General features: G+C 33.1%; 53 protein-coding genes and 3 tRNA genes (2 of these 56 only partly in view). 25 read left to right on the plus strand and 31 right to left on the minus strand.

Features of this window, described 5'->3' with window-relative positions:
• Positions 1–493, plus strand: the final stretch of a protein-coding gene (locus tag L0669_RS09690; RefSeq protein ID WP_173972014.1) for an ABC-F family ATP-binding cassette domain-containing protein. Its footprint begins 1,421 nt before the window's first position; 493 of the gene's 1,914 nt are visible here — the last part of the coding sequence; its start codon lies beyond the left edge, outside the window; it ends in the stop codon at positions 491–493.
• Between the two features lie 426 nt (positions 494–919).
• Here L0669_RS09690 and L0669_RS09695 read toward each other — a convergent pair whose 3' ends face one another.
• The gene (locus tag L0669_RS09695; protein WP_173972012.1) at positions 920–1,879 is read right to left on the minus strand and encodes an App1 family protein; all 960 of its coding nucleotides are present in this window, start codon (positions 1,877–1,879) and stop codon (positions 920–922) included.
• 66 nt (positions 1,880–1,945) lie between these two features.
• Between L0669_RS09695 and L0669_RS09700 the strand changes: the two genes are divergently transcribed.
• Positions 1,946–2,815, plus strand: coding sequence for a diacylglycerol/lipid kinase family protein (locus L0669_RS09700; protein WP_263763079.1), 870 nt, complete (start codon positions 1,946–1,948; stop codon positions 2,813–2,815).
• A gap of 202 nt (positions 2,816–3,017) precedes the next feature.
• Here L0669_RS09700 and L0669_RS09705 read toward each other — a convergent pair whose 3' ends face one another.
• Together L0669_RS09705 and L0669_RS09710 are read right to left on the minus strand one after the other, a co-directional pair.
• Complete coding sequence (locus tag L0669_RS09705; RefSeq protein WP_263763081.1) at positions 3,018–4,163, minus strand: GNAT family N-acetyltransferase; 1,146 nt, start codon at positions 4,161–4,163, stop codon at positions 3,018–3,020.
• A gap of 117 nt (positions 4,164–4,280) precedes the next feature.
• Entirely contained in the window at positions 4,281–4,769 is a 489-nt protein-coding gene (locus L0669_RS09710; protein WP_263763083.1) for a DUF1761 domain-containing protein, read from the minus strand.
• Positions 4,770–5,001: 232 nt separating this feature from the next.
• Here L0669_RS09710 and L0669_RS09715 point away from each other — a divergent pair, with 232 nt between their 5' ends.
• Complete coding sequence (locus tag L0669_RS09715) at positions 5,002–5,307, plus strand: hypothetical protein (protein ID WP_263763085.1); 306 nt, start codon at positions 5,002–5,004, stop codon at positions 5,305–5,307.
• Positions 5,308–5,427: 120 nt separating this feature from the next.
• Positions 5,428–6,177: a class I SAM-dependent methyltransferase gene (locus tag L0669_RS09720; RefSeq protein WP_482168793.1), complete on the plus strand. Its 750-nt coding sequence runs from the start codon at positions 5,428–5,430 to the stop codon at positions 6,175–6,177.
• Positions 6,178–6,221: 44 nt separating this feature from the next.
• On the opposite strand, the gene L0669_RS09725 is transcribed toward L0669_RS09720, so the two are convergent.
• Positions 6,222–7,202, minus strand: coding sequence for a phosphotransferase (locus L0669_RS09725; RefSeq protein WP_263763087.1), 981 nt, complete (start codon positions 7,200–7,202; stop codon positions 6,222–6,224).
• A 208-nt stretch (positions 7,203–7,410) separates the two neighbouring features.
• On the opposite strand from L0669_RS09725, the gene L0669_RS09730 reads away from it, so the two are divergent.
• From L0669_RS09730 to L0669_RS09745, 4 genes are all read left to right on the plus strand, one after another.
• Positions 7,411–9,351, plus strand: a complete 1,941-nt coding sequence (locus tag L0669_RS09730; RefSeq protein ID WP_263763089.1) for an oleate hydratase — start codon at positions 7,411–7,413, stop codon at positions 9,349–9,351.
• 199 nt (positions 9,352–9,550) lie between these two features.
• Positions 9,551–9,844, plus strand: coding sequence for a hypothetical protein (locus L0669_RS09735; protein ID WP_263763091.1), 294 nt, complete (start codon positions 9,551–9,553; stop codon positions 9,842–9,844).
• A 3-nt stretch (positions 9,845–9,847) separates the two neighbouring features.
• Complete coding sequence (locus tag L0669_RS09740; RefSeq protein WP_263763093.1) at positions 9,848–10,432, plus strand: helix-turn-helix domain-containing protein; 585 nt, start codon at positions 9,848–9,850, stop codon at positions 10,430–10,432.
• A gap of 185 nt (positions 10,433–10,617) precedes the next feature.
• A complete protein-coding gene (locus L0669_RS09745; RefSeq protein ID WP_263763095.1) occupies positions 10,618–11,895 on the plus strand; it encodes a RidA family protein in 1,278 nt (425 codons plus the stop codon).
• Between the two features lie 109 nt (positions 11,896–12,004).
• On the opposite strand, the gene L0669_RS09750 is transcribed toward L0669_RS09745, so the two are convergent.
• Positions 12,005–13,099, minus strand: a complete 1,095-nt coding sequence (locus L0669_RS09750) for a Ppx/GppA phosphatase family protein (protein WP_263763097.1) — start codon at positions 13,097–13,099, stop codon at positions 12,005–12,007.
• Between the two features lie 415 nt (positions 13,100–13,514).
• On the opposite strand from L0669_RS09750, the gene L0669_RS09755 reads away from it, so the two are divergent.
• Positions 13,515–13,661 carry a hypothetical protein gene (locus tag L0669_RS09755; protein ID WP_263763099.1) on the plus strand — a complete coding sequence of 49 codons (147 nt, stop codon included), beginning with the start codon at positions 13,515–13,517 and terminating at the stop codon, positions 13,659–13,661.
• A gap of 128 nt (positions 13,662–13,789) precedes the next feature.
• Here L0669_RS09755 and L0669_RS09760 read toward each other — a convergent pair whose 3' ends face one another.
• The 3 genes from L0669_RS09760 to L0669_RS09770 all read right to left on the minus strand — a co-directional run bounded on the left by L0669_RS09760 (position 13,790) and on the right by L0669_RS09770 (position 17,432).
• A complete protein-coding gene (locus tag L0669_RS09760) occupies positions 13,790–14,344 on the minus strand; it encodes a porin family protein (RefSeq protein WP_173971998.1) in 555 nt (184 codons plus the stop codon).
• An 87-nt stretch (positions 14,345–14,431) separates the two neighbouring features.
• Entirely contained in the window at positions 14,432–15,568 is a 1,137-nt protein-coding gene (locus L0669_RS09765) for a helix-turn-helix domain-containing protein (protein ID WP_263763102.1), read from the minus strand.
• Positions 15,569–15,878: 310 nt separating this feature from the next.
• Positions 15,879–17,432 (minus strand): S41 family peptidase, encoded by a 1,554-nt coding sequence (locus L0669_RS09770; protein ID WP_263763103.1) that lies wholly within the window; start codon positions 17,430–17,432, stop codon positions 15,879–15,881.
• 543 nt (positions 17,433–17,975) lie between these two features.
• On the opposite strand from L0669_RS09770, the gene L0669_RS09775 reads away from it, so the two are divergent.
• Positions 17,976–19,988 (plus strand): M13 family metallopeptidase, encoded by a 2,013-nt coding sequence (locus L0669_RS09775; protein WP_263763105.1) that lies wholly within the window; start codon positions 17,976–17,978, stop codon positions 19,986–19,988.
• Positions 19,989–20,141: 153 nt separating this feature from the next.
• Positions 20,142–20,693: a GNAT family N-acetyltransferase gene (locus tag L0669_RS09780; protein WP_263763107.1), complete on the plus strand. Its 552-nt coding sequence runs from the start codon at positions 20,142–20,144 to the stop codon at positions 20,691–20,693.
• Positions 20,694–20,953: 260 nt separating this feature from the next.
• Here L0669_RS09780 and L0669_RS09785 read toward each other — a convergent pair.
• From L0669_RS09785 to L0669_RS09810, 6 genes are all read right to left on the minus strand, one after another.
• Positions 20,954–21,026 (minus strand) — tRNA-Met (locus tag L0669_RS09785).
• Between the two features lie 127 nt (positions 21,027–21,153).
• Complete coding sequence (locus L0669_RS09790) at positions 21,154–21,678, minus strand: DUF4269 domain-containing protein (protein ID WP_263763109.1); 525 nt, start codon at positions 21,676–21,678, stop codon at positions 21,154–21,156.
• A 10-nt stretch (positions 21,679–21,688) separates the two neighbouring features.
• The gene (locus L0669_RS09795; protein ID WP_263763111.1) at positions 21,689–23,218 is read right to left on the minus strand and encodes a glycosyltransferase family 39 protein; all 1,530 of its coding nucleotides are present in this window, start codon (positions 23,216–23,218) and stop codon (positions 21,689–21,691) included.
• A gap of 142 nt (positions 23,219–23,360) precedes the next feature.
• Entirely contained in the window at positions 23,361–23,801 is a 441-nt protein-coding gene (locus tag L0669_RS09800) for a hypothetical protein (protein ID WP_263763113.1), read from the minus strand.
• A gap of 41 nt (positions 23,802–23,842) precedes the next feature.
• On the minus strand, positions 23,843–24,385 hold the full coding sequence (locus tag L0669_RS09805) for a DUF4494 domain-containing protein (RefSeq protein ID WP_263763115.1): 543 nt from the start codon (positions 24,383–24,385) through the stop codon (positions 23,843–23,845).
• Positions 24,386–24,531: 146 nt separating this feature from the next.
• Positions 24,532–24,762: a helix-turn-helix domain-containing protein gene (locus L0669_RS09810; protein ID WP_263763117.1), complete on the minus strand. Its 231-nt coding sequence runs from the start codon at positions 24,760–24,762 to the stop codon at positions 24,532–24,534.
• A gap of 122 nt (positions 24,763–24,884) precedes the next feature.
• Here L0669_RS09810 and L0669_RS09815 point away from each other — a divergent pair, with 122 nt between their 5' ends.
• On the plus strand, positions 24,885–25,211 hold the full coding sequence (locus L0669_RS09815) for a hypothetical protein (RefSeq protein WP_263763119.1): 327 nt from the start codon (positions 24,885–24,887) through the stop codon (positions 25,209–25,211).
• 13 nt (positions 25,212–25,224) lie between these two features.
• On the opposite strand, the gene L0669_RS09820 is transcribed toward L0669_RS09815, so the two are convergent.
• Genes L0669_RS09820 through L0669_RS09845 form a run of 6 tightly spaced genes read right to left on the minus strand, consistent with a single transcriptional unit; the run spans position 25,225 to position 30,549 of the window.
• Positions 25,225–26,982 (minus strand): STN and carboxypeptidase regulatory-like domain-containing protein, encoded by a 1,758-nt coding sequence (locus L0669_RS09820; RefSeq protein WP_263763121.1) that lies wholly within the window; start codon positions 26,980–26,982, stop codon positions 25,225–25,227.
• A 9-nt stretch (positions 26,983–26,991) separates the two neighbouring features.
• Positions 26,992–27,975, minus strand: coding sequence for a FecR family protein (locus tag L0669_RS09825; RefSeq protein WP_263763124.1), 984 nt, complete (start codon positions 27,973–27,975; stop codon positions 26,992–26,994).
• Complete coding sequence (locus L0669_RS09830) at positions 27,972–28,577, minus strand: RNA polymerase sigma-70 factor (RefSeq protein WP_232067395.1); 606 nt, start codon at positions 28,575–28,577, stop codon at positions 27,972–27,974. The genes L0669_RS09825 and L0669_RS09830 overlap by 4 nt, the downstream gene beginning before the upstream one ends.
• Before the next feature lie 37 nt (positions 28,578–28,614).
• A complete protein-coding gene (locus L0669_RS09835) occupies positions 28,615–28,896 on the minus strand; it encodes a hypothetical protein (RefSeq protein WP_263763126.1) in 282 nt (93 codons plus the stop codon).
• Entirely contained in the window at positions 28,818–29,846 is a 1,029-nt protein-coding gene (locus L0669_RS09840) for a sterol desaturase family protein (RefSeq protein ID WP_263763128.1), read from the minus strand. The genes L0669_RS09835 and L0669_RS09840 overlap by 79 nt, the downstream gene beginning before the upstream one ends.
• Positions 29,847–29,868: 22 nt before the next feature.
• On the minus strand, positions 29,869–30,549 hold the full coding sequence (locus tag L0669_RS09845; RefSeq protein ID WP_263763130.1) for a DUF6134 family protein: 681 nt from the start codon (positions 30,547–30,549) through the stop codon (positions 29,869–29,871).
• Positions 30,550–31,005: 456 nt separating this feature from the next.
• Here L0669_RS09845 and L0669_RS09850 point away from each other — a divergent pair, with 456 nt between their 5' ends.
• Together L0669_RS09850 and L0669_RS09855 are read left to right on the plus strand one after the other, a co-directional pair.
• A complete protein-coding gene (locus L0669_RS09850) occupies positions 31,006–32,760 on the plus strand; it encodes a hypothetical protein (protein ID WP_263763132.1) in 1,755 nt (584 codons plus the stop codon).
• A 186-nt stretch (positions 32,761–32,946) separates the two neighbouring features.
• Positions 32,947–33,345, plus strand: coding sequence for a hypothetical protein (locus L0669_RS09855; protein ID WP_263763134.1), 399 nt, complete (start codon positions 32,947–32,949; stop codon positions 33,343–33,345).
• Between the two features lie 140 nt (positions 33,346–33,485).
• On the opposite strand, the gene L0669_RS09860 is transcribed toward L0669_RS09855, so the two are convergent.
• Positions 33,486–33,557 (minus strand) — tRNA-Glu (locus L0669_RS09860).
• A gap of 251 nt (positions 33,558–33,808) precedes the next feature.
• Positions 33,809–34,261, minus strand: coding sequence for a hypothetical protein (locus L0669_RS09865; protein ID WP_263763136.1), 453 nt, complete (start codon positions 34,259–34,261; stop codon positions 33,809–33,811).
• A gap of 467 nt (positions 34,262–34,728) precedes the next feature.
• Between L0669_RS09865 and L0669_RS09870 the strand changes: the two genes are divergently transcribed.
• From L0669_RS09870 to L0669_RS09880, 3 genes are all read left to right on the plus strand, one after another.
• Positions 34,729–35,520, plus strand: coding sequence for an SDR family oxidoreductase (locus L0669_RS09870; RefSeq protein WP_263763138.1), 792 nt, complete (start codon positions 34,729–34,731; stop codon positions 35,518–35,520).
• A 69-nt stretch (positions 35,521–35,589) separates the two neighbouring features.
• A complete protein-coding gene (locus tag L0669_RS09875; RefSeq protein ID WP_263763140.1) occupies positions 35,590–35,991 on the plus strand; it encodes a GlcG/HbpS family heme-binding protein in 402 nt (133 codons plus the stop codon).
• Between the two features lie 18 nt (positions 35,992–36,009).
• Positions 36,010–36,813: a helix-turn-helix domain-containing protein gene (locus tag L0669_RS09880; protein WP_263763142.1), complete on the plus strand. Its 804-nt coding sequence runs from the start codon at positions 36,010–36,012 to the stop codon at positions 36,811–36,813.
• 256 nt (positions 36,814–37,069) lie between these two features.
• Here the strand turns inward: L0669_RS09880 and L0669_RS09885 are convergent.
• Positions 37,070–37,142 (minus strand) — tRNA-Met (locus L0669_RS09885).
• A 116-nt stretch (positions 37,143–37,258) separates the two neighbouring features.
• On the opposite strand from L0669_RS09885, the gene era reads away from it, so the two are divergent.
• The 4 genes from era (at position 37,259) to L0669_RS09905 (ending at position 43,767) form a co-directional block, all read left to right on the plus strand.
• Positions 37,259–38,140 (plus strand): GTPase Era, encoded by an 882-nt coding sequence (gene era / locus L0669_RS09890; protein ID WP_041517423.1) that lies wholly within the window; start codon positions 37,259–37,261, stop codon positions 38,138–38,140.
• A gap of 28 nt (positions 38,141–38,168) precedes the next feature.
• Complete coding sequence (locus tag L0669_RS09895; RefSeq protein WP_263763144.1) at positions 38,169–39,167, plus strand: hypothetical protein; 999 nt, start codon at positions 38,169–38,171, stop codon at positions 39,165–39,167.
• 382 nt (positions 39,168–39,549) lie between these two features.
• Positions 39,550–40,857, plus strand: coding sequence for a ribosome biogenesis GTPase Der (gene der, locus L0669_RS09900; protein WP_173972412.1), 1,308 nt, complete (start codon positions 39,550–39,552; stop codon positions 40,855–40,857).
• Positions 40,858–41,013: 156 nt separating this feature from the next.
• Positions 41,014–43,767, plus strand: coding sequence for an outer membrane beta-barrel protein (locus L0669_RS09905; RefSeq protein ID WP_263763146.1), 2,754 nt, complete (start codon positions 41,014–41,016; stop codon positions 43,765–43,767).
• Positions 43,768–44,149: 382 nt separating this feature from the next.
• On the opposite strand, the gene L0669_RS09910 is transcribed toward L0669_RS09905, so the two are convergent.
• The 7 genes from L0669_RS09910 to L0669_RS09940 form a co-directional block, all read right to left on the minus strand.
• Positions 44,150–46,696 (minus strand): TonB-dependent receptor, encoded by a 2,547-nt coding sequence (locus L0669_RS09910; protein ID WP_263763147.1) that lies wholly within the window; start codon positions 46,694–46,696, stop codon positions 44,150–44,152.
• Positions 46,697–46,946: 250 nt separating this feature from the next.
• Positions 46,947–47,360, minus strand: coding sequence for an RrF2 family transcriptional regulator (locus L0669_RS09915; RefSeq protein ID WP_041517419.1), 414 nt, complete (start codon positions 47,358–47,360; stop codon positions 46,947–46,949).
• A gap of 73 nt (positions 47,361–47,433) precedes the next feature.
• Positions 47,434–48,258: a TPM domain-containing protein gene (locus L0669_RS09920; RefSeq protein WP_263763149.1), complete on the minus strand. Its 825-nt coding sequence runs from the start codon at positions 48,256–48,258 to the stop codon at positions 47,434–47,436.
• Positions 48,259–48,261: 3 nt separating this feature from the next.
• The gene (locus L0669_RS09925; protein ID WP_263763151.1) at positions 48,262–48,699 is read right to left on the minus strand and encodes a TPM domain-containing protein; all 438 of its coding nucleotides are present in this window, start codon (positions 48,697–48,699) and stop codon (positions 48,262–48,264) included.
• 76 nt (positions 48,700–48,775) lie between these two features.
• A complete protein-coding gene (locus L0669_RS09930) occupies positions 48,776–49,357 on the minus strand; it encodes a LemA family protein (protein WP_074659903.1) in 582 nt (193 codons plus the stop codon).
• Positions 49,358–49,401: 44 nt separating this feature from the next.
• The gene (locus L0669_RS09935; RefSeq protein ID WP_055094707.1) at positions 49,402–49,734 is read right to left on the minus strand and encodes a MerR family transcriptional regulator; all 333 of its coding nucleotides are present in this window, start codon (positions 49,732–49,734) and stop codon (positions 49,402–49,404) included.
• Positions 49,735–49,781: 47 nt separating this feature from the next.
• Entirely contained in the window at positions 49,782–50,759 is a 978-nt protein-coding gene (locus L0669_RS09940) for a peptidoglycan DD-metalloendopeptidase family protein (RefSeq protein ID WP_065448309.1), read from the minus strand.
• A gap of 255 nt (positions 50,760–51,014) precedes the next feature.
• Between L0669_RS09940 and alaS the strand changes: the two genes are divergently transcribed.
• Positions 51,015–53,651 carry an alanine--tRNA ligase gene (gene alaS / locus L0669_RS09945; RefSeq protein WP_263763153.1) on the plus strand — a complete coding sequence of 879 codons (2,637 nt, stop codon included), beginning with the start codon at positions 51,015–51,017 and terminating at the stop codon, positions 53,649–53,651.
• A gap of 134 nt (positions 53,652–53,785) precedes the next feature.
• Positions 53,786–54,163, plus strand: a complete 378-nt coding sequence (locus L0669_RS09950; protein WP_173972420.1) for a GxxExxY protein — start codon at positions 53,786–53,788, stop codon at positions 54,161–54,163.
• Positions 54,164–54,346: 183 nt separating this feature from the next.
• On the opposite strand, the gene L0669_RS09955 is transcribed toward L0669_RS09950, so the two are convergent.
• Entirely contained in the window at positions 54,347–56,092 is a 1,746-nt protein-coding gene (locus L0669_RS09955; protein WP_173972421.1) for an ABC transporter ATP-binding protein, read from the minus strand.
• 148 nt (positions 56,093–56,240) lie between these two features.
• Here L0669_RS09955 and L0669_RS09960 point away from each other — a divergent pair, with 148 nt between their 5' ends.
• Together L0669_RS09960 and L0669_RS09965 are read left to right on the plus strand one after the other, a co-directional pair.
• The gene (locus L0669_RS09960; RefSeq protein ID WP_263763155.1) at positions 56,241–57,035 is read left to right on the plus strand and encodes a hypothetical protein; all 795 of its coding nucleotides are present in this window, start codon (positions 56,241–56,243) and stop codon (positions 57,033–57,035) included.
• 166 nt (positions 57,036–57,201) lie between these two features.
• Positions 57,202–57,671: the 5' portion of a hypothetical protein gene (locus L0669_RS09965; RefSeq protein ID WP_263763157.1), read on the plus strand. It continues 349 nt past the right edge of the window; only the first 470 of its 819 coding nucleotides appear in the window; its start codon is at positions 57,202–57,204; its stop codon lies beyond the right edge, outside the window.

Consider the following 57,671-nt stretch of genomic DNA (forward strand, 5'->3'; position numbering starts at 1 on the left):
CTTAGATATTAAATCTAAAAACGTTCTTAAAGCCGCACTTCAAAAATTTGGTGGTACTTTATTATTGGTTTCTCACGATAGAGATTTCCTTCAAGGAATGTCGAATATCGTTTACGAATTTAAAGATCAAAAAATCAAAGAATATTTAGGAGACATCAACTATTTCTTAGAACAGCGCAATCTTGAAAACATGCGTGAAGTCGAGAAAAAAGATGTGGCAAAAGCTGCAGCTCCTAAAGAAAGCAATAAGGTTTCTTACGAAGATCAGAAAAAAGGAAAAGCGCTTCAAAACCGTTTGAGTAAAGTCGAAAGTCAGATCAAACAATTAGAAAAAGACATTCAGCACGACGATAAATTGTTGGCTTCGAATTATGACAAACATATCGAAGATGCTTCATTTTTTACAGCATATAACAAAAAGAAAAAAGACCTGGACCAATTACTTCTTGATTGGGAAATTGTTCAGGAAGAGATTGATAATTTCAACGCTTAGTTTAGTTTTCAGTCTCAGTCACAGTTTACAGATGCCTTTGTCAAAGTTTCGAACTTTGACAAAGGTTTTTTTAGTTTTTAGGAGCTATTTCCAGCTTTACGTTTCAAGTCCTCACTAAAAAAAACTATTTTTCTAAGCCATAAAACGAGCTTCCGTTGGTCGCTGTTTTCTGGCAAGAAAAATTATTTTTTTTAGTTCCGGGCTTTCCTCTTCAATCTGGGCTAGGAGTTGCAGTTTTCAGTTTCAGGTTTAGAAGTTTCCATAAAGTATGTCATTGCGAGGAACGAAGCAACCACATTTGCAAGATCAAAACTCGTATCAATTATTAATGAGATTGCTTCGTTCCTCGCAATGACTAAAACGAGAATAAGAACCTGCGAAAACCAATTAAAATCCGCTTCATCAACGTGCCAACATACGCAAACTTTAAATAATCCCAATACTTTTAGAATGCATAATGGCTTCGCTGCTATTTTTATAATAACAAACAGAAACTTCTAAAGCTTCTAGGTTTTTCATGATTTTTTTAGTCGCTTCTTTTTGGTGTTTTCCCGTTTGCCTGATGTAAACCGCTTTTACAGTTACAGGAAATATTTTGCAGATTCGTTCGTACAAAACAGGATCGTGTTGCGAATCATCACCTAATAAAACATATTTAAGGTTGGGATAAAACTCTAAAACGTGTTTTATTTTGTCGAATTTATGATCGTGATTTCCACGTCCGCTCATAAAAAAATCTGTGATACCTCTTTTAATATCCTTTAATAAAATTACGGCTCTGGGCAGATTGTGTATTTTAGTAAATTTTACAATAAAGCGATACAAATTCCATTCGCTGCTTGAAACATAAAAAAAGGCATTTTCTTCTTCTTTATTGTTTCGTCCTGCAGAACTCAAAGCCTGATAATGCGGTACAACATCTGTAAAAACCTTACGGTCATTTACATTTTTGAACAAAAGAATGTAGATTTTTTTAAAGAAATTCTGAGTATGCGAGATCAAAAAAGTATCGTCAATATCAGATATAATTCCGAGTTTTCCTTTATGAGGTCTTATAAAACTGCCTTTTTCAGTTATGGTTTCATTTTCGTCCTTGATCGTAACTTCGTATTCCATCCATCCAAAACTGGTTTCAGTTTCCAGAGGAATACAAAACTTAAAATAACCATCATCCAAAGTTTTAGTATGAATTTCCTGGTGGCCGCATTTTAGGTAAATATCAAAATTATCAAGCGTTTTTATCCTGAACTGATTAATAATTGAACGGGCATTTTTTAAGTTTTTCTTCTGAAAATCATAATCATACGTTCTTTTAAAAACATGTCCCATTACAATTAATTCTTCTTCATTGGCATAACCCCGATATAATTGTAAAATTGGTTTCATTAATTGCGTATATTTATAGATAGATGCTGTAAATTAATTATTTTAATTGACTTTAAAAATAAAACTTTGAAAAAGAATATCATATTTGTTGTAAACCCTATTTCCGGAGACCTTGATAAATCAGATTTGATCGAGGCTGTGCAGGAATTTGCAACCACGAATAATTTTGACCTGACAGTTTATGAAACTACAGGCAAAACAGACCAGAAAGAAATACAATTACTTTATAATCAATTGCAACCTGAGCGAATTATAGTAGCAGGCGGCGACGGAACGATAAAAATGGTTGCCGAAGCCGTAGAACAGTTTGATGTCATTATAGGTATTTTGCCCGCCGGATCGGCAAACGGTTTATCTGTAGATCTTAATTTACCCACAACAATAGAGGAGAACCTGAAAATCGCGTTTTTAAGCCGTTATATCGAAATGGACATGATTTGCATCAACGGCAAAAAAAGTATTCATTTAAGCGACATTGGTCTTAATGCTGATTTGGTAAAAAACTATGAACAAAGTAATCTAAGAGGAATTTGGGGATATGCTTTGCAGGCTTACAATACCCTTGTTGATTCTAACGAACCTTTTGTCGCTACGATTACCGCAAATAAGGAAACAGTAGAGCATACAGCAAGAATGATTGTAATCGCCAATTCTAAAAAATACGGAACCGGAGTAACAATAAATCCAAATGGTGCGATGAACGACGGAAAATTTGAATTGGTTATTCTAAAAAGTCTTGATTTATTATTACTCGGAAAAATCATTACCGGAAACATGCCAATCGATTCTGATGATATTGTGATTATTTCGACAGACAAAGCGACCATAAAAACAAATTATCCGGTTAATTTTCAGATTGATGGTGAATATTGCGGAGCGCAGACTTCGTTAGACATTCATATTTTGCACAAACAAATGAAGATTGCGGTGCCTTAATTAGGTCTTCTATTTGACTATTTGATATTTCGCCCCTATGGGGCTGTGTATTTAGGATTTATATTTCTATAAATATTGCACTCCTACGGAGCGACTTTGAGAATTAGCCCTGGAAGGGTGTAATATTTATAGAAAATTAGACAGCAATATATAATAGCTCCGTAGGAGTGATATGGAGTTTCTCTTTATTTACAAAAGCGACTTATTTAAAAGGATTACGTTCCTGCCAGTCTGTTTTAGGCTCAAGATAATTAAACAATTTGGCAATGTTATGGTTGATTAAAGCATTGCTATGCGTAATTAATCCGTACATTTTTAGGGGTTTTGCGCCTACAGAACTTTTGATTTCGAGTGCTGTACGGGCAAAAACAATTTCAGAAAATCCTTGATTAATAGAATACGCAATCATGTCGTATAACATGTTTAGATACAACATTCTTTCGCGTTGAATGGTTTCGTCGTAACCTAAAAAGTACGTGTCCATTACATTTCCGTTTTTAATCAATGTATTGAAACCAATTAATTTATCTTCTAAAAAATAACCATAAAACAAGAAGTTATCTTTCATGATTTCTTTAAAAAAACTAAAATGATTTCGGGCTAAGAAAAAAGTATTGAAAGGCGCATTTTTAGCCACATGAAAATACAAATCGTAGATAACATCTTCGTATTGCTGAATATCCTGCAAAGACATTCTCTGCTTTCTTATTCCGTCAGCTTTTTTTCGGGCGCGTTTGTACTGGTCGCGATATTTTTTTGATAAAGCATCAATATAATCCTGTTCAGTCGTCCAGTTTTTATTGATTTCAAAAATCATATTCGGCTGAGTCGAAAACGTATAATTGTTTTTAAATTCAGCTTGTAGTGGTTCGATTTCTTCTGCAGTGAAATCTTTTATACTTGTAATGTGTACTTTTTTTCCACTCGCTTTCAAATCTTTTTTAAGCTGATTAATCGCTTTATGAAGCGTTTTAATGGCTTTAGATTGCTTTACGTTTTTGTCAAAAGCAAAAGCATTTTGTCCGGTAAGCATATTATTGCCCACGAATAATACGTGCGAAGCAAAATTTTTGAAAGCAAAATTACGTACCGAAGTTTTCAGGCATTGATCGCGTTCTCCAAAAGAATCCAGTTTTTCTGCAAACAAAAATTGCGTCAGGACAATTCCCGCTAGTTTATCTTCGTTAAAAATTCCGATAAAATGACAAATCATATTTACCGGAGAAGAATTTTCCAGTACTTCGAGATATTCTCTTGTCAAAAAAATATTATCTACAGCCAGTGAATTCCATTCTAAAGGCAATAATGAAGCGCTGTTGTAAATTTGAAAAGTAAAAGTTGTATTCAAAAGTGTTACGTAATTTCTTCAAAATTAGATATTATTTACAATAACTCATCTCGTTTAAGTTATTATTAAGAAAACCCCGTTGAATTATAATTTCAAGCGGGGTTTTGTATTCTGTCATTATGCATAAGCGCAAATAATTCCGCCCATAAGCGTCAGGGTCAAAATCCAGTATCCGGCATTTATCAAAATATATTTCCATGATTTTCTTTCGAATAAACCATTTATAGCCAAAATTGGAAGGGCAAAAAATAGACCTGATATAAAGCCATGAAGCGCTCCGTGTTTAAAAGTGCGGTACGCAGTTCCGTAATCGGCCATAAAAGCAGCAAATGATGGTTTTGCTGTGGCGATTAAAGGCGGTCCGCCCACCATACCTACAGCTCCGGATTGATGAATGGTTAATGCTGAAAGAATTACCGTGATCATTAAAGAAAAAATGTAAGTAAGTCCGAAAATTTTAATCATATTTCCGTTTTTTAGAGCTTCCGGAGTTAGTCCGGCTTCGCGCATCCAGACAGTTCCAAATACTTTAGGATTGTACCAGATAAAACCAGTTACAAGTGTAATTAATGCCGAAGCAAAAAAGGGTAGAAGATTCATTTCCATAAGATTAGGTTTTTAGATTAGTTGCTCAAATTTAAACAAAAATAAAAGACGAAAGCTTCTGAAATTCTTTCATTCTTTTAGAGAGGAAATCTGTTAATTCTCATCATAAAAAAATAATATATAATTAAGATCGTATTTTTTAAGAATTTGCTTTTTTTTCATAACTTTAATTCATCAATTTGCATAATGAAATAAAATGATAAAAATATTCTAACCTTTTAATAGCAAAATTATGGTAGTACAATATCAAGGTAAACAACACGGAAAAGCAACCACATTTACGATAAGAATTATAGGTAACAATTTGTCTAAAAGCAGCTCTAATTATCAAACCGATTTATTAGTAGGAGATAATAAATTACCAACATTTACAACTGGAATTCATCAAAGTTTATCCAATTGCCTAAAAGAAATTTATTTGTTTAGAAAACATAACGGGATACAATTTGAAGCTTCTACAGAGAAAGTAGCGAAGCCTTTAGTACCTTACGATGAGGTTTTATACAACTATAACAAAGGAGCTTTGTTTATGGCTTAAACTAATTTAATTGATATACTATTAAAAAAGATTGTTCGTTGAACAGTCTTTTTTTATTTAACATAAAATGGTTTCTTTTTAAAGAAATAGAAATAATAGAAAATAGCTTTTAAAGCTTTAATGAAAAAGAAAAAAGAGATGAAACAAAATATTTATGATGATGTAGATTTTTTCGAAAATTATGGCAAAATGCCACGTTCAGTTGATGGTTTAAACTCGGCTGGCGAATGGCATGTTTTAAAAAATATGTTACCGGATTTTAAAGAAAAAAGTGTTTTAGATCTGGGTTGTGGGTATGGCTGGCATTGTATTTATGCAAAAGAGCAAGGAGCGGAAAATGTAATTGGGATCGATTTATCGAAAAAGATGATTGATAAAGCGAAAGAAAATTCAAAACAGTTAGCGATCGATTATTATCAAATGCCGGTGGAAGATATTGATTTTAAAGAGGAGCAATTTGACATTGTTTTTAGTTCGCTTACTTTTCATTATATAGAAAATCTGAATGTTGTTTTTAGAAAAACTCATCAATATTTAAAAAAAGGCGGAAGTTTTGTTTTCTCTATGGAACATCCTGTTTTTACTTCGAGAGCCGAACAGGATTGGTTTACAGATGAAAACGGAACGCGATTGCATTGGCCGGTCGATGATTATCAGGAAGAAGGAATAAGACAAACGAATTTTTTAGGCCACAACGTAATTAAATATCACAGAACGGTAGCGAATATCATCAATACGATTATTGAATCTGGTTTTAGTATTCAGCAAATATCTGAACCTAAACCATCAGAGGAAATTATTGAAAAATATGCCGAGATGAAAGATGAATTAAGAAGGCCTATTTTTATTATGATTTCGGCTTTAAAATAATATTGAACCGGATGTTAAGAGAACAGATATGTTTGTGAGATATTTTAAGTTACTTTTTCGTAATAACCTTTAATCAAAACGGCAATAAAACGCTTTAGATAGACTTCATTCAAAAAGGTATTCGACCAATTTTCGAACCTGTTGCACTGAACTCCTAAGTAAAAATAGTACATGCAAACGCCTAAAATAGGGATTAATCGTTTCTCTTCGTCACTGATTTTTTCTATCGTTTCGTAACCTTTATAAAATGCATTTATTTTGGCAGTTCTTTCGGTATCATCCTTTTCTGTGCTGTGCAATTGCAGGATGTAATAGGCAATGTCTAAGCAAAGCCAGCCGTTTCCGCAAAAGTCAAAATCAAACAGCGTAACCTTATTATCATCAGAAATATTCAAATTATCAAACCATATATCCATGTGCACAATTCCTGTGCGCAATAGTTTGGTATTGGCATTCAATAATTCCTTTTCGAAAATGAATCGGGTTGCGGTAAGAAATTGCATTTCTTCGGTATCATCAGAAAGAAAAGCTTTGATATAATTTAGGGATTGATTTAATAAAATTTCAGGCGTATAGGTAATTCTGTTAAGTTCTAATCCTTTGGTTTGTTGGTGAATTCTGGCCATTAACGATCCAATTTCAGAATGAATATCCTCGCTAAAGTTTAGAACTTTATTTCCTTTGGCAAAAGAAAACAAAACAGCGTAACGTAATCCTTCCGGAGCATTTATGTCGTTAATAAGATTCTCTGAACGATCTGAAATTGGATATGAAACCGCAATATCATTTTGTTTTAAAAGCTGTAATAACTTTAATTCTTCTGCAATTTCTTCTTTGGTTCGCCAGTTGAAGCTGTAAAGCCTAAAAATAAAACTCTCGTTATCGCTATCAATACGATAGGTGTGATTGATTCCTGCTTTTAATAACCGGCAAGTTGTATTTGGGGATAATGCATATTTTTCACAAACAAAATCTGCAATGTCTGATGATGAAATTATAGAGCTGGTTACAGAAAAGGTTTTCATTTGATAGTGATTAGAATATTTGTCTGGATAAAATTCAAAAGTAACCAGATTTATTGCTGTGGCAAAAATATTTCTGTATTGGAGTAACAACAAAAAACAATTAGGTATAATAACCAAAACGGAATTTCGGGATTGCAATAATGAATTTCGGGATGCACATTATTCTGCTGGTAATCTTAACTTTGAGTAAATCAAAAATAGATTAGTTATGAGTTCTACCACTTCAAAATTCGAAAAATTATTAAATGGTTCTAAAGAATATGGAAATGTGAACCACCAACCCGACTCCAGTAAAGAGATTCAAATTAATACACCTGAAAAAACAATGCCTTTTTCAGATCAAATCGGGAATTACCAGCGTAATAAAGGAATTCCGTCAAAATCATACAAAGACAGTAAAATTTATATTGTAGGAAGCGGTATTGCCGGAATGGCAGCAGCTTATTATTTCATTCGTGATGGTCATATTCCGGGCGAGAATATCATTTTTCTGGACCAGTTGCACGTAGATGGCGGATCGCTGGATGGTGCCGGAAATACTACCGATGGTTATATTATTCGTGGAGGTCGCGAAATGGATATGACGTACGAAAACTTATGGGATATTTTTCAGGATATTCCGGCTCTTGAATTGCCGGAACCTTATAGTGTATTAGACGAATATCGTTTGGTAAATGATAATGATCCTAATTACTCAAAAGCAAGATTAATTCATAATAAAGGCCAAATTAAGGATTTTAGTAAATTTGGATTAGAGAAAAAAGACCAACTTGCGATTGTGAAATTGTTGCTTAAGAAAAAAGAAGATTTAGACGATATTACCATCGAAGGTTATTTTAGTAAATCCTTTTTGGAAAGTAATTTTTGGTTTTTCTGGAGAACAATGTTTGCTTTTGAAAACTGGCATAGTTTGTTAGAATGTAAATTATACATGCACCGTTTTCTGCACGCGATAGACGGAATGAAAGATCTTTCGTGTTTGGTTTTCCCAAAATACAATCAGTACGATACTTTTGTTACTCCGCTTAGAAAATTTCTTCAGAGCAAAGGTGTACAAATCGATCTTAATACACTCGTTAAGGATTTAGATATTCATAGCGATACCAATGGTAAAGTTGTCGAAGCGATCATTATCGAAAAAGATGGTAAAGAAGAAAGAATTCCTGTAGGCAAAGAAAATTATGTAATTGCCACAACGGGATCAATGACCGAAGATACTTTTTACGGTGATAATAAAACCGCTCCGGCTATTGACTTAAATAATAGCAAAAGCGGACAAAGCGCGGGATGGAAATTATGGAAAAACCTGGCAGCGAAATCACCTGTTTTTGGTAAACCGGAAAAATTCTGTGGAAACATCGAAAAATCTTCATGGGAATCTGCTACACTAACCTGTAAACCTTCTGCTTTTACAGAGAAAGTAAAAGAGTTGTGCGTAAACGATCCATATTCTGGTAAAACCGCAACGGGAGGAATTATCACAATTAGTGATTCAAATTGGTTAATGAGTTTTACCTGTAACAGACAACCGCATTTTCCTGACCAGCCAGATGATATTTTAGTAATTTGGGTATATGCTCTTTTTATGGATAAAGAAGGGGATTATATCAAAAAAACAATGCCTCAATGTACAGGAGATGAAATTCTAGCTGAATTGGCCTATCATTTAGGAATTATCGATCAGCTGGATAATATTGTTGAAAATACAATTGTTCGTAGTTCATTTATGCCATACATTACCTCTATGTTTATGCCAAGAGCAAAAGGCGATCGTCCGCAAGTAGTTCCTGAAGGCTGTAAAAATTTAGGTTTGGTAGGACAATTTGTAGAAACCAATAATGACATTGTATTTACGATGGAAAGTTCTGTGCGAACTGCAAGAATAGCGGTTTATGAATTATTGAATCTAAACAAACAAGTACCGGATATTAATCCGTTGCAATATGATCTTCGTCATTTACTTAAAGCAGCACAATCATTAAATGATTATGAGCCAATAGTAGGTGAGGGGCTTTTAAGAAAATTTCTAAAAGGAACCTATTACGAACATCTTCTGGTAGAAAATGCAGAAGATTCTCAAGAACACGAATCCTTTTTTACAGAACAAATTAATAGATTAAAAAGCTGGATAGGAGGAATTAGAGATTAAGAAAATCTATTTCTTTTTACAGGATAATAATTAAGAAAAAATGACGCTAAGGTTTTTTGCTCTGGCGTCATTTTTATATTAATTAACCGTTGTTTTTTCTTAAATCGCCCAATTTTATAGGGAATTATCCCGGATTATTGCTTATTTTTATACGTAAATTAGTCTTCCAAAATTAATAGTTAAGCAATATTTACGCAGTATGAATCAACCTTATGATAAAATAAGCGATACATTAGCCTACTTTGAGGTTGATAATAATTTGCCCTATTATGTCTCTTCAGGCAAGAAACAAATCGATTATCCCCAGAAACCTTTCAGAATGGATTATTATTCGTTGTGTATTTGTACAGAAGGGAATATTGTGGTTTCAATCGATGGTAAAAAGCATGCCGTAAGTCCGTTTAGTTTGTTATTGGCGAGGCCGGCTACAATTATTGCTTTTCAGAATAATAGCGAAGACTTTCGGGTAAAATTGCTTTTTTTTGAGAAATAGTTTTTGCTTAAAAATATATCCGATCCTTTTATTATTGAGCGTCTTACATTTTTTAAAGACAAATCTTATGAGTTCATGCATCTCAAGGAACAAGAAGCTAAAAAGTTGATTAAGCTTATGAAATACCTTGAAAATAAAATTAATGCCAATCTTAAATTTAAAGATGAAATTGTCCGGACGATCATCTTTAATTTGCTTTTAGAAACGGCTGAATTTTTACCACAAGAAAAAACAAAAAATGATGTAGTGCTTAATAATCCCAAAGAAATTTATTTTCAGTTTCTCAAGTTGGTTATGGAAAATATAAGCCAGCATAAGGGAGTGAATTATTACGCTCAAAAACTTCATATCTCAAATAAATACCTGATTCAGATTGTAAAAAAAGCCGTAGATAAAACGCCTCACGAAATTATCGACGCGCATTTATTAAAAGAAGCCGTAGTATTGTTAGGGAATCCGGCAATCAATATAAGCGATATTGCTTATCGATTGCGTTTTAATTCCGTTTCTGCCTTTGGACGTTTTTTTAAAAAGCATTCAAATATTTCTCCTACTGACTATCGTCGTTTGCAGAATCTTTCTCACTAGATTTTTAATTATAGAAGTATATTTATCTTAAGAAAGAAAAGTCTTATAATTATATTTTGATGTCCTATCGTGAATTATTTTGAATGCTAAGAATAATAATTTTGAGTTAGCCAGAATATGGCACTTAATTCTTTTGAATTAAGCAAAAAAAACTCCCATTATTAATTAGGTTAAAAATACACAAAATGGCTTCAAATAAAGTAAATGCAGTATTAGCAAGAAATACTAAAAATGCCCCAAAAAGTATCGGTCCTTATTCACAAACCGTAGCTTTCTCTCATTATAATAACCTTTCGGCACAATTACCAATCGATCCAAAATCAGGTAAATTAGTTTCCGGCGGTGTAAAAGAACAGGCAGAACAATGCTTTAAAAACATTCAGGCAATTGTAGAAAGCATCGACCATGTTATGAGCGATGTGGTTAGGATTACTGTTTTTGTTACAAACATAAAAGATGTTGATGCTGTAGACGAAGTTTATAAAACTTTTTTCCCAACTTATGTTCCTACGCGAACTACAGTAGCAGTTGCAGCTTTGCCAATGAATGCATTGGTACAAGTAGAAGCATTGGTTTCAAATGGAGAAGGTACAATTCCGAACGCACCTCAATCAGGTGATCTTATAAAGCTTACAAACAACACGACAAATGCTCCAATAAATGCTTTGTCTTCGCAAACAGTTTCATTTTCTCATTACAATAATCTTTCGGCTCAATTGCCTATCGATCCTAAAACGGGCAGATTGGTAATTGGCGGAGTAAAAGAACAAGCCGCACAATGTTTAAAAAATATCAAATCAATTTTAGAAAGTATCGATGTTCCTTTTGATGATATCGTGAAGATTAATGTTTTTGTTAAAAACCTTTCAGATGTTGAAGCTGTAAACGAAGTTTATACAACGTTTTTCCCAGATTCAGCTATTGCAAGAGCGGTAGCTTATTTCCCTGCACGTACAACCATTGCAGCTGCGGCTTTGCCAATGCAGGCTTTGGTACAAATTGAAGCAGTGATTTCTCACGGAGATGGTACGCCTCCCCAAGCTATCGAAGACAGACACGGAATCGTTATAAAAGCAAACAATACCGAAAAAGCACCAAAATGTCCTTTATCAACACAAACGGTGGCATTTTCTCATTACAATCATATTTCGGCTCAATTGCCTTTAGATCCTAAAACAGGTAAACTTGTTGCTGGTGGTGTAAAAGAGCAAGCGCAACAATGTTTGAAAAATATCAAAACCATTCTCGAAAGTATTAATCATGTTATGGATGATGTGGTAAAAGTGAACATCTTCCTTAAAAATATCGAAGATATTGATGTTGTAGATGAGGTCTATAAAACATTCTTCCCAGGCGGAATTCCTGCAAGAAGAACAGTTGGTGTATCAGCCTTGCTTAAAGATGCTTTAATTCAAATCGATGTAGTTGCGGCAAATGCAGAAGGAACACCTCCAAACGCATAACTTAGTAAATATATAAAGTATAAAAGTTGTTTAATTAAAAAGGGTTGTCTCAATATTTTTGAGACAACCCTTTTTGTTTGCTTTTATTTATAAAAGTAAAATCTATATCTTAGAAATTAGTATTTATTTTCTTAGAACGGTCTGCAATGTATGACATAAGCCAGGTTACTTGTCCGTCTTTCACAAAATATATTTTCTTTGTTGCTACGTTAGGAATACTTTCAAGACAGTTTGAAAGAATGTTGTTGGCAGAAATAAGGTATTTCTGGTCGTATGTTTTTAAAACTCTGTCTACTTCTGCATTCGTTTTAGAAAGATTACTGAACTTGTTGAAGTTGTTTTTCAGGATTGCGTCATAATTAATAACATCTTCTAAACTGAATGGAATATAGTGATCTTTTAAGTTTTCATTATAATATAAAGTTGCAAAAGCCCATACAGCTCCTCCTGATAAATAGATTTTTTCCTTTTTTAAGATAAGAGGATTTGCATCAAGCATTTCTTTGATTTTTTTACGTAAAACGGTATTAAAGTCAAAAGATTTTTCCTGGTAAGTCGACATATCATTAGCCTGACTTTGATTTACAACCGTCTTTTTTACTGCATCAGTAAGTGTCATTGTACCAAAATCAAGTTCTAAAGGGATGAACTCTAATTTGTTATCATCAATTTCATCAATATATCCACCTTTAGTAGTCTGAGCACCAATGTCTAATAATATTGCGTTAGAATAATCAACAGGAGGAATAGCACCTTTAACTAACATTTTAGCTTCTTCATCAGCATTGATAATGTCAAAAGTTTTGTTGGTAAGAGTCGAAATTTTATTTTTTAAAACATCGATGTTGCGGGCAGAAGAAAAAACAGGAGACGCAACTATAAATATATTTGCTTCAGAAATTTTAAAATCAGCTCTTACTTTTCTTAATTGGTCAGCAACTATAATACTCGTTTTGTTGATGTCTTCCTGAGGCAATTCTCCAAAACTGGCAATATGATCAGCAAGACTAATTCTGTCATTCGAAAAGTAAAGAATTTTATAATCTGCTTTCTTGATATTATTGATTTCAAGAACAGAAGTTTTGATTGCTCTTCTTCCGATTTCAATTCCTACATATACATTTTTTTGCGAAAAGGAATTAATGGAAAAAAATAAGTTTAAAAGAATAAAAAATAAAAGCTGGGGTTTGTTTTTTTTAAGCATTGTGTTGTGTAAGTATGATTATAAAAATTTGTTTTGGATGAAGACTTTAAGGCAATTTTGAGGTATTTGTGTGAAAGTCATAATTTTGTACTGAAAATAAACGGTTTCAATATAAGATTGCAAATTTATAAAAACATTTACGAATACAAACTGCGTTGTAGAGAAAACATGTTAATTAATTTACTGCAATGTTTTCCAATTGTTATTTCTTTAGAAAATGCTTTTTATTATACAAAATCAAAACAAATTTGTACTATTTTGAAAGGCATCGTATCATTTTGAAAGGGGTTTATAAATTTAATGAGAATGCCTGTTTTTCTACTTGTTTGAAATTCATTTACTTATGATTTATTCCGTTATTTTGGCACAACATTTGACTTTAAGGAGAAAAAGTGTTGAATTAAAATAAAAAAATATGAAAGCAAATAAATGGAGCAAAAAACATGCAACGAAAGTAAAATTATCTGATAAATCAATTCGGGCAAAAGACAGATTCGTTAATTCAATCGTATTTACTGTAGTTTTTTGTATTGCTGTTTTTATAATTTCGAGATTGGTTTAGGTTGTATGGAATAAAAAAAGCTCCAGATTTCTCTGAAGCTTTGTGGTAATAGTTGTTCGCGGCAATGATTTAACCTTTATTCAAAAAGGCTGAGTTAAGGCATAAAAAAATGTTGAAATTATTAAGCTTTAGAAAAAGAAATAACCAACAGATAATTGAAATACGCTGTTTTTGTTTTTACTAGAAGAACCTTCTACATTATTAATATCAGTTAACCCCAAATTATATCTTGCGCCAAAATTAAGTCCGTTGTCAAGTTTATAACCTAGACCAAAATTAACTCCAAAATCAACAGTATTAAACGAATCTTTTACGTTTGTCTTTTCATTTTTGGCAGCAAGCAAAAATCCTATTTGCGGTCCGGCTTCAAGGCTCAATCCTTTTGTTACATAATATTTTCCCATTAAAGGAATATTTAGATAACTTAAGGCAACAGTATTATCATCGAAACTATATCCCTGACCGGAATACATTATTTCAGGTTGAAAAGAAAATTTATCAGAAACTGGAATTTCTGATACAACACCAAAATTAAATGAGGTTACGACATCAATACCTTTGGTATTATCTCCGCTGATATTGGCAAAGTTTAGACCTCCTTTAGCACCAAATTTAATTTCTTGGGCATTAACATTTAAAAATCCTAAAACTGTAAGAACAGCTAGTAATAAAAAATTTTTCATAAAAATTGATTTGAATTATTGAGTCCAAAATTCATATAAGAAAAACTAAAGGAGGTTTCAAAAGCTTAAAAATGGATAAAATGGTACCTATTTGCTGGTATTTTTATATTCGTTTGGTGTCTGACCGGTAACTTTTTTAAAAGCTTTATAAAAAGTAGTTTTTGAAGTAAACCCAGATTCCAATCCCATCGTCAATAAATTATAGTTTTCATATTCAGAATCTGAGATCATTTCCTTTACAGCTTCAACCCGGTATTGGTTGATGTAATGAGCAAAGTTGTCTCCTGTAATTGTGTTTATGATTTGGGAAACATATCCCGGGCTTATGCCTAATTTTTCGGCCACTTTTTCTCTGTTTAATGTACTGTCAGTATAAATGTGCTGCTCTTTGCAAAGAAGTTCCAGTTTCTGAAAATAAAGATTATCTGCTGTGATCGATTCCCGGTATTCTTCAGGAAGATTATCTTCTTCTATTTGCAGATGGCTATACGAAAGAGCTAAATCTGTATTGAGAAAATTATAAACAGCATCTTTGTTTTTGGCCAGTTTGTATTTGTAAATTCCGATATAAGCTGTCCAATGAATTATGAATGTCGCAGACAGCGCCAAAACACTCATTGTAGAGGAAATGTCAGAATGAAAAAACAGGCCAACCAAATAAGTAGTTAGCCAGACAAATAATAGCAAATACATGAAAGTTAATAAAGTAATTATCCATTTTTTCTCTTGAGGGTCTTTTAAATGCTTTATCATAAAATAAGAGTAAAGAGGTAAAAACAGAACGATGGTAACGGCTAGTAAAAGCTGAATCATCTGGAGTATATTGACCAGGTACCCAAAGGACTCAGGAATTTTATAAATTCCTGCTACACTGTCAAGACAGATTGTAACATTAAGAATACTGTTATAGGCAAATGGAATGTAACACAAATAAGTTTTTTGTCTGTTTTTTACCGCATCATCAATGCGGTTTATAATAAACAGAAATGTGAAAACAGGTAATAGAAATACCCAGTCGATAATATCTATAAAGCGTAATAAGGGATAGGATGTAAAAACATCTTCAATTTCAAAAACATAATTTAGTAAAACAATGGAAAGTACGAATAGTAAGCCTGCCAGATATTTATTTGAATTACTATTGAAGATAGAAGACTTTAAAATAATTAAGCCTAAAACTATTCCCTGAAAAATCGCAATATTTAAAAGTGCTGTATAGATCAATTTTTTCCTGTAAAGATTGTTTTTAAGATTTGTTTTGGGATATCATGTTAATGAGTTATTTTTTAAACATAACTTATTTCATACGAATTGACATAACGAATTTATAGTAATACAAATGACTTTCTTAAGGGATTAAGAAATGATTAACTAAAATGATTTTCTTAGAAGAGTTGTTAGACAAGCCTGGTGAATTTCTTTGACTTTACTACTATAATCTGACTAAGGATATTGTTTTATAAATTTAAATAAACGAAAAAAGCTCCAGATTTCTCTGAAGCTTTCTATTGGTTGGAAGTATAAAAAATCTAAATTATTTCGTTTTTATAAGATTAAGTGTGAACTCCATTTGCGTATCCTTTTGTTGGAAAAAATCATCCAGAGATGGCCATACTTCATGGTCTGGCATAATACCACGACCTTCTGGCTGATTCTCTTTTTTTGGAGCATCCTGAACCAGATTTACAATTGAAAATTGTGTTTTTATCTTTGAATTGGGAAGTTCATAAACCAATGGCGAATGTCCGTTGTGACGATAGTAACCGCCAACAGTTTCTACACCAACTATGGTAACATTTTGAACATACGCTTTTACCAGAGAAGCAAAATGTGAAGCGGCCGATGCTACATTTTCATTAATCAAAAGATAAAGATTGCCTTTAAACTTTGGCGATTTGGGATAATAAACCGGATTGTATTTTGGGTTTTGTACACTTATATTGTTTTTAAAAACCGGATACACATCTTTTAAGTATTCTTTCCCCATTTTTTTAGAAATACTATCCATTCGTTCTGATGTTGAAACGCCCCAGAAATAGTTCTCAAAAGGCAATAAGTTGGGATCGAAAATTATAGTAGCCTTTACATTTTCTTTGAATGGTTGATCTGTGAGGTACATTACAGGCTGTTCAAAGTTAGGGTCACTTCCGCCAGGATTATTTCTAACATCAATGATCAGATTAGGAACCTTATTTTTGTCGAGTCCTGTAAAAACGCTATCCAAAAAATGAACATACGGTTCAAACTTAGGATCGTCTGATCCGTATGCCATTCCAAACCATCTTAGATTTAATAAACCTGTTGTCGGGTTAAGCATGCGGAAGCTGTAGGGAGACTGCTTTTTGTAATCTAACAAATCCGTAACAGGAGCGCTAAATCTATTTTTAATGTTTGCTTCTCTTTGCTTTAGCGTTACTGCAGGAAGTACCTTTTTTTCAAGAGATTCAGATTTTGGCGAATTATATTCTATAATGAATTCATTAGAAAGACCATATTCCAGCAGATAATTTATTCCAAAGGATTTATTTACGCTGGCCGATAATTTTTCTGTAATGTTAAAGCCATCTGCTGTATAATATTTATAAAAAGACTGCATCAATTTTGTGTCACTTATCCCGTTTATACTTCTTATCCTCGAACCGGCTGGTATATCTGATGATTGACCATCAAAAATAATTTGCCCCTTAATATAAAGAAGAGGATAGGGGAAAAAAGATTTTTGCCTGTTCAGAAATTTTATTAAATCGAGATCAGGAATAGTATAATTGTGTACACTTCCTTCATAGTCTGCCAGATGAAGCATTATTTTATAAAACTCCGTAACGCTTATAGGCTTCTTAATATTTTTAATAGTTGTATTGTAAAGACTGTCTATTTGTTTTTTAGAACGGTATTGGTACAGGCCGGAATTTGCTTTTTCGTTTATGGCAAGAAGTATTTTAAGATCTTGCTGCATTTGTTTTACTGAAAGCATTTTATTGTACAGTAGTATACTATCCTTCGCGTTTTTATCAGATCCTTGTGCCTGAATTTTACAGGACAAGAAAAACAATAATATAAAAATTGGTATCAGATTTTTATTATTCATGTAATACATTAGTTATAGGTTAGGGGTTATAGGTTTAATTTTTGGAGTTTAATACTCGTTATGGGTAATCATTTTTACTTCATTTTTTTTAATTACATTCTTGTGATAAAATTAAGATAAAATTGCATTGTAATAAAAGAAAAATAGCGCAAAGTAATCATTGAAATTAATAGCGTTGAATTATAGTGTTTTGATTAGTAAGTGTTTAGTTGTTGTTTGTAAACGAAATATTTGCATAACGTTTGCGAGCTGACCCCGAAGAATCGGTTTTATATTCAGGATGATTTGTTTTGTCTGTGCGCTATCGCTGGGTTGGTAAATCTGAATAGTAGAATTATTTAAGTTTTAAAGCCAGCCAGGTTTCGGAATGCTATACTAGGTTATTACATTAATGATAAATAATTAGCTATAATTATGTTGTTTGTGCGTAGTAATTTTATAAAAAGTTTAGAATTACGAACTGAATTCGTATATTGTTCTGCATTTTAAAATATTTACTTTCAAACGTTTTTCAGTTCATTTTAATAGAAATAAGTCTAGATTATGAGAAATTCATTAATGCTCTTCATTGCATTCTTATCTTTTACAGCATGTTCCAAACATCAAAGAAAAAAAAATGTTGCTATCACCGGAATAGATTCGACATTGCGTCCTGGGAATGATTTTTTTAAATACGTAAATGGCAAATGGTATGATTCTGTATCAATACCAGCATCTCAATCCGGAGTTGGTGCCTATATGTTTATGAATTACCCACAACGAATGCGCCTTCAGGGAATATTAGACAGTATTTCGAAAAGCAAGAATGAGGCAGGAAGTATAGCGCAAAAGGTAGGAGATTTTTATGCCTCAGGTATGGATACCGTAACTATTGACAAACGCGGCTATACACCTATCAAACCTCTGCTTGCCAAAATTGACGCAATTAGCGATTTACCTTCTTTAATGAACTTTGTAGTTAATGAGGTAAAAGTAGACAACTCTTCTATTATAGCTTTTGGAGTGTCACCCGACAATAAACACAGCAGTATGAATATTGCCCAGCTTTATCAAACTGGTATTGGTTTGCCTGACAGGGATTATTATTTCAAATCAGATCCATCAACTGTTGCCATACAGAAAGCGTACAAAAAATACCTTGCTACCTTGTTTCAACAAACGGGCAGCGATGCCACAGAGGCCGAAAAGAATGCTAATTTGGTTTATGATATTGATAAACAACTAGCAGGTTCGCATAGAACAAAAGTCGAGCTTCGTGATGTGCAGGCAAATTATAATAAAATGGCTGTGACAGATCTTGTAAAAAAACATCCTAATATAAACTGGACTACCTTTTTAAATAATTTAGGTGCTAAAACTGATTCTATTAATGTATGTCAGCCTGCCTATTATGACGCGCTTAACAAACTCTTAAAAACTATTCCGGTTAATAATTGGAAAATTTATTTGAAAGCAAATTCTATAGAAAGATATTCAGATGATTTAAGTAAGTCTTTTGTCGATGCTTTATTCGAATATACGAAAGTGCTTTCTGGTCAGGCTGTTCAAAAATCACGTGGCGAAAAAATGGCTAATGTGCTTGACACTTACTTAGGCGACGCTTTGGGTGAATTGTATGTAAAGAAATACTTCCCGGAAGATGCTAAAAAACGTATGTTGGTTCTCGTGAACAATCTGCAAAAAGCCTATGGCAAAAGAATTGATAAATTAGAATGGATGAGTCCTGGTACGAAACAAAAAGCCAAAGAAAAATTGTTTGCTATTACGAAGAAAATAGGATATCCGGATAAATGGAAAGATTATAGCAATGTAAAAATAGCAAGAAACACCTATTTTGAGAATATGGTTTCGGCCGCAGCGGCAGCATATCAATTTCAATTGGCAAAATTAGACAAACCAGTTGATAAGTCAGAATGGTATACTACAGTTCCAACGGTTACAGCATATAATAACCTTACTGCAAATGAAATTGTTTTTCCTGCGGGTATTTTGCAACCTCCATATTTTGATAATAATGCAGATGACGCGCTTAACTACGGAGGTATCGGAATGGTTATAGGACACGAAATAACCCATACTTTTGATGATCAGGGTGCTCAATTTGATAAGGTTGGTAATTTAAAAGACTGGTGGACAAAAGAGGATTATGCACAGTTTAAATCAAGAATACAACAAGTTATTAATTTGTACAGTACCTATACTGTTTTAGACAATCTACATATTAATGGTGCAATGACAGTTGGTGAAAATACGGCAGATATCGCCGGAATAGCCGTTGCCTATGATGCTTTTAAAATGACTGAACAAGGAAAAGGAAACACAAAAATCGACGGTTTTACTCCAGATCAACGTTTCTTTATTTCTATAGCCAAAATATGGCGAGTAAAAATGAAAGACGAATTCCTGCGTTTGTGGATTAACAATAATCCGCATTCTCCACCAAACTGGCGCGTTAATGGTCCTTTAATGAATACAACACCTTTTTACGAGGCATTTAATGTGCAACCCGGAGATAAAATGTTCTTGCCGAAGAAGGATAGGATTACAATTTGGTAGTGTTATGCTCGCGAAAGCGCTTATTTTATAAAAACAATAAAAGCTTCAGAGAAATCTGAAGCTTTTATTGTATTAGGGGAAAGAATTTATATAAATAAGTTAGCGGTCGGTTTCTGGCGGCGAAAACAGATAATAAGAAACAAACAAAAAATCATGAAAAAAGAATTTCCAACGATAAAAACCGAAAGACTTTTACTGCGACAATTTGCAGATAGTGATCTTGAAAATGTTTTCAAAGGACTTTCACATCCAGAAGTTATTAAATATTATGGAGTGAGTTTTCAAACATTGGAAGCAACTAAAGAACAAATGATTTTTTTTGCTGACCTTGAAAAAAACGATACAGGAATTTGGTTTGCTATTTGCTCGGCTGATAATGCAACATTCTATGGAGCGGGTGGGTTAAATAATTTAAGTAAGGAACATAAAAAAGCAGAAATCGGTTTTTGGTTAATCTCCAATTTTTGGGGACATGGAATTATGAAAGAAGCAATACCGTTAATTTCCAGTTATGGATTTGACAATTTAAAACTTAACAGAATTGAAGGATTTGTGGAGTCGGAAAATAAGAATTGTAAAAACGCAATGGCTAAACTTGACTTTCAGTACGAAGGAACTATGAAAGACTGTGAAATTAAAGATGGTAAATTTATAAGTCTTGACATTTATGCTAAACTAAAAAGTAATCTAATAAAGCCTGTGTAAGAAATCAACCAAAAAAGCTCCAGATTTCTCTGAAGCTTTGTCTTAGTAGCGGGAACAGAACTCGAACGTGTGTCCGCTGTGGCGGATATGATTCCGATAGCTTAGATTTTAAAATAAAAAAACACCATCTTTTTCAAGTGGTATTTTTCTCTTAGTAGCGGGAACAGGACTCGAACCTGTGTCCGCCGCGGCGGATATGATTCCGACAGTATAGATTTTAAAACAAAAAAGCTCCAGATTTCTCTGAAGCTTTGTCTTAGTAGCGGGAACAGGACTCGAACCTGTGACCTTCGGGTTATGAGCCCGACGAGCTGCCTACTGCTCTATCCCGCGATGTTTCGGGTGCAAAGATAAGCACTAAATACGGTTATGCAAAGAAATTTGTGAATTATTTTTTATTTTGTGCTTTTTTATTGTAAATGTTTAAAATAGAGGTGTTTAAATATGCGTAATTTAAGACTTAGATTTTATATTCTAATAATTCGGCGTAAGGATCTCCTTTTAAGCCTAATAAAAAGGCAAAAGCCGGCTCGGTTTTGTAGCCATTTTGTTTGAGTTTGATAATTTCTGATCTAAAATCGTTGTCTTTTGATTCTAGAATTTCATTTTCGATAAGCATGTGTCTATATCCGTTTTGCTCTTTGGTTGGAATATTTTGTCCAAATACCTCAATTTCAAAGCCTTCTATTTTGAAATTTGCAACAACAGAATCTCTGTCATTAATAAATACTTCTCTAATATTGAATTCAGCTTCTTTTTCAAAAAAGAGAATGATTTTTTCTATAAAACTGGCTTTGTCTTTCCAATAACAAATAATATCCAAATCGCTGTTTTCGATATCAATATTAATTGGGATTGTTCCAACCAAAATTGGGTCAAATTCGGCAAGGTTCGATAAAATCTTATGTTGAGTTAAGACTTCAAAAGCATTACGCTGTTTTTTATTTCCGTTTTTTAAATATTCAATATTGCTAAAATCTGTCATTGCTGGAGTTTTATTCCTTGAGATAATCCTTTTCTTCTTTTATTTCGTCTTCAATTCTTTTATTAATGTTGATTTTAGCTTTGGTAAACACAAAAATAGTCGTTTTGTACTCTCTTGCATATTTGTTGGTTATTTCGCCGGCAATTGCTGAGGATTGAAAAAACGGACCAGTTTCCTCAAATTCAGTACTCTTTTCTTCGTAATTTTTAATTCGGATGAGGTTTTTGTACTGAATAGTAAGGTCAAACCAATTGACATAATCGGCATTAAAAGAAACCGCTTTAATTCCTTTTTTAGTATAATAATTGATGGCTCCGGCTTGTCCGTAATTATCGCAAAGTACGATCGTTTCCTTTTTGTTTGGAACTAAGGCATAAACCGAATCTGTTTTTCGGGCCAGTTCTTTCCAGCCCAGCATGTCGGCAAAATCTTGTGGCAAATCGTGATCTTTTCCGTCTTCCCAACGAAGCATTCCTATTTTTTTATATTGCTCCTGATTTTTCACAAAATATTCAGGGCTTTTATTGGGAAACGTAAGATGGTACATTGGAATAAAAAACAATAACGGAATAATGATAAACACTGGTTGTAAACAACGTTTCCAGCCCGTTTGTAAAATTTGCGAAAGAAAAACTGCGCCAAAAGCAATATAAACAGGATATAGCCCAATAGCATAATAAGCTTTGGCCTTAAAATACATAAAGATGGCAAGGGTAAAAATCAGCGATGCAAAAAAGAATCTGAATCGGGCAAAAGGTTTGTAAAACAACAACGCATACAAAGCCGCGATGATTACCAAGAAAGAACCAATAAAAAACAATAATTGTTCTTTTAGAAATCCTGTTCGGTCAACATTGACCAATTGTGTTTCAGCCAATTCTTTCATGTGGTGCACAATAGGAAAATGATTGTTGTATTGCCATAAAAGGTTGGGTAAAATTAAAAGCAATCCCACAATCAGAGCGAAGTATAGTTTTTTCTGAGCAAACACTTTTCTTTCGCTGGACAATAATAGGGCCGGAAGGAGGCCAATTAGCAAAAACAAAATGTTGTATTTGTTTAGAAATCCAAAGGCAAATACGATTGCACCAATAAAAAAATATTTAGGTTTTTCGGTCAGGATGTATTGAATGATGACATAATAAAAAGCTGTCCAACACAATATGTCTAATGAGTTGGGCTGGTACAGCGTATTAATTCGCAACAATGTCGAAAATAAGATACAAGTTGCACCTAGAATTAACGCATATAAATTGCCTTTTAAACTTTCGATAGTTTTCCAGACGATTAAAAGTGTTAAAGCGCCAAAAAGAGCAGGGAAGAACTTTACCCAAAAAACAGTATTGCCAAGAAGAAATATAATATAAGAAATCCAGGAAGTTACGGGCGGAACCGATAAATAGCCCCAGGCCAAATGATGCGCCTGATCGAGATGCAGATATTCATCGCGTTGCAAATCGTATTCAGGATTTATTAATTGATATTGCAAAACAAATTTTAGAAGGATAAACCCAATTAGAATTATTGTTTTTTTGCTCATGAAGATTTGGTTTGTAGGTGGTTAATGGTAATGCTAATATATAATTTATTTTGATTTCCGAATAAGACAGTTTATTGGCTTAAATGTTACAAAATAAAAAAGCTCCAGATTTCTCTGAAGCTATTTGTATTTATATTTATTTTCATCTGACTTGTTCAATCCACCACATCATTGTTTTTGCATTATCTTTCATCTCATTAGATTTTAATGGATGGTTTGAAATTGTAAGAAGTTCATTCTTTAAAATTTCTTTGCTATAATTTTTTACAAGCCAATAAGGTAAATCGTTTATACTTTTATTCCAGTTATCTAAAGTTTTATTTAAAATTAATTTTAAATCTATTGTAGATTTTGGATTGATTTGAGCTAAAATTTGTCCTGCATATAGCTGATCAAGATATAAAGTTTTATCCCTATTTTTATTTTCGAAAATTTGTATTACGGCATCAATAATTATTTCATCTGAAACTTTATTTAATATTTTATGAAGTTGTCTAATTCTTAAATCTCCTAATTTATCATTTAAATCAACACAAATAAAAATCTCTTCAATTAGACCCTGCGATGATTTTGGAATTTTCATAAATTAAAAATGATTTATTAATGAATTTATATGTAAGAATTTTATTCTTCCAAAGCCTCTTCAAATTCCATATGGTCGATTTTTTCGACTTCTACAGGTTTTGAAGCTTTTAGTCTATTGAATCTTTCTAATTGTTCGGTTTCGCCTTCTTCACCGCTGAAATAAGGGAAAACATCCATAATTGGAGACTCAGAAACTGCCGGGATAGAATATTCTCCCATAGTGCTTTGCATGATATGAAGCGTATTATCATAAGCTTCTCTTACATCATTTGCCTGCACTAACATATACATGTTCGATTTTCTTTCTTTACCGCTTTCTTCGTCATAAGCCAATAATGAAACTTTCGATTTAAACCAACGATCTGCATTTTCGAAAGGATGAATTTCGGCATAGTTGGCTACTTTTATATTCGTGATTTTAAATTCTTCACTAATGTAAGCCGCCATTTCTTCATTTATTCTTTTTTCGGCTTCGGTATACGATAAAGCATCAACCAAATAAGGCTCGGTTAAAACTTTTTGTCCTCCGGTTTCGTCTGTCTTTCTATATTTTACTTTGCATTCGTACCAAGTTGCGCTCATCTTCTAATGTTTTTTAAGGATGCCAAAGATAGATTTTACAGGAAAATAAAGGCTGAATTCCTGAAATAGATATTCACAATTTTAGTAGATTTTTGGTAATGTTTTGAATGTCTGTGGATTGTGGTTTTTATTTTTAAATAACAGAATTAATCAATTTTTCGAAACAATTCTGATATTTCAACATCTAAAGCTTTACTAATACGAATAAGCTTATCAATTCCCATAATTTGTTTTCCTAACATATATCTTCTTAATGCTTCAATATCTAAATCTGAATCGTGAGCAACGTATCTTACCTTAAGATTTTTTTCTTTGATAATCTCTTTTATATTGTTTCCAACAATTTTGACAGATTCAGGTACTTCAGTTTTTCTCATTTTCTTAATTATTTAAAGTTGAAAATTATAAGTAAGTAGTCAAAAAAACAGGAATATATATATCCAGTCATATACGTTGTCTTTTTTGTTATATTTGTTTAATTATAAAAGAATTGTATATAATGAAAACATCTGAAATTGAAAAATTAGAAAAACTTAAACTATTAATTAGCAAGCATCGCGACATTGCGAATAAATCTCTTGGTGTAAAAGAAATTTATCCGACTCAACTAAAATGGATCAATTATTATGAGCTTGGCTGTGTGATTACCGAAATGCTAAAACTGTGTGTTTTGGCACTCGATCAGGAAACGCATAAAATTTCTGAAATGCGAGAAAGTCCCGTTATAAATGTGAGTTTAATTTTAGAAACGGTGCTCCAAATGTTTCCTATGGATGAATTAGAATTGTTAAGTGAAATTACCGAAATGCTTGGCGCGGATTTTTAATGTAACAGATTATTTAAAATAAGGTTAAACCAAAGCTCCAGCCTACCCATCCTGTAATTCCGTTGCCATTGTCTTTTATTACATTATAACGTTTGGTTCGGTTTTGTACAAAAGTAGAATTATTGATGTCGGGGCTGCTTTTGTCTCTTCTTTCAGAGGAATAAAGATTAAAAGAAGGTCCGGCAGACAGCGCTACACCTTTGAATATTCGAAACGTAAACGGAGAATCGAATTTATAGACAAAATTGTATCGATCCCAGTTTCCTAAATAAAGATACTGAATACTGATTTCAGGATTGTAACTAAGACGGTTTCCTAATGGCGCATTTTTTCCTAACCCGAACCCAAACGAAGTTAGTTTTTCTTCGTTAGTTCGTTCGCTTTTTCCTGCCATCAAAATAGTGTAGAGTTTATTATCTCCTGTTTTTACAGCTAAATTAATATCGGAAATTTCATTGCGTGTCACACTAAATTTTTGATAACCGTCTTTTTTAAAATTCAATAATCCAAAACTATAACCTGATGGCGAACCCGCAAAATTGATTAATCCAATCTGAAGTCCGTCTAATTCTTTGGCATAATTTAATGCGGCAATTTGCATACCGCGTACTTTTTGATGTCCGGCATTATAAATACCTGAAATTTGCAATCCGTTTTGAGAACCATTTACATTATTATAAATAGCAGCAATCTGAATTCCTTTAGAATCTTGCTGAGTATGATTATAAATGCCCGAAATTTGCAAACCTATCTGCGAACCTTTTACGCTATTATGAATTCCGCTCATTTGCAAACCGTTAAGATCTCCAAATACATTATTATAAACTCCGGCTAACTGAACTCCTTTTACAGATCCTCCTACGGTATTGAATATACCTGCCATTTGTAACGCATGAACATTCATACGATTAATATTGTAAAGTCCCGCCATTTCGACTCCGCGAACGCCGCCCGTATATCCTCCCAATAAGTTTAAAGAAACACTACTGTTAATTTGTGAGTTCATCATACCGCGCGTACTCAGACTCGGGATAAGAGAGGCTTGTACAGGAACTTCAGATATAAGTCCGCCAAGATTAAGAGATTGTATTTTTTGTTTAGAAGAAATAAAGAAACGGCCAATTCCGGATCGTTCGACTGCAGAGAAATCGCCATCGACATAATCTGAATTTGTAGATTTTCTGGAACCCATTTGTATTTTAATTTCCGAAAGGAAAATGGTAGTAATGGTTTTGTAATTTTCCTTGACAACGGTAAGCTCAATAGTTTCAGGAATGTTTTTTAGTTTTAATTCAAAAAAACCTTCTTTGTCTGTAAGGGTAGATTGCAGGGCGTTTTTTTCGTAGACACTCGCATTTTCAATACGTTTGTTGGTTTGCACATCCATGATGTAACCATTTACCACCTGATAATCGCCCACAACGCTATTTTTTTCTAGTACAAGAGCAAGTTCCAGAGGTGCATAACGAAGAATTATAAACCCTTTTGATTCTTTATATTCATATCGGTTTTTTAATAATTGATCGAGAACGTCTTTTATCGTAGACTGATCGGCATGAATGCTTACCAGACTATCTTTTGCAACTAATTTGCTGTAATATGCAAATCTAAAATTTCCTTTTTGCTCCATTAAACCCAGAATATTGCCTAATGGTTTTTTGTCTGCCTGAACAGATATCGGGATATCTAGCATAGACTGGGCATGGGCGCTAAAAAAAGCGCCTGAAAAAAGTAAAAATAAAAACGATATTAAAGTAATTTTTGAGTTCATATAATGGAATTACTCTAATATGATTTGGTTGTCTTTGCGTTCAATCTCGATCAGGAATGTTTCTTGAATTACTTCTAAAATTTCATCTAATGACTGATCTTTAAATACCGTTGTTATTGGTTTTTTCTGCAACGCGGTTTTCTTTATAATAATGTTTGCATCGTATATTTCGTTGAGCGCATCGACCAATTCCTGCAAGGGAGTTTCTTCGCAAACAAGTTCGTTATTGCGATAATAATTATACAGTTTGCCTTTGCTGACGCTTTTTAATAAATGCGATTGTAGATCTGCAATGACTACTTTTTCGCCATGTCTTAATTCGACCTGATCTTTGTTTTTGCTCACTTTTACAATTCCGGTTTCGACATCTACAGTTGTTTTTCCGTTTTTGTTTTTTACATTAAATGAAGTTCCAACCACTTGCACCGTAACATCGTTTACTGTAATGATAAAAGGTTTTGTTTTATCCGGAGAAACATAAAAAAAAGCTTCGCCTTTTAAGGTAACTGGTCGTGTTTTGCCTTTAAACTTATTCGTATAAGACAAAGATGAATTTTTATTTAAAGTAACCGTTGTGCCATCCGGTAAAGTATCGTTTAGAGTTGTATTTGCTGTTTTTATCTCGATTAAGGTATTGGCAGATTTATTTTCGAAATAAGAATACCCCAGCCATCCCAAAGTGCTAATTAGCAAGATTGAAGCAGCAATTCGTAACCAATTCATCGAAGACTTTTTTAAAGTATGCACAGGAACATCATTTTCGTGAATGCGATTTTGAAATCGTTTCCATGCTGCATTTTCATCAACGGTTGTTTTTTGGTCAGCAAGTACAAGGCTGTCTTCCCATATTTTTTTAAAACCCTTATAATAGTTTAAGTTTTTTTCATCGGCTTTAAGCCAAATTTCTACTGTTGCGCTTTCGTTTGCATCAGTTTCGCCAACCAGGTATTTCACTAGTAAATCATCGTTCATATTCATATTGTTTTGGCTCATGATCTTCGTATTAAATATAAAAAGTGAAGCAGGAAGGGAAGATATTCAACCAGTTTAATGCGTAATACTTTTAGGGCTTTACCCATTTGGTTTTCGACTGTTTTGATAGAAATATTCAACTGATCGGCAATTTGCTGATATTTGAGTTGCTCGAAACGACTCATCTGAAAAATGGTTCGGCATTGTTGCGGCAATTCGTTAATTGCTTTTTGAATATCGCTTTCGAGTTCAGATGCCATCATTTGATTCGATGCATCTTGATTTGAGGATTCCATATTACCTGAATACTGAAGTTGAAAAGAGCTTTTTATTTTAAGGTGTTTGATGTGATTGAGACTTTCATTATGCACCGCTCTGTAGAGATAAGCTTTTAATGAATCATCAATTTGCAGTTGATCTTTCTTTTCCCAAACCTTAAAAAAGACATTTTGTACAATTTCTTCGGCAATGATATCATCTTTCATAAAAGTGTACGCAAAAGCGTGAAGGTTTCTAAAATACATTTTAAAAACCTTTTCAAAAGCAGCTTCATTTCCGTTTTTTATAAAACTGATTTGGTCTGTATTGCTATACTCCACTAATACGTTTTGATATTCAATCAAAGATATATACTTTTTATATTTAATGTTATTTTTTTGATTAATTGTAAGAAGCATTGGGCTGATAATGCATCTTGTTTTCATTGGTTAATAATGCGATAAAAGCATCAATTGTAGTGTTCATATCGATATCAGTATTTAAACTAAATTCGTAACAATGCACAATACAACTATGATCTGAGAGATAGGTAAACGTTAATGCTTTATCTGTTTCTGTGTTGATTATTTCATTTTCTATGTTTTTTATACAATTATCTTTTCGGCTAAAGTATTCGAAAAGTTGGTATTGAAATTCTTGTTGCTTTTTTTGACTTCTTCGCATGATACAGACAATTGAGGTTGAATGATTTCTTTTTTTAATTTATTTTTGGCAATAGCATCGGGACTGGCAAAAATGTAATACATCTTGTGTCTGAAGCCTTTTGCTTTTTTTACATCCCTGATAATATCCTGAAATTCATGAATGTTGAGGTATAACGGATTGAGTTTACTTTTAAGCGCACTCGTAATACCATAGCGCGGTTTTTCTTCTTCGTATTGAAAGGAATTAAATAAGTGATCCCAAATCATAAAAGTGGCGCCAAAGTTTTTGTCGAGATATTTTTCCTGGCTTCCGTGATGTACGCGATGATTAGATGGAGTTCCGAAATGTTTTTCGATAAACGGATGCAGTTTTCCAATGGCTTCTGTATGTACCCAAAACTGATACAATACACTCAGTTGATTGGCAATAAAAAATACAGCAGGATGAAACCCGGCAAAAATCAGCGGAATAAAAAATACAATTTTAGCATACTGAAACCAACTTTGTCTAAAACTTACCGTAAGATTATAATGATCGGCAGAATGATGCACGACGTGAGTCGCCCAGAAAAAACGACAATAATGAGAGATTCGGTGTGTCCAGTACGAGCTAAAATCATAAAGTATAAAACACGGTATTAAGCTCCACCAATTAAATTCCATGCGATACGGCAGGATATTGTAAATTCCAACAACGGCATACAATAAACCGGTTTTCATTAATAAATTGACCGTTAGATTTCCCAGACCAATTAAAACCGATCCTAAAGTCTCTTTTTTGTCGTATTCTTTTTTTTCTAAAAAGTAAAAAACAACAAATTCAAGCACGGTAAAAAACAATACTACGGGCAATGCATATACAATTAAGTTGGGTGCGCTTTTTTCGATTTCGTGAATTTTGCCCATTGCAATAGGTTCTGCACCAAAGAAAGTGAGTTTAGTAAATAAATAATTGATGATTTTGATCATGATGATTGATTTTTAGATTGATTTATGCGATTTGAATGTTGATTGTAAATAAGGAATGATGCAATTCGACTTTTTGGCATATACCGTTCAGGAAATGGTAATCATTATAATTTCCGTCAGGCAATACAATACGATAGGAGTGATGGTTTGTTTTTTTGATCACTAAAAATTGCTGAAAACTATCCGAGTAAACCTCGGTTTCGCCCACAGGTTCTTTGCTGTAAAGCAGCATAAGATTGTAGTCGATATATTGTTGCTTAATTTGACCCTTTTTATTTTCGGCTAAAGTTTTATAGCTCGAATCGATAAGCTGAGTCGTTTTATTGGCTTTCTCTTTTCCGTTTACGTGGCGTTTCACGTACGACGAGATTAGTTTTCCGTTTTTAAAATGTGAACCTTCTTCTGTTTTGATATCAATACCAAAAATCAATCTGGTTTTTACTTCTGATGAAATTTTCAGGAAAACATCATCATTATAAGTCTTTTGGTAAAACTGCATTTGCCCAATGATAGTGCCATTGCGTAATACATTATAGTTTACTGTTTTTTCTTGTGCCTGAAAAGTCATTGCAATAAGAAAAAAGAGAACAGTAAATTTTACTTTGCCGGAAATCGCAACAAAGCTGAAGTTCTCAGATGCAATAGTTTCGATTTTTTTAAATAACCAAAAAAGTAATGCGACAGTGATAATTATTGGTATCATAAGGCAATTTGAGATTAAGAGTTGCTGAATTCTGCTCTTGTTATTGTAGTAATACAACTGAATCAAATTTCACCCCTACGTCCTTTTTTTATTTTTTTTGAAAATCTTTCAATAACCTGTTTTTTTTGAAATTAATTATGGATTGACACGAGATAAAGTCTCTCGCTTTTTTATGTATTTTGATTGGTAATGGAATTTATTTGGGAGAATTTCTTGCCTTGAAAATGACAAGCTGAAGAATAGGAAAAACAGTTTAGGAAATCATTAGATTGAAGATGGTTTTTTGTAATGCATTATAAAAATCAAAAATAGAATACCCGATTATCGCATAAGGTTTATATTTATAAAGTAAATAACTTAGTTTTTTAATTGTATTAATATTTATCAATCAAAATTTAGTTCATTATTTGTATCAGGTAATTTGCTATTTTTTCTAATAAAAAAACATTTAGTATTTTGAAAAAAGCACTTTTAGTACCCTTAGTTGTTTTAATAAATATTCTTTTTACCAATCTCGCATTAGCGCAAAACCAGATAAAATATAAAACCTTTAATCAAAGTGATTTTGATAAAAACGCAGTACTTAAGGAGACTTATAACGTATGGAATAACAATAGGACAAATTGGTTTTCAGAATCAAAAGATAGTGTGAAAACATCCTATTTTGTAGATACCAGAAAGTACAAAGGAATTGTGAATTACGGAGTAACCTTTAAAAGTAAGACTTTTAGAGGTTTTCAATTTATAGAACATTTATCGATGTGTTTTTTAAAAATAGAGATAACGAAGTGTAATTTCAACCCTAAAGACAGTATTGCAGAAATAGAAGGTTTTGTTAGCGGAAACAATGATTGGGGTTCGAATGTGTTTATGAGAACTAAAAAAATAAGGGATTATGTTGAGGTATTTCTGGGAGAAAAAAGAGATACGATAAGAGTTTGTTATTTGGGAAATACTGTAAATAAAGATAGTGTAGCGGTAAAATTCCGCAATAAAGAGGCAGATGAATTTACCGTTCTGGATCAATTTCCGGCTTTTTATTTTAAAAATTATCAGTACTACAAAACAAATTTAGCAGAAAAACAGCCTTTTAAAATAAAAGGGAAAGTTAGCAAGAATACACTTCTTGCATTTGGTTCAGGTGCGTCTTATGCTGAGATTTTCGATTTGGGATCTATGATTTATGATCCAAACAAAAATAGAGGAAAAAAAATAATACAAAGAGAAAATTATGACTGCAAACCTCTAATTACGGCTAATAAACTGGTAGCAGATATTGAAAAAGAGAAAACTCAAAAACAAGAAATCAATTATTATACGTATACGAAAAATGCCGAGAATTATATTCTAACCAGGCAGTATGGTAAAGCAAAAGAAGAATATAATTTGCTTGCTCAAAAATATCCCACATTATTTGCAAGAGATATTCATAACGCTATTCGTTGTGCTGTTTTATCAAGAGATTTTAAAACTGCTTTCTGGTGGGGCGAAAAACTGGCTTTAAAAGGAGTTGAATTACCGTATTTTAATGCTAAAATTTTTAACGGAATTAGAAAAAATCCGGAATGGAAAAACTTTAGCATCAAATACGATTCGGTCCGTAAAAATGCACAGAGTAAATGGAATTTAAACTTAAAGAATGAATTAACAAATTTGCTCAACGAAGACCAGGCCGATTATGGATTGGAAAATCGAAAGAGTCCAAAAGTATTATACGAAACCACCGAAAGAGTTACCGGAAAGCTGATCGATTTAATAAAGAAAGAAGGATATCCGTCTGAAGAAAGAATAGGCAGTCTTGTAGTGAAAGATACTGTTTTGATTTCTTTTCCTGATTTTAATGTTTTAATTATTCATGCTTTACAACAAAAACCAGATAATCTTCCTGTGCTAAACGAACTTCTTGATAAAAGCAGTAATGCTCTGGAGTATGACAGCAAAAGGCAAATTAATAATATAACAGGAGAAGGGTCTTGTTTCCGTATTTATAAAGGCAATTTGTATGGTTTAAAATCCTGCGGAAGAAATGAATTAGAGCTTAAAAAAATAATTTTTAAGTTTAATAACCCCAACGGATTTATTATGGAAAACGGAAATTTCGTAGTCGAAGCACACGACTCAAAGCATCCGAATGAGGTGGATAATTATTATAAACAGAAGTACAATTTAATCATGAAACTTACAGATGATTGGGAGTTTTATGAGAAATAAGAAAAATAGATTTTTTATAGTAATATTACAACTAGTTTAAGGGTTTAATTTTTGTTTGATTGCCAGATAGTTATGAGAATAGTTTTATTGATTATGCTTGTATTGCTTACAAGTTCCTGCCGATTAACGCAGCATTACACAAAGTATATTGACGAAAATCAGTATGGCAGATTGCATTTGAAAAAAATGAAGTTTGAAAAAACTTTTACCAAAGAAATGTCGAATAAGATAGAAGTAGATGCGGTATATTTTAATTTTTATGAAGATAAAACTATAAATTTAAAACGATACAACTATATAAGATTTTTTAATTCAGGTCAGTTTGCGCTTTTTGCTAGTAAGACCGAAAGTATTGATGTTAATAATATAGAAAAGGCGTTTTTTGTGGGGTACTATAATATTAAAAACGATTTGCTTTTAATTGAAATTCCGAATACTTCATTTAGTAAAGCAGGAAAACGAGTAATTAGAAAATTTGTAATTGAAGGTAATAGCTTAAAAGAGAAAAGAAAGCGAAATGAAGGGGAAACAATATTTACCAAAATAACAGTAAAAGATATAAGACCGGTACTTCCTGATTGGTAGTAAATGCGGATATCGGAAATTTTTACCACAGAGAACGCAAAGGTTTTTATCTAAGAATACTTCTAAAAAAAGTTCACAATTCCGAGTTTAAAAAGTCAATTGCAAAAAAAAAGCTTCAGATTTCTCTGAAGCTTTTTTTGTAGCCCGTAGCGGAATCGAACCGCTCTTACATGGATGAAAACCATGCGTCCTAACCGATAGACGAACGGGCCTGCTTTGTTATTGCGGGTGCAAAACTATAACTAATTTTAAGATACACAATACTTTTTTTGATTTTTTTTGGTTCGTTTTTCTAAAATCAGAAAGTTTAGAAATAATCAACCGTAAATATTTTTTGTTAAGTAATGTGTATTTGTTTGATTAATAATTGGTTGTTTTATGCGTAAAAGAAGATTTTTTGCTCTTTTACTGAAATAATTATTTTTAGTAAAAATTGATGATTTTTTGTTTTGAAAGAATATTTTTACGTGTTTTCATGCGGTTTTTGCGTGTTTTTTAAACAATAGAATAGTAATAATAAACCAACAAAGACACTTTCAATTACAATCCAGGGAACTAAATTTGTTTTCAGAGCTTCTTCTGCCGTTTGGTTTTTCTTGATGTACATTACATTTTTTGAATCGCCAAACTGAACAACTCTTATATCTAATTTTAGAGGTTTTAAATTATTGTAATCAACGTTTTGGAAATCTTCCTGCTGTGAATCACTTAAATAGGAAAGAAAATCATAAGCATCATCATCAAATAATCCAAAAGATGCTTCCTGATGATTTATTTTGCCTTCTATACTAACAGATTTTCTTTTTGAATTCGAACCGCTAGTACATTTTTCGACCCTCATGATCTTGGTTTCGTATTCATTAGTAAAATAAGAATACTGTTTGTATCCTGTAAATAGTAAGATAATGGGCAACATCAAAATGTTTAAAACAAGCAGTAAAAAGTATATTCTGTAAATCCTCATTTTTATTTTGTTTCCCTTAACTCGGTAAAGACTTTTTTAAAAATAGCCTTTTAGATTCGTACTTGAAATATGTATTGAATAAAAGGATAGTAAGTGTTTTTTTATAAAATCAAATATAACAAAAAAAGCTTCGGATTTTTCTGAAGCTTTTTCTCTTAGTAGCGGGAACAGGACTAGAAACTGTGTACATATTAAAACAATAAATTCCGACTTTTATCAAAAATATCTAACCAACTTTGGAGTGATATTTTTGATGTCGTTAGTGATATATACTTGTTGGCTGTAAAAAAAAAACGGACGCCCTAACTTCAGTTTTACATTTTATAGAGCCTCCCACCAATACAAATTTGAGCTTCTCAGAAATTAATTTCATCGCTAATTAGTTCAATTTTGCTCTATAACTTTTAAATATTGAAAATATGAGCAAGACAATTTTAATTACAGGTGCTGCAAGTGGTTTCGGGAAAATTGCTGCATTTGATTTAGCAAAGAAAGGACACAAAGTAATTGCAACGGCACAAGTTTATCCGCAAATGAGCGACTTGATAAGAGAAGCAAAAGAGCAAGGAATAGAAATGATCGTTGATAAATTGGATGTAACCAACACCACAGACATCGCTTACATTACACAGAAATATGATATTGATATTTTAATCAGCAACGCTGGAATTATGGAAGCCGGACCGATTGCCGAGCAACCTTTAGATTTAATCCGTTCGATGTTTGATGTAAATGTTTTTGGCGGATTGCACTTGGCTCAAGGTTTTATCAAGAAATTTATTGAAGAAAAAAGACCAGGAAAAATTGTTTTTACCACTTCTATGGGCGAATTATGGACGGTTCCTTACGTTGCCGCATATTGCGCATCTAAACACGCAATGGGTTCAATTGCCGAAGGTTTGAAAACAGAATTAGCACCTTTCAATATAAAAATTGCAACTTGCAATCCAGGTATTTTTGGAACAGGTTTTAACGACCGTGGCGTTGATACTATCAACCGTTGGTATAATCCCGAAATCAATTTCACACCTTCATCTGCATTCGACGATACTGCCGAAGCTTTGGCAAATCAATTAAACCCGCAATCAATGGCAGATTGTATAGTTGATGTGGTCTTAGATGAAAATTCAAACTTCAGAAATGTACATCCAAAAGAAACCGAAGATTTTGTAAAACAATTACAAGTAGATGCTTGGACGGCAAAAAGCTAAAAAAAAATCAGAAAGTACAGTTCAAAAAACTGTGCTTTCTTTTTGTAATTAATTTAAATTTTAAAAAAAATGAATATACACTATAAGGAAGCAACTAGAGCATTGAATGCCTCCATCGAAAAAGCAAAAAAACTAAACATTCCTGTAAGCATTGCAGTTGTAGATACGGGCGGACATTTGGTTGCATTTGCAAGATTAGATAGCGTTTTTGGCGTGATAGAATTCGCCTTAAAAAAAGCCAGAACTGCAGTTATGTTTGGCGTAGATAGTGATATAATGGGAACAATCATTTCTGGAGCAGACATTCACGGCTACGGAATGTTGAATTCAAACGACGGATTATTGACCATTGCTGGTGGCGTTGTTATTAAAAACAAAGAAGGCAAAATCATCGGTGCTATTGCATCTTCGGGTGGTTCACCAGAACAGGATAAAGAAATTGCAAGTGCAGGAGCGGTTTTGCTCAATTAATTTTAAGATATTTGTAGTATGGAAGGAAAGCGTGAAATCATTTTTGATAAGTTGGTCTATTCCTGTGTTTTTGAAAAGCACAGAGGAAATGAAGAATTCATACCCGAACATTTTTTAGGATTTCAACTATCGGGTGAAACACATGCTTTTCACGCAGATGGAAATACGGTAATTTCTGAAAACACTATCGTATTGGTTCAGAAAAACCAATTGATAAGAACAATTAAATATCCTGCAAAATCAGGAAAATACCAGTTTTTGTCTATCACGTTGGACAAGGAAACCTTGCAACAATACGCCTTAGAAAACAAAATTGTGATTGACAAAAAATATACTGGGAAACAGAAAATGTTTTTTGAACCCGATGATTTTCTTCAAAATTATTTCAGTTCATTAGCCCCCTATATCAATAAGACCAAAGAAGCAAATTCACGATTGGCAGATTTAAAAATAAGGGAAGCGATAGAATTATTGCTACAAAGCAACCCTGATTTTAAACAAATTTTATTCGATTTTTCCGAACCTTACAAAATAGATTTAGAAGAGTTTATGAATCAAAATTATATGTTTAATGTTTCAGTGTCATCTTTCGCAAAACTTACTGGGAGAAGTCTTGCGGGATTTAAACGTGATTTTTCGAAAATTTTTAATGCTTCCCCAAAACAATGGTTGTTGGCAAAACGCTTAGACGAGGCCCATTATTTAATTAAGCACAAGAAGCAAAAACCAGCCGATTTTTATTTGGACTTAGGCTTTGAAAACCTATCACATTTTTATGCATCGTTCAAAGAAAAATTTGGTTTGACCACTTCCCAAATATAAAATATGAATTTCTTGCAACATTTACAAACCTGGAAAAGGCTGATAATATGAAAGGAAATGAATGATGGAATAGCCATTTTCATTCTGTTACATATTTTTGTCTTGTTTGTTAAAACCAACAATTCCCTTCAAAAGGAATGCTACTTCCATTTTGTTTATTGTTTTTGATGAATGTGCACCCCAATCTAAATATTTTAATTATAAAAGTAATATAAACAAAAAAAGCTTCAGATTTCTCTGAAGCTTTTTCTCTTAGTAGCGGGAACAGGACTCGAACCTGTGACCTTCGGGTTATGAGCCCGACGAGCTGCCTACTGCTCTATCCCGCGATGTTTCGGGTGCAAAGATACGCCGATTTTTAAGAAATCCAACGAAAACTTTAAAAAATGTTTTATTTTCTGTATTGAGTTGATATGACTACCTTTGCAAATTAAATAATACACAAATGTCACATAAAGCAGGTTTTGTAAACATCATCGGGAATCCAAACGTTGGAAAATCAACATTGATGAACGCCTTTGTTGGAGAAAGATTATCCATCATTACATCAAAAGCACAAACAACTCGTCACCGTATTCTTGGAATCGTGAATGGTGAGGATTTTCAACTTATATTATCGGATACTCCCGGAATCATCAAACCAGCCTATGAGATGCAGGAATCGATGATGAACTTTGTAAAATCGGCTTTTGAAGATGCTGATATACTAGTTTATATGGTCGAAATAGGAGAGCAGGATTTAAAAGATGAAGCTTTCTTTAATAAAATCATCCACGCAAAAATTCCGGTTTTATTATTGTTGAATAAAATCGACAACTCAAATCAGGAACAATTAGAAGAGCAAGTAGCATTCTGGACTGCAAAAGTGCCAAATGCTGAAATTTTCCCAATCTCGGCTTTACAGAATTTTAATGTACCGGAAGTTTTTGGAAGAATTATCGAATTGTTGCCAGAATCTCCTGCCTATTATCCAAAAGATCAATTGACGGACAAACCGGAACGTTTTTTCGTAAACGAAACGATTCGTGAAAAAATCTTATTGAATTACAGTAAAGAGATTCCGTATGCGGTTGAAATCGTAACAGAAGAATTTTTTGAAGACGAAAATATCATCAGAATCCGTTCGATCATTATGGTAGAGCGCGAAACGCAAAAAGGAATCATCATTGGACATAAAGGTGCAGCTCTGAAAAAAGTAGGAACTGAGGCTCGTGCCGATCTGGAGAAATTCTTTGGAAAACAAATTCATATTGAATTGGTTGTAAAAGTGAATAAAAACTGGAGAAGCAACGCCAATATGTTGAAACGTTTTGGTTACAACCAATAAATTTTCCAAAACATCAAAATAGTAATTTATGCAGGTTTCAACGAAGTATTCAATACCAATATGTTGCGGACTTATATTAATAGTGGGTATAAATTACTTTTTTGGTTCGAAGGAAAAAGCAGTTCCAGCTCAACCTGAAATCAAAAAAACGGAAGCTATTGTACAAAAAGACTCTGTAGTTTTTGATACAACGGCTTGTTCTGATAAAGAAGTGAGATTGTTTTTAAGTGAATTCATAAAGCAATTCAATACCAATAAAGCTGCGAATATTAATAAGTTTATTGATAAAAACGATGGATTGGCCATATTTGTAAAAGATGGTTATTATCCTATTTTAAGTTTTCCGAATAAAATTGATGACTGGATTGAATGGTTTGATTTTAAAATCTATGATAATGTAGAATTTGAAAAATTTCCTGAATATCTGGGTGATGGAGAATTTAAAAAGACGGGTTTTTATTATGTGAATTATCAGAATAAATTCCGTCTGGATGATTTTGATGATACGTATAGTAATCGGTCAGATGAAGATAAAAAGCCTTTTCGGAAGCTTGAAAAAATATGCAATTACAGAGCCGATGTAATGTCGAAAGATAAAAGCAAGGTTTTGACATTGTATTTTGGTATTTATAAAAACAACAAACATTTGGAGGGCATTACTCAGGATGTTGTAGATGATGTCTTGTACACAGACCCGGAAAAAGAGTTTGTGCCAATAGATACAGAAGCGCAAGTCGAAGAATTTTTATCGCATAACAGAAGATTTTGTGATGTAGAGAATAAGGCATACGTTGATTTTGATAAAAAAGAACTGATATACTGGGATTTTGGCGATAAACCTTTTCCGTTTAGTAATTATAAAATAGGTCCTGTAAATGTTATTTCGGGTAAAATTAAAATTCGGGATATTAAGTTTTTTAATTCAGATGAAGAGGAAGGGTTTACTTTGAAGTTATCGAATAAAGGCGATTTTAGTTCTTACAGAATGGGAGCAAGACCTCAATACATTTATGAAAAGTGTAAATAATTTAAAAACAATTATTAAAAATCAAGAAGTTTAAAGGTTTGTAATCAGGCTGATAAATGAATTTTTAGATGATACAAAATTGTGATTTTTGATATTGACTGAAGTTCTTGTAAGTCTGAAGCCCTAGCCCTGATAGAAGTGGAAATCCTTTTGTGGCGCTTCTTTAGCGACACAAAAGATTGTAACGGATAGCAGGAAACAGCTCCTGAAAAACAGGCTGAAATAACAGGAAAAATAATAAAAAACTTAGGTACTTAGAAACTTAGCGACTTAGTCACTTTTTTAACTACCTTTGCAAAAAATTAAAATAAAGCATTTTGGATAACAAGTGATTAGGTTTTTAAATCTAAAATTTGGAATCTAAAATCTAAAATTCAAAAAAATGAATAACATTGTTGCGATAGTAGGAAGACCTAATGTAGGGAAATCAACCCTTTTTAATAGGCTGATACAAAGAAGAGAAGCTATTGTAGATTCGGTTTCTGGAGTTACCAGAGATAGAAACTACGGTAAAAGCGAGTGGAACGGAAAAGAGTTTTCTGTAATTGATACCGGTGGATATGTTCGCGGTTCTGATGACGTATTTGAAGGTGAAATTCGTAAACAAGTAGAGCTTGCTATCGATGAGGCTGATGTTATTATTTTTGTAGTTGATGTAGAAGAAGGTATTACACCAATGGATGAAACGGTGGCAAAATTGTTGCGTAAAGTAACTAAGCCTGTTTTATTGGCTGTAAATAAAGTAGATAATGCAATGCGTGAGAAAGATGCAATTGAGTTTTATAATCTTGGTTTAGGAGATTATTTTACGTTTGCAAGTATTTCAGGTAGCGGAACAGGAGATTTATTAGATGCATTAATCGATGCTTTTCCTGAAAAAGAGCCAGTTGAAGAAGTGGCTGAATTGCCTCGTTTTGCAGTTGTAGGACGTCCAAATGCTGGTAAATCTAGTTTTATTAACGCGCTTATTGGTAAAGACAGATATATTGTAACGGATATCGCGGGTACAACTCGTGATGCAATTGATACTAAATTTGACCGTTTTGGTTTTGAATTTAATCTTGTTGATACTGCGGGAATCCGTCGTAAAGCAAAAGTGAAGGAAGATTTAGAATTTTACTCTGTAATGCGTTCGGTTCGTGCGATTGAGCATGCAGATATTTGTATCTTGGTTATCGATGCAACCCGTGGATTTGAAGGTCAGGATCAAAGTATCTTCTGGCTGGCAGAGAAAAACCGTAAAGGTGTTGTAATCTTAGTGAACAAATGGGATTTGGTAGAAAAAGATACCATGTCGACTCGTGATTACGAAGAGAAAATCAAAAAAGAATTAATGCCTTTTACTGATGTGCCAATTTTGTTCGTTTCGGCTTTAACGAAACAACGTTTATTGAAAGCATTAGAAGCTACAGTTACAGTTTTTGAAAATAGAAAACAAAGAATACCAACTTCTAAATTCAACGAATTTATGTTGAAGGTGATCGAAGCTTATCCGCCGCCAGCAACAAAAGGTAAATATGTAAAAATTAAATATTGTATGCAGTTGCCAACTCAAACGCCTCAGTTTGTGTTTTTTGCCAACATGCCACAATATGTTAAGGAACCATATAAGAGATACCTTGAAAATAAAATTAGAGAAAATTGGGACTTTTCAGGAGTGCCGATCGATATTTATATCAGAGAAAAATAAAAGTAAAAGTCCTCAGAAATGGGGACTTTTTTTATGCATTTTATCATTAGAAAAAGTTTTTGTTGGCTTTAATGGCACACTGTTTGAGTAAATGTTGAACTTGCCATTAAACCATTTGACGCTATTGGCGTCTAACTATTTCTAACCAACCATTTTATGACCAAAATTTATTATTTTATACTTTTTTCTCTCTTTTGTTATTCGGCAAATGCCCAGAACGACATTGTTATTAAAGGAACCGTTGTCGATATTAATACGCAATTACCACTGGAACTGGCAACAGTTTATTTTACAACCGTAAAAGATTCTACAGTAATTGAATATGCTACAACCGATAAAAACGGATCTTTTAGCATTAAAACCAAAAAATACGATAAGCCTGTTTTTCTGAAGGTAAATTATATGGGTTATCAGCCTTATTTTGAAGAAGAAAAAGGTCTTCTTGAAAGTAAAGATTTTGGCAAATTATATTTGCTTGAGGCTGCAAATGCTTTAGATAACGTGGTTATAAAAAGTGAAGCTCCGCCTATTACCATCAAAAAAGATACTCTGGAGTTTAATGCTGCTTCGTACAAAGTAAGGCCAGATTCGAATGTAGAAACTTTACTAAAACAATTGCCTGGTTTTGATGTAGGAACTGATGGAAAAGTAACTGTAAACGGGCGGGAAGTAAACCAGGTTTTGGTAAACGGAAAAACTTTTTTTGATAAAGACGGTGCCATTGCTTTAAAGAATCTTCCGGCAGAAATTATCAAAAAAATTCAGGTTTCTGATTTTAAAACCAAAAAAGAAGAACTTTCAAAACAGGAATCGACTTCAGATTATTCGAGCATTAATATCACGATTGATGAAAAGAAAAACAAGGGGTATTTTGGTAAAATTCTGGGAGGATATGGATCTGATGATCGATATGAAAGCAGTTTGCTTTTGAATTTTTTCAATAACAAACAAAAAATAAGCGTTTTAGCATCATCTAATAATATTAATTCTACCGGTTTTGCGATGGATGAGGTATTTGATAATATGGGAGGCGGCCGAAATGCAAAAGGGAATAGTGGCGGCTCCGGCGGCGGTAAAGGTATTACGCAATCTAATTTGGTAGGGCTTAATTATTCTGATGACTGGACCGAAAAATTGATGGCAATGGGAAGTTATAATTTTTCGAATTCCATTAATAATAACGATAGTAAGTCTGATCAGGTTAGTTTTTTACCAACCGGAAATATTGCCACTTCATCTGATTCTAAAACAAGAAATGAAAATACTGGAAATAACGCAAATTTTGAATTAGAATATAAAATTAATCCGTCAACTCGCTTGGTGATTTCTCCAAAAGTGAATCAATCCCGATCGAATAGTAATACGTCTTCGTCAAGTTTCTCTGAAGATGAAAACGGAAACTCTCTGAATGAAAGCACTGCTAAATCCTATTCAGAAAGTACGAATACGAGTTTAGGAAACACGATAAACTTCAATAAATCTTTTAAGAAAGAGGCTCGTAATTTTAATCTTTTCTTTGATGGTAATAGCACCAATACAGACTCTGAAGCACAAAATGTCTCTCAAACTATTTTTTATCAGGATAGCAAACCCAATGATGATAGAAATCAGAAAAGTATAAACAATAATAGCAACGACACTTATTCGCTTGCGCTTGAATATACAGAGCCGGTAACAGATTCTTTAAGAATAAGATTTGGATCTAATTTTGATTGGAGCAAAGAAATAAAAGATGCAAAAACATTCGATTTTGATGGAGGAACACAATCGTATTCAGATCTTAATGAATCGTTGACCAATTATACAACATCAAAACAAAATTCGTTCAGTCCGAAAATTGGAATAACCTGGCAAAAGAGTAAATATACAGTCAACCTGAATTCGAGCACAGCCATTGTAGAGTTTGATAATCATTCATTATATCTTGATAAAGCAACTGATTTAAACAAACGATATGCATTGCCCTACGGAGACTTTCAGATACGATATAAGTTTAGCCGTTCTAAGAATTTATCATTCAAATACAATTATTCAAATACGCTTCCTACAGCGGTTCAGTTACTGCCGGTTCTCAATTTAACCAATCCGTTAAATACCATAACAGGAAATCCTAATTTGAATCCTATCGAAAAAAATAGCGCTAATTTTAGTTTTAGAAATTATGATTTCCGCACACGTTCCGGTTATAATTTGTTTGTAAAAGGTGATTATTATAATAACGACGTAGTTTCTACTTCGATTTATGATGATAGCGGAAAAAGAACTACAACTTATGTGAATATTTCAGGAACTTATATCGCGACAATTGGAGGAAACTGGAATCAGTCAATAAAAAGAGACGCCCATGTTTTACGCTATGGTTTTGGGTTAAACGGTAGTTATGCCTTCGATAAAGGTTTTACAAATGCTGTTTTGTACAATGCAAAATCTACAGCTGTAACGCCAAAAGTAAATTTGACTTACGAATACGGAGAACTTCTTATTATTTCGCCTTCTTATAGTTTATCGTACAATCAGACCAATTATGAAAATTCGTCAAGAGCTGCCAGTTCAAATGTAGTGCACAGAATCAATTTGCAAACCACTAGTTATTGGCCGGAGAATTTAATCTTTGGAAATGATTTTGGATACACTTATAATTCCAGTATTTCCAGCAATTTCAAAAAAGATTTTTATTTATGGAATACCAGTTTGTCTTATGGATTTTTCGATAAAAAAGTCTACGCCAAAGTAAAAGTGTATGATGTTTTAAACCAAAATCAAAGCGCTACAAGAACTATCTCTGCAACGTCTATTCGTGATGAAGAAAATACTGTACTGAAGCGTTACGTAATGTTTTCTGTAAGTTATAAAATAGGAAATTTTGCAGGTACTGAAAAAGGAGGGAAGAGAAGACAGAGGATGGATTAGAAAAGGTTCAGAGGTTCAAAGGGACAAAGGTTCAAAGGTTTTACGTAGAGACGCACAGCAGTGCGTCTTTTTTATTAATATCAATTATCCTATACTATTTATTATTTCGATTGCTAAGGATAAAAATATTTTTTTTTGGGAGCTAATCCCGCTATTCGTTCCAATCTTTTGTGGCGAACGCCGCCACAAAAGGATTTCCACTTCTATCGGGGCTAGGACATTCATTTTCATAATAATATTTCGTGGAGTTTTATTTAGAAGAACAAGAAATCTCAACTTTCAGAAAAATCTAAAATATACCCTCTAAAAATCTAAAATAAAAAAAACGAGATAGATTTTAAAAACCTATCTCGTTTCATGTATTGAAACTAACTAATTGTGATTATAGCGAATACTTAAGAGTAACTCCGTAAGTTCTTTGATCACCAATTACTCCAGCATATTGTCCTGTGTTTCCACCTGCCGGTAATAATTGCTCATAGTAATCTTTGTTTAAAAGGTTACGTCCCCAGAAGTGAATAGATAAACCTTGCGAAGCGCGGAAACCTATACGAGCATTAAAAATAGCATAACCCGGTACAACTAAATATTTTGAAGCTGATGGACTTGATGAAAATTCAGAACGAGCGTAAGAATCTAATGCAATAAAAGCTTTTCCTGCGTTTCCGAAGAATTTTGCACTATTAGAATATTCACCTCCTAAAGATCCTGCCCATTTTGAAGCACCTGGTAAATCAGTTCCTGAAACATCCTTGAATGCTACCGGAGCTCCTGTTTCTTCTAATGGAAGTGGTGCATTTGTAAATTTAACGTATGTACCTTCTGTATATGTTGCAGCACCATTTATAGTTAGGTTCTGGCTGATAACAAAGCTTGCATCAAGTTCAGCACCTCTTACACGTACTTTATCAGCATTGGCAAGATATCCACGGTTTACACCCAATTCAGCTGCCTGAACGTTAGTTTGAAAATCTTTTATTTCTGTATTAAAGAAAGCAAGGTTGAATACTGAATTTCTAAACGGAGAAGTTTTAATTCCTACCTCGTAATGATTTACTTTCTCTGGTTTAATTACAGCAAGATCTAATAACGGAGCACCTTTTGCATCAGTAGGAAGTCCCGCTACGTTTACACCAACCGGTTTGTAACTTTTTGCATAAGTAGCATAAGCATTAATTTTGTCTGAAGCTTTATAAGTCAACGTTAAGTTTCCGGAAAAGTCAGTATTGTCAGTACTAGAATCAAATGCCTGATCAGAATATACTAGTTTTTTCAAAGCTAATAATGCAGGATCAGTGGTTTGAAGACCTCCGTATGTTGTACGGGCATAATGCGCGTCTTTTTTATCAAAATTATATCTTAAACCTGGTAAAATGTGGAGACGATCTGTAATAGCCCAGTCAATCTGACCAAATACTGCCGCACTCGAAGATCTGATGTTAGCGTCAGTTTTAATTCCGTATCCTTCAAATAGTCCCGGAGTTTTCCATAAAGGACTGGTTGTACTTTGAGCAAATCTCCATTGAGCATTACCAGATTCTTCTGTACCGTCTGTTTGAGAAGTCTGATCGATAAAGAATACACCTACAACACCACTAATTTTTTCTGTAAGCTGACCAGCGTAACGAACTTCTTGTGTAAATTGTGTTTGTCTTGTTGGGTTTTGAGATTTAGCCAAAACTTGTAATCCTGTAAAATCCCTGTCATTTGATGGATCCCAGTTCCAGAATCTCCAGGCTGTAGTCGAAGTAAGTGTTCCTGTACCAATTTTTGTATCGATATTAAGAGAGATACCACCCATATCTTGTCCTGAACGCCATGGAGTATCATGATCTATTTTACGGTCAAAAGCATTTAAACTTGGTAATTGGTAGTTTAAGTCTTTAATAATAGCATCAAACTGACGGTAAGCAGCTCTTTGCGTTGGCGCAACACCTGCAACAACCTGAGCATATCCGTCAGGACGTTGTGTTGTAATATCTGCTGCTAATATAATGTTTGTATTTACTGATGGAGTCCAAAGCAATTGACCTCTAATTCCCTGATTGTTTAAAGTATTTGTTGGTCTTCCTGTAGCAACGTTGTCGATAAGACCATCACGTTGTGTACCAGAGAAAGATAAACGACCAGCAACTTTTTTACCTAAAGCTCCTGTTACAGATGCTTTAGCTTGTAGAAAATTGTAGTTTCCGTAGCTTACTTCAAAATCAGCTCCAGAAGTAAAACTTGGTTTACGTGTTGTAATGTTAAACGCACCCGATGTTGTGTTTTTTCCAAACAAAGATCCCTGTGGTCCACGTAAAACTTCTATTTGTTCAACATCAATAAAGTCTAAAGTAGTAGCAGCCGGACGTGCATAATAAACACCGTCTACATAAAAACCAACTCCAGGATCGATTCCGTCATTAGTAAGTCCAAAAGGAGAACCAAGACTACGAATGTTGATTCCGGTATTTCTAGGGTTAGAAGAATACAATTGTACTGAAGGAACTAATTCTTTAATACGATTTACGTTAAAAGCTCCTGTTTGTTCTGCTTGTTTACCCGTAATAACAGATATTGCAATTGGCACATCCTGAACTTTTTCTATTCTGCGTCGTGAAGAAACCACAACTTCAATAAGTTCATTTTCTTCTCTAAGAGTTACTTGTAATGGAGCAGTTGGTAAATCTGTAAGTTCGATTTCTGTAGTTTTGTAGCCTACATATTGAACCAAAATGGTTAAAGGAAGTTTTCCTTTACTATTGATTGTAAATCTTCCGTCGCTATCAGTAGTGGTGTTAGTAGTGGTTCCTTTAACAACAACGTTAACAGCTTCAAGAGGCGTGTTTTCACTCGTTTTAACTACACCTTCAATGTTTTGCGCAAATGATACAGAGAAAGTTAAAATAGATAGTACTGTAAGTATATTTTTTATAGAATTTTTCATTTTTATATTAAGTATATGTGATTAGTAGAATTTAAATTAAAAAAAATTTTACCAGCACATACACATCATAGAAGAATTGTTTTTCACAGTAGTGAATTGAAGATTTTGGTTTCTTTGCAAAAGATTTTTTGACCCACCTGATCGATTGTAATTTACTTTCATATTGGTTAAATTTTGTAAATTGGTTTGTTGATTTTTTTGCAAATATATGTAAATTCTATAGATTTACTAGGAATTAGGAAATATTTTTTTATTTCTTTACAAGTGAGGCTATTGTGATGCCTTGCATTGCTTTAAGAGTCTCGTCGCGAATGATCATTAGACCATGTCTCAGACTGCATTCTTCCTCGGTTTTACAATCAGAACATGGCTCGTAAAAGTTTAACGAAGCACATGGTAAAAGCGCAATTGCACCATCAAATAAACGGTGAATTTCTGCCAAAGTAATGTCATTTTTGGAGCGTATCAGATAATATCCGCCAAATTTTCCCTGCTTACTGCTCACAAAACGTCCTCGTTTTAGATCTAATAAAATTTGCTCTAAAAACTTTTTAGGAATATTGGCGCCATCAGCAATTTCTATCGTTCTTGAAATGTGATTTTCGTCTTGTTCTGCTAAATAAAGTAAGGCCTTAAGGGCGTATTTTGCTTTATGTGATAACATCTATCTTGAATTATTAATTGTAAATTATAAATTTTTTAAAACTGAAAACCGCCAGTAAAACTGTGACTTTGTTTTACCAGCCTCCGCTAGAACCTCCACCAGAGAATCCTCCTCCGCCAAAACCTCCACCGAAGCCTCCGCCACCGCCGGATGATCCGCCGCCAAAACCTCCAAATCCGCCACCGCTGCTTCTTCCAAGATTACTTAGAATAATAACATCGAGCAGGCTTGGTCCGCCACCACCGCTATTATTGCCTGAGTTTCCTCCTCCGCCTTTATTTCGAGACAGTAAAATTAACACAATTACGACAATAACAATAAAGGGCAATATAGGAAAATCATTTCCTTTAGCTTGTTTGCGTTCGCCTTTAAATTTTCCTTTAAAAACATCGATTATCGCATCCGTACCTTTATCAAGTCCGTTGTAAAAACTACCGGCTTTAAATTCAGGAATAATAATATTTCTTATTATTGTTCCGCCAATTCCTGCAGTCAAACGGTCTTCAACTCCATATCCGGGATTGATTGCTATTTTTCTTTCGTTTTTGGCTAATAAAATAACAACACCATTGTCATCTTTTGCAGTTCCTCCAATTCCCCAGGTTTGTCCCCATTTTGTCGCCAGCTGGCTAACATCTTCGCCTTTTAAGCTTTCGATTGTAATGACAACAATTTGAGTTGTGGTCGAATCTGAATAACGAATTAGTTTTTCTTCAAGCTGAGCTTTTTCAGATGCGCTTAAAATATTGGCATAATCGTATACTGAAGTTTGCAAGCTTGGTTTTTCCGGAATTGTAAATTGTGCAAAAATACAATTGGTGGTAAAAAAAGCGATTAGTAAAAAGGTAAACTGAAAAAGTCCTTTTGAATAAGATGTTTTGTTTTTGGAAATTTTCATTGTTTATCCTTTTGAGATTTCGTTTGATAATTCGTTAGTGTCACCTTCAAACCACGGAAAGTATTTTTTTAATTGTTCACCGGCATTCAAAATGCCATCAACAATACCTTGTTTAAAGTTTCCTGACTTAAATTGGGTAATCATGGCCTCTTTGGTACAATCCCAAAAATCTGATGCAACAAGATCATTGATACCCTTGTCTCCGCAAATAGCAAAAGTTTTATCTGCTACGGCGAAGTAAAATAAAACCCCATTTTTTTGCTGGGTTTCATTCATTTTTAATTCATGAAAAACTTCTAAAGCCCTGTCAAAAGGAACTTTAGAAGTAGTTTGTTCTATATGTACTCTAATTTCGCCAGAAGTATTTTTTTCAGCCACGCGAATAGCTTCAACAATATCTTGTTCTTCTTCTTTGGATAAAAAATCTTCTACTTTTGACATTGAAATTATTTTAGAGTTTAGTCCCGAAGCCTCGGGATTGATTTTAGATTATTACCTAAAAGATTAAATTCTTTTCTTAGAATTTTACTTCAACCGGTTTATCAGCACCTGCAACAGCTTCAAAATATGGTTTTTCTTTGTAGCTTAAAAACCAGCTATTTGGAATTGCAAGAACGTAACCGTTATAATCTTGTACAGCTTCGTTAAAACGAGTTCTTGCTGTTAAAATTTGGTTTTCAGTACTAGCCAGTTCGTCTTGTAATTTTAAGAAATTTTCGTTTGCTTTTAATGTTGGATATTGTTCAACAGAAACTAACAATCTTGACAAAGATGAAGATACACCACTTTGCGCCTGGTTGTATTGCGCTAATTGTTCCGGAGTTACATTACTTGGATCAATAGTTACTGAAGTAGCTTTTGCACGAGCCTCAATTACAGCGGTTAATGTTGATTTTTCGAAATCTGCAGCACCTTTTACAGTGTTTACTAAGTTTCCAATAAGGTCATTTCTTCTTTGGTAAGTAGTACTCACATTTCCCCATTCTTTATTAACAGCCTGATTTTTTTGCAAACCAGTATTTTTAATTCCAATTGACCAAAAAGCAATAATAGCGATTAATACTACTATGATTCCTACAGGGATTAACCATTTTTTCATATCCGTTTTAATTTAAGTTTGTTTCTAATTTTTTAATAAATATACTATAATTCGTTTTTAATTTCGTTCAATTGCGTTTTTATGGTCTCTAATTTACGTATTATTTCGAATTTATCTAATGTTTTCTTCTGACCCTCTTTCAAATGGGTTCTCGCGCCATCAAGTGTAAAACCTCTTTCTTTAACTAAATGATATATTAATTGCAGATTGGTGATATCCTCGGGCGTAAACATTCTGTTGCCCTTGGCATTTTTTTTAGGTTTCAAAATGTCAAATTCGCTATCCCAAAACCGAATCAATGATGCATTGACATTAAAAGCTTTGGCAACTTCGCCAATGCTATAATACCTTTTATCTTTTGAAAGCTCAATATGCATGTTTTTTTAATTTTCTATTTTATCCAAAAATACTACTTTTTGGAGGATTAATCTAATGACTGGTTTTCCTGGTTGGCCATTTGCGAAATAGCAACGTATTCTGCAGCCGAAATATTCCCGTAATAAAAATTCAGCGGATTCACGACTTTTCCGTCTTTATGTACTTCATAATGACAATGCGGCCCTTCAGATCTTCCTGTACTTCCTACGTACCCAATAACATCTCCTCGTTTTACGTGTTGTCCCGCTCTGCAATTGTATTTGCTTAAATGCGCATACAAACTTTCGTATCCAAAACCATGCCTGATCACAACATGATTTCCAAATCCCGAGGCAGAGGCATCAGCTCTTTCTACAACACCATCGCCTGTGGCATAAACCGGAGAACCTGTATTGGCAGTGAAATCCATTCCGTTATGCATTTTTCGCACTTTCGTGAAAGGGTCAGTTCTATATCCGAAACCCGAAGCCATTCGTTTTAAATTTTCATTCCTGACAGGCTGAATGGCAGGAATTGCCAGTAACAGATTGCCTTTTGTACTCGCCAGTTTCAAAATTTCATCTAATGATTTAGACTGAATAGCCAATTCTTTCGATAATCTGTCAATTCGTTTTGTGGTGTTTAATACCAATTGCGAATTGTTGTAACCTTCTAAATCTTTATAACGTTTAGGATCTCTAAAACCCGCTTTCCTGATCGAATCCGGAATTTCAGTTTTATTAAAATAAACCCTGTATATATTGTTGTCCCTGTTTTCTAATGCCTCGGTTACATCATCAATTTCATCCATTTTTTTGTTTAAAATGGCATATTGCAATTTCAAATTTTCAATCTCACGTGCTTGTAAACGATCTTTTGGTGTTTCGAAATAAGGAGTGTTAATTAATAGTACAAAAACTAAAAAACCAAATAATGCCGAAGCCAGCAAAAACAGTAATGCGTAACCGATTTTGATTCTTTTTCTGGTTTTTATTTTCGTATAAGCCAGATTTTCTGAGTCGTAATAATATTTTACTTTCGCCATATTTTAAAATACCCTATTTTTGCAGCTTGTAAAATAAGTTAGTCGAACAAATTTAATAAATGTTTCAGTTGTTCGAAGCTTTTTTTCAAGAATAAAATAATTAGATAATGTGTCAATTTGATAATTAGATAATGTATTAAAAATAAAATTTATTGTTTTAAATTTTAAGTTTTTAATTGAAATTTTCTAATAATCACATTTTCAGATTGATGAATTATCTAATTGACAAATTTTCAAATTATCTCATTAATAAACATGAAATCACAAGACGTACGTAAACAATTTTTAGATTTTTTTAAAAGCAACGGGCACTTAATCGTTCCGTCGGCTCCTATTGTACTTAAAGATGATCCAACCTTAATGTTCAACAACTCGGGAATGGCCCAGTTTAAAGAATATTTTTTAGGAAACGGAACACCAAAAAGCAAAAGAATAGCCGATACGCAAAAATGTCTTCGTGTTTCAGGTAAACATAATGATCTTGAAGATGTAGGTTTTGATACGTATCACCATACCATGTTCGAAATGTTAGGGAACTGGTCTTTTGGAGATTATTTCAAAAAAGAAGCAATCAACTGGGCCTGGACTTTATTGACTGAAGTTTATAAAATTCCAAAAGAAAATCTATATGTTTCTGTTTTTGAAGGAAGCAAAGAAGATAATGTTCCTTTTGATCAGGAAGCTTGGGATATCTGGAAAACATTAATCGATGAAGACAGAATTATTCTTGGAAATAAAAAAGATAATTTCTGGGAAATGGGGGATCAGGGACCATGCGGACCTTGTTCTGAAATTCACGTTGATTTACGTTCAGAAGAAGAAAAAGCATTAGTTTCAGGAAAAAGCTTAGTAAATAATGATCACCCGCAAGTAGTTGAAATCTGGAATAATGTATTCATGGAATTCAACCGTAAAGCTGATGGATCTCTAGAAAAACTTCCTGCACAACACGTAGATACCGGAATGGGATTTGAGCGTTTGTGTATGGCTTTGCAAGGAAAAACATCTAATTATGATACAGATGTTTTTACACCGCTTATCGAGAAAGTAGAACAAATTACAGGTTTAAAATATACATCTGACGAAGTAAAAAACATCTCAGAAGAACAAAATAAAACCAATATTGCGATTCGTGTAATTGTAGATCACGTGCGTGCAGTAGCTTTTGCAATTGCCGACGGACAATTACCATCAAATACCGGAGCTGGTTATGTAATTCGTAGAATTTTGCGTCGTGCAATTCGTTACGGATTTACTTTCTTAGGTACAAAAGAACCTTTTATCAATAAATTGGTTGAAGTTTTAGCGAATCAAATGGGGGAATTTTTCCCGGAAATCAAATCGCAACAACAATTGGTTACGAATGTAATTCGCGAAGAAGAAGCTTCTTTTTTAAGAACCCTTGATCAGGGATTACAATTGTTAGACAATGTAATTGCACAAACTAAAGGTTTAGAAGTTTCTGGAGCAAAAGCATTCGAATTGTACGATACTTTTGGTTTCCCGAAAGATTTAACAGCTTTAATTTTAAAAGAAAAAGGAATGTCTTTTAATGAAGCTGAATTTGATGCATCGATGCAGGAACAAAAAAATCGTTCACGTGCAGCATCAGAAGTTTCAACAGAAGACTGGTCAGTTTTGATTCCTGGAAATGTAGAAACTTTCGTTGGTTACGATCAGGTAGAAAATGAGGTAAAAATTACCAGAATTCGTAAAGTTGATTCTAAGAAAGATGGAATTTTATACCAAATCGTTTTAGATAATACACCATTTTATCCGGAAGGAGGAGGACAAGTTGGAGATAAAGGAACTTTAGTTTCGGCAAACGAAACAATCGAAATCATTGATACGAAGAAAGAGAACAATTTGATTTTGCATTTCGCAAAACAATTGCCTGAAAATATTGAAGCTGGTTTTGTAGCAAAAGTAAATACCGATTTAAGAGGTGCAACTTCAAAAAATCACTCTGCTACGCACTTAATGCATTTGGCTTTAAGAAACCTTCTTGGAACTCACGTAGAGCAAAAAGGTTCCTTGGTAAACCCAAATTATTTACGTTTTGACTTTTCGCATTTTTCTAAAGTTTCAGACGAAGAATTACGTCAGGTTGAAGCAAGTGTAAATGCACAAATTGAAGCACAATTACAATTGGTAGAACACAGAAATATCCCAATTAAAGAAGCATTAGATAAAGGTGCAATGGCTTTATTTGGAGAGAAATACGGAGATAATGTTCGTATGATTGAATTTGGTGACAGTAAAGAACTTTGCGGTGGAATTCACGTGAAAAACACAGCAGAAATCTGGCATTTCAAAATCATTTCTGAAGGTGCAGTAGCAGCAGGAATTCGTCGTATTGAAGCAATTACAGGTGATGCAGTAAAAGATTTCTATAAAAATCAGGAGAATACTTTATCTGAAATCAAAGAGACATTAAAAAATCCACAGGATATTTTAAAATCTGTGGCTTCACTTCAAGATGATAATGCTAAATTGAAGAAGCAAATCGAGCAATTACTAAAAGAAAAAGTAAATGCTTTAAAATCTGAATTAGAGAAAGATTTTCAGGAAGTAAACGGAGTAAATTTCCTTGCAAAACAAGTAGATTTAAGCATGGCATCAACAAAAGAGCTGGCTTCTGCTTTAGGAAGTTCAAAACCAGATTCATTTGTGTTTTTAGCTTCTGTAGAAGATGGTTTGCCAAATATTCACTGTTATATCGCTAAAGAATTAGTAGCAAGCAAAAGCTTAAATGCAAATGCAGTTATCAAAGAATTAGGAAAATATATTGAAGGAAACGGAGGGGGGCAACCTTTCTTCGCATCCGGAAAAGGTAAAAATGTTGCTGGAATCGCTGAGGCTTTGGCACACGCAGTTGATTTTGTAAAGTAACGGTTTAAGAAATTTGTAAAACGTTATTTTATATTTCGCGCAAAGACGCAGAGTCGCAAAGTTTTTTTAAAGACTTTGCGACTTTTTTATTTTAGAAAAATTAAATTTGTAAGTTTATACTTTATTTTTTAAGTATGACTGAAAACGAAATTTCAGGTATCGTAGTCGATATCTGTTACAAAATGCATGTAAAACTTGGGCCTGGCTTGTTAGAATCGGTTTATGAATCAATTTTATATCACGAATTAACTAAAAAAGGATTATTTGTAGAAAGACAAAAAGCAATTCCAGTTATTTGGGATGAAATTAAACTTGATATTGGTTTTCGAACTGATTTAATAATCGAGAATAAATTGATTTTAGAAATTAAATCAATTGAAAAAATAACAGAAGTTCATGCAAAACAAATTATGACATATTTGAAAATTACAAAAATGAAATTAGGTTTGTTGATAAATTTTAATGTTCCTTTGATTAAGTTCGGTATTACAAGAATTGTCAATAATCTTTAGATTAATCAATAAAAAACTAGCACAAGATGTTGGAGTTGAGACAAAAACTTTGCGAGTCTGAGGCTTTGCGCAATTTTATCTTCACATTTAGATTGAGATAAAAGTTTATTCAATAAAAAAAGAAAAGCCGCAAAGCTTAAAAAAAAACTTTGCGGCTCTGCGTCTTTGCGCGATTAAAAAAAATCACTTTCTTTCTCCAATTTGCTGACGCCACATAGCGTAATACAAACCTTTCTCGACAATCAAATCGTCATGTTTACCTGATTCAATAATTTTACCCTGTTCAAGTACAAATATTTTATCAGCATGCATTACGGTAGACAATCTGTGTGCAATTAAAACCGTGATTCTGTTTTGATCGGATATATTTCTAATTGTAGCATTAATTTCTTCTTCGGTAATCGAATCCAGGGCAGAAGTTGCTTCATCAAAAATCAATAAATTCGGGTTTCTTAAAATAGCACGAGCGATAGATAAACGTTGTTTTTCTCCACCTGAAACTTTAATTCCGCCTTCACCAATTGTAGTGTTTAGGCCATCTTCGGCACGTTGTAGCAATTTTTCGCAACTGGCACGTTTTAATGCATCATATAAATCTTCATCAGTTGCGTTAGGTCGCACGAATAGTAAGTTTTCGCGAATGGTTCCGGAGAATAATTGAGCATCTTGAGTAACGAATCCTAATTGTTTTCTTAGATCAAGTAAATCAATTTCGGTAGAATCAATTTCATTATACAGTACCTGACCTTCGGCGGGAGTATACAATCCTACTAATAGTTTAACCAAAGTTGTTTTTCCGGATCCTGACGGGCCAACAAAAGCAACGGTTTCTCCTTGTTTAATTTCAAAATTAATATTTTCAACAGCTTTAAATTTAGCTGTTTTATGCTGAAAACTCACATTCGAAAATAATAAAGACTGAATGGCTCCAACATGTTTTGGATTCTTCGGACGAAATTCTTTTGGAGCGCTTAATAAAGTTTTGAAATTCTCCATAGAAACCTTAGTTTCATTTAAGGCAATGATAAAATTTCCTAATTCCTGCAAAGGTCCAAAAATGAAGAAAGTAAAGAAAACCATCGTTAACAGATCGCCTACAATAATTTTATTTCCAAACAAGAAATAGTACAAAGTAAAAACCACGCAAGTTCTTAAAAAGTGAACGGTTGTTCCCTGAATAAAACTCAAACTTCTGATAAAACGGATTTTCTCCAGTTCAAGTTGAAGGATTTTAAACGTATTTAAGTTCAGACGTTTTTCTTCCTGATACGTTAATCCAAGACTTTTTACCAATTCGATATTTCTCAAACTTTCGGTTGTAGAACCTGCCAAAGCATTGGTCTGATTCACAATTTTTCGGGAAACAATCTTTATTTTTTTACCTAAATAAGAACTAATTAATGCAATAATTGGAGCCGTGATCAAAAAGATAATCGAAATACGATAATCGATTCGGGCCACATACACAATTACAAATATAAATCCGATGATAGTTTGAAAAATAAGAGAGATCGAAAGCGTAATCAGTTTTTCAGAATCAGATCGAACTTTGGTTAACTTACTTAAAGTTTCACCACTTCGTTGATCTTCGAATTCTGCATAGGGTAAATCAAGAGACTTTTTGATTCCGTCAGTATACATCTGAGCTCCGGTTCGTTGAATTACCACATTAGTAAAATAATCCTGAAAATTTTTGGTAATTCTGGAAATCATTGCAGCACCAAGAGAAAGACCAAGCCAGAAGGATAAAGATTTTATAAAACCAATTTCATTTCCTTCGTATTTATGTAAACCAACACCGCAATCCTGCATTAATTTACCGGTAATAATAGAGTCTGATAAACTGAAACAAATGTTTATAGAAGCCATAATCAACGCAAAAAGCAATAGCAATTTGTGTTTGATTATATAAGAATATAATAATTTCATATAGAGAGAATGTTAAAAAAATAGAAGATGCAAAAGTAGTGAATAGTTTGAGTTTGTGAAGTTGATTTATGTTATTAAAAATGTTAATTATTTTAAATGTTTTGTTTTTTATTTTAATCTAAATTTACCACCACAAAAAAACACCCGCATGAAAAAACTTTTACTTCTTTTTGGAGCCTTTACTTTCTTATTAATATCCTGTTCAAGTGATGATGATACTCCTTCGCAGGAAAATCTTGTTTTTCCTAAAACAGTTTCATATCTGTATCCTAATCCATCTTTAGGAACCAATAGTACCAGTACGCTTAAGTTTGACGGTAAGAAAATTGTAGATATAACCGACTCTGATTCAAAAACAATATTTACCTACAACGGTGACATCATAACAAAACAAGAAGTGTTTGATATAGATGAAAAGGGAAATAAAACTGCGGATAAAGTAGTTGAATATAGTTATGAAAATGGAAAATTAAAAACGCGAATTCATAGAATACTTTTTAGTAAAGAATATCCTAATGGAGAATATATTATAAAAACGGTCTATACACATAATTTGAATGGACAAATTTCATATATAAACTATTCGATTAATGCTAAAACAGAAATAGAAATTCAAACCAGCGTAGGTACTTTGACTTATAAAGATGGTAATCTGGTAAAAGAAGAGCAAACATTTAAATCAGTAACAACTACATTGGTTTTTGAATATGACACTAAAAATAATCCTCTTAAAAGTATTTTAGGTTTCGACCTGCTATTTAATGAAGTGAGCTATTTTGGGAAAAATAATATTTTAAAAACAACCGTAACATCTTCTGAGGATACAAAAGTGGCGACGTATTTAACAAGCTATACCTATAATGAGAATGGTTATCCTTTAAGAAGGACTTCATTTGATGGAGGAGGTAAATCAATAGAATACGAAATAGAATATACGTACTAGTTTTAAAATTTAAATATCAATATAAAACCAAATGCTTGTGTATTTGGTTTTTTTATTGGAAAGATTTTCAAATTTATCCTATCATTTATTTGTTGAAAATTCTTATCAATTTAAATGTACTATCTATTATATTTGCCATCAATTATTAATATTTAACCTCTAAAAAATGAAAAAACAATTATTCCTTTTTGTAGTTGCTGCTTTAACATTTGCTTCTTGTTCGAGCGATGATAACAACACTGAAAATGCAGAAGATACAATTTTGCCTAAAACATTAAAATATACAGATATTGCTTTTCCATCTGAGAATGCTAACTATACCTTTAAGTATAATGGCAATAAAATTGTAAGTACAACAGACGAATTTGGAAGAACGGATTATACTTATGATGGTGATCTTATTGTAAAAGAAGTAAATTACGATACAGAAAGTGTAAAGGGAAAAGATATAATAAGTGACCAAACGACTTATACATATGCAAATGGTAAATTAGTTTCTTCGTCTTATGCAGAAGCTTTTTCGACTGCTTATCCTGATGGACAATATAGAAACAGAAGAGTATTTACTCACAATGCTGATGGAACAATAAAAGTAGAAAGATATCAAACTAATGCTAAAACAGGAGTCGAGGAAAA

This window comes from Flavobacterium bizetiae, from assembly GCF_024271895.1.
GTDB lineage: Bacteria > Bacteroidota > Bacteroidia > Flavobacteriales > Flavobacteriaceae > Flavobacterium > Flavobacterium bizetiae.

Excerpts from the sequence above, each read along its gene's own strand:
- L0669_RS09695 (WP_173972012.1), bottom strand. The coding sequence starts at position 1,879 with ATGAAACCAATTTTACAATTATATCGGGGTTATGCCAATGAAGAAGAA.
- L0669_RS09710 (WP_263763083.1), bottom strand. The coding sequence starts at position 4,769 with ATGGAAATGAATCTTCTACCCTTTTTTGCTTCGGCATTAATTACACTT.
- L0669_RS09715 (WP_263763085.1), top strand. The coding sequence starts at position 5,002 with ATGGTAGTACAATATCAAGGTAAACAACACGGAAAAGCAACCACATTT.
- L0669_RS09720 (WP_482168793.1), top strand. The coding sequence starts at position 5,428 with ATGAAAAAGAAAAAAGAGATGAAACAAAATATTTATGATGATGTAGAT.
- L0669_RS09725 (WP_263763087.1), bottom strand. The coding sequence starts at position 7,202 with ATGAAAACCTTTTCTGTAACCAGCTCTATAATTTCATCATCAGACATT.
- L0669_RS09730 (WP_263763089.1), top strand. The coding sequence starts at position 7,411 with ATGAGTTCTACCACTTCAAAATTCGAAAAATTATTAAATGGTTCTAAA.
- L0669_RS09735 (WP_263763091.1), top strand. The coding sequence starts at position 9,551 with ATGAATCAACCTTATGATAAAATAAGCGATACATTAGCCTACTTTGAG.
- L0669_RS09745 (WP_263763095.1), top strand. The coding sequence starts at position 10,618 with ATGGCTTCAAATAAAGTAAATGCAGTATTAGCAAGAAATACTAAAAAT.
- L0669_RS09750 (WP_263763097.1), bottom strand. The coding sequence starts at position 13,099 with ATGCTTAAAAAAAACAAACCCCAGCTTTTATTTTTTATTCTTTTAAAC.
- L0669_RS09755 (WP_263763099.1), top strand. The coding sequence starts at position 13,515 with ATGAAAGCAAATAAATGGAGCAAAAAACATGCAACGAAAGTAAAATTA.
- L0669_RS09760 (WP_173971998.1), bottom strand. The coding sequence starts at position 14,344 with ATGAAAAATTTTTTATTACTAGCTGTTCTTACAGTTTTAGGATTTTTA.
- L0669_RS09770 (WP_263763103.1), bottom strand. The coding sequence starts at position 17,432 with ATGAATAATAAAAATCTGATACCAATTTTTATATTATTGTTTTTCTTG.
- L0669_RS09775 (WP_263763105.1), top strand. The coding sequence starts at position 17,976 with ATGAGAAATTCATTAATGCTCTTCATTGCATTCTTATCTTTTACAGCA.
- L0669_RS09780 (WP_263763107.1), top strand. The coding sequence starts at position 20,142 with ATGAAAAAAGAATTTCCAACGATAAAAACCGAAAGACTTTTACTGCGA.
- L0669_RS09790 (WP_263763109.1), bottom strand. The coding sequence starts at position 21,678 with ATGACAGATTTTAGCAATATTGAATATTTAAAAAACGGAAATAAAAAA.
- L0669_RS09795 (WP_263763111.1), bottom strand. The coding sequence starts at position 23,218 with ATGAGCAAAAAAACAATAATTCTAATTGGGTTTATCCTTCTAAAATTT.
- L0669_RS09800 (WP_263763113.1), bottom strand. The coding sequence starts at position 23,801 with ATGAAAATTCCAAAATCATCGCAGGGTCTAATTGAAGAGATTTTTATT.
- L0669_RS09805 (WP_263763115.1), bottom strand. The coding sequence starts at position 24,385 with ATGAGCGCAACTTGGTACGAATGCAAAGTAAAATATAGAAAGACAGAC.
- L0669_RS09810 (WP_263763117.1), bottom strand. The coding sequence starts at position 24,762 with ATGAGAAAAACTGAAGTACCTGAATCTGTCAAAATTGTTGGAAACAAT.
- L0669_RS09815 (WP_263763119.1), top strand. The coding sequence starts at position 24,885 with ATGAAAACATCTGAAATTGAAAAATTAGAAAAACTTAAACTATTAATT.
- L0669_RS09820 (WP_263763121.1), bottom strand. The coding sequence starts at position 26,982 with ATGAACTCAAAAATTACTTTAATATCGTTTTTATTTTTACTTTTTTCA.
- L0669_RS09825 (WP_263763124.1), bottom strand. The coding sequence starts at position 27,975 with ATGAGCCAAAACAATATGAATATGAACGATGATTTACTAGTGAAATAC.
- L0669_RS09835 (WP_263763126.1), bottom strand. The coding sequence starts at position 28,896 with ATGCGAAGAAGTCAAAAAAAGCAACAAGAATTTCAATACCAACTTTTC.
- L0669_RS09840 (WP_263763128.1), bottom strand. The coding sequence starts at position 29,846 with ATGATCAAAATCATCAATTATTTATTTACTAAACTCACTTTCTTTGGT.
- L0669_RS09845 (WP_263763130.1), bottom strand. The coding sequence starts at position 30,549 with ATGATACCAATAATTATCACTGTCGCATTACTTTTTTGGTTATTTAAA.
- L0669_RS09855 (WP_263763134.1), top strand. The coding sequence starts at position 32,947 with ATGAAGTTTGAAAAAACTTTTACCAAAGAAATGTCGAATAAGATAGAA.
- L0669_RS09865 (WP_263763136.1), bottom strand. The coding sequence starts at position 34,261 with ATGTTGCCCATTATCTTACTATTTACAGGATACAAACAGTATTCTTAT.
- L0669_RS09870 (WP_263763138.1), top strand. The coding sequence starts at position 34,729 with ATGAGCAAGACAATTTTAATTACAGGTGCTGCAAGTGGTTTCGGGAAA.
- L0669_RS09875 (WP_263763140.1), top strand. The coding sequence starts at position 35,590 with ATGAATATACACTATAAGGAAGCAACTAGAGCATTGAATGCCTCCATC.
- L0669_RS09880 (WP_263763142.1), top strand. The coding sequence starts at position 36,010 with ATGGAAGGAAAGCGTGAAATCATTTTTGATAAGTTGGTCTATTCCTGT.
- era (WP_041517423.1), top strand. The coding sequence starts at position 37,259 with ATGTCACATAAAGCAGGTTTTGTAAACATCATCGGGAATCCAAACGTT.
- L0669_RS09895 (WP_263763144.1), top strand. The coding sequence starts at position 38,169 with ATGCAGGTTTCAACGAAGTATTCAATACCAATATGTTGCGGACTTATA.
- der (WP_173972412.1), top strand. The coding sequence starts at position 39,550 with ATGAATAACATTGTTGCGATAGTAGGAAGACCTAATGTAGGGAAATCA.
- L0669_RS09905 (WP_263763146.1), top strand. The coding sequence starts at position 41,014 with ATGACCAAAATTTATTATTTTATACTTTTTTCTCTCTTTTGTTATTCG.
- L0669_RS09910 (WP_263763147.1), bottom strand. The coding sequence starts at position 46,696 with ATGAAAAATTCTATAAAAAATATACTTACAGTACTATCTATTTTAACT.
- L0669_RS09915 (WP_041517419.1), bottom strand. The coding sequence starts at position 47,360 with ATGTTATCACATAAAGCAAAATACGCCCTTAAGGCCTTACTTTATTTA.
- L0669_RS09920 (WP_263763149.1), bottom strand. The coding sequence starts at position 48,258 with ATGAAAATTTCCAAAAACAAAACATCTTATTCAAAAGGACTTTTTCAG.
- L0669_RS09925 (WP_263763151.1), bottom strand. The coding sequence starts at position 48,699 with ATGTCAAAAGTAGAAGATTTTTTATCCAAAGAAGAAGAACAAGATATT.
- L0669_RS09930 (WP_074659903.1), bottom strand. The coding sequence starts at position 49,357 with ATGAAAAAATGGTTAATCCCTGTAGGAATCATAGTAGTATTAATCGCT.
- L0669_RS09935 (WP_055094707.1), bottom strand. The coding sequence starts at position 49,734 with ATGCATATTGAGCTTTCAAAAGATAAAAGGTATTATAGCATTGGCGAA.
- L0669_RS09940 (WP_065448309.1), bottom strand. The coding sequence starts at position 50,759 with ATGGCGAAAGTAAAATATTATTACGACTCAGAAAATCTGGCTTATACG.
- alaS (WP_263763153.1), top strand. The coding sequence starts at position 51,015 with ATGAAATCACAAGACGTACGTAAACAATTTTTAGATTTTTTTAAAAGC.
- L0669_RS09950 (WP_173972420.1), top strand. The coding sequence starts at position 53,786 with ATGACTGAAAACGAAATTTCAGGTATCGTAGTCGATATCTGTTACAAA.
- L0669_RS09955 (WP_173972421.1), bottom strand. The coding sequence starts at position 56,092 with ATGAAATTATTATATTCTTATATAATCAAACACAAATTGCTATTGCTT.
- L0669_RS09960 (WP_263763155.1), top strand. The coding sequence starts at position 56,241 with ATGAAAAAACTTTTACTTCTTTTTGGAGCCTTTACTTTCTTATTAATA.